The sequence below is a fragment of the Prescottella sp. R16 genome (assembly GCF_030656875.1).
GTDB lineage: Bacteria > Actinomycetota > Actinomycetes > Mycobacteriales > Mycobacteriaceae > Prescottella.
On record NZ_CP130943.1, the window covers coordinates 461,374 to 519,044 of the forward strand.

At 68.6% G+C, this 57,671-nt stretch carries 50 protein-coding genes and 1 pseudogene (1 of these 51 running past the window's edge); 33 read left to right on the top strand and 18 right to left on the bottom strand.

What is annotated here, in order from left to right; translation table 11 throughout:
* The 3 genes in view from Q5696_RS02115 to Q5696_RS02125 are tightly spaced (at most 9 nt apart) and all read left to right on the top strand, a layout consistent with a single transcriptional unit that may run on beyond the window.
* Nucleotides 1–327, top strand: the end of a protein-coding gene (locus Q5696_RS02115) for an acyl-CoA dehydrogenase family protein (RefSeq protein ID WP_305093593.1). Its footprint begins 816 nt before the window's first position; 327 of the gene's 1,143 nt are visible here — the last part of the coding sequence; the start codon falls outside the window, past its left edge; its stop codon occupies nt 325–327.
* A gap of 9 nt (nt 328–336) precedes the next feature.
* Nucleotides 337–1,008 (top strand): GntR family transcriptional regulator, encoded by a 672-nt coding sequence (locus Q5696_RS02120; RefSeq protein WP_305093594.1) that lies wholly within the window; start codon nt 337–339, stop codon nt 1,006–1,008.
* Nucleotides 999–1,805: an oxygenase MpaB family protein gene (locus tag Q5696_RS02125; RefSeq protein ID WP_305093595.1), complete on the top strand. Its 807-nt coding sequence runs from the start codon at nt 999–1,001 to the stop codon at nt 1,803–1,805. The genes Q5696_RS02120 and Q5696_RS02125 overlap by 10 nt, the downstream gene beginning before the upstream one ends.
* Before the next feature lie 56 nt (nt 1,806–1,861).
* Here Q5696_RS02125 and Q5696_RS02130 read toward each other — a convergent pair whose 3' ends face one another.
* Nucleotides 1,862–3,061: a TetR/AcrR family transcriptional regulator gene (locus Q5696_RS02130; protein ID WP_305093596.1), complete on the bottom strand. Its 1,200-nt coding sequence runs from the start codon at nt 3,059–3,061 to the stop codon at nt 1,862–1,864.
* 258 nt (nt 3,062–3,319) lie between these two features.
* Between Q5696_RS02130 and Q5696_RS02135 the strand changes: the two are divergent.
* The 10 genes and pseudogenes from Q5696_RS02135 to Q5696_RS02180 all read left to right on the top strand — a co-directional run.
* Nucleotides 3,320–3,502 (top strand): annotated as a pseudogene (locus tag Q5696_RS02135) (enoyl-CoA hydratase); the annotation flags it as partial.
* 134 nt (nt 3,503–3,636) lie between these two features.
* Complete coding sequence (gene fadD5, locus Q5696_RS02140; RefSeq protein WP_305093597.1) at nt 3,637–5,199, top strand: fatty-acid--CoA ligase FadD5; 1,563 nt, start codon at nt 3,637–3,639, stop codon at nt 5,197–5,199.
* A complete protein-coding gene (locus Q5696_RS02145; protein ID WP_305093598.1) occupies nt 5,196–6,005 on the top strand; it encodes an ABC transporter permease in 810 nt (269 codons plus the stop codon). Before fadD5 ends, Q5696_RS02145 begins: the two co-directional genes overlap by 4 nt.
* On the top strand, nt 6,005–6,862 hold the full coding sequence (locus Q5696_RS02150; protein ID WP_305093599.1) for an MlaE family ABC transporter permease: 858 nt from the start codon (nt 6,005–6,007) through the stop codon (nt 6,860–6,862). Before Q5696_RS02145 ends, Q5696_RS02150 begins: the two co-directional genes overlap by 1 nt.
* Before the next feature lies 1 nt (nt 6,863).
* Nucleotides 6,864–7,919 (top strand): MCE family protein, encoded by a 1,056-nt coding sequence (locus tag Q5696_RS02155; protein ID WP_305093600.1) that lies wholly within the window; start codon nt 6,864–6,866, stop codon nt 7,917–7,919.
* On the top strand, nt 7,877–8,938 hold the full coding sequence (locus Q5696_RS02160; RefSeq protein WP_305093601.1) for an MCE family protein: 1,062 nt from the start codon (nt 7,877–7,879) through the stop codon (nt 8,936–8,938). Before Q5696_RS02155 ends, Q5696_RS02160 begins: the two co-directional genes overlap by 43 nt.
* A complete protein-coding gene (locus Q5696_RS02165) occupies nt 8,935–9,906 on the top strand; it encodes an MCE family protein (RefSeq protein WP_305093602.1) in 972 nt (323 codons plus the stop codon). Before Q5696_RS02160 ends, Q5696_RS02165 begins: the two co-directional genes overlap by 4 nt.
* On the top strand, nt 9,873–10,994 hold the full coding sequence (locus tag Q5696_RS02170) for an MCE family protein (protein ID WP_305093603.1): 1,122 nt from the start codon (nt 9,873–9,875) through the stop codon (nt 10,992–10,994). The genes Q5696_RS02165 and Q5696_RS02170 overlap by 34 nt, the downstream gene beginning before the upstream one ends.
* Nucleotides 10,991–11,989 carry an MCE family protein gene (locus tag Q5696_RS02175; RefSeq protein ID WP_305093604.1) on the top strand — a complete coding sequence of 333 codons (999 nt, stop codon included), beginning with the start codon at nt 10,991–10,993 and terminating at the stop codon, nt 11,987–11,989. The genes Q5696_RS02170 and Q5696_RS02175 overlap by 4 nt, the downstream gene beginning before the upstream one ends.
* Entirely contained in the window at nt 11,986–13,224 is a 1,239-nt protein-coding gene (locus Q5696_RS02180; RefSeq protein ID WP_305093605.1) for an MlaD family protein, read from the top strand. Before Q5696_RS02175 ends, Q5696_RS02180 begins: the two co-directional genes overlap by 4 nt.
* 1,112 nt (nt 13,225–14,336) lie before the next feature.
* On the opposite strand, the gene Q5696_RS02185 is transcribed toward Q5696_RS02180, so the two are convergent.
* The 8 genes from Q5696_RS02185 to Q5696_RS02220 all read right to left on the bottom strand — a co-directional run bounded on the left by Q5696_RS02185 (nt 14,337) and on the right by Q5696_RS02220 (nt 24,705).
* Nucleotides 14,337–14,783 carry a carboxypeptidase-like regulatory domain-containing protein gene (locus Q5696_RS02185; RefSeq protein WP_305093606.1) on the bottom strand — a complete coding sequence of 149 codons (447 nt, stop codon included), beginning with the start codon at nt 14,781–14,783 and terminating at the stop codon, nt 14,337–14,339.
* A 524-nt stretch (nt 14,784–15,307) separates the two neighbouring features.
* Nucleotides 15,308–16,021: a type 1 glutamine amidotransferase gene (locus Q5696_RS02190; RefSeq protein WP_305093607.1), complete on the bottom strand. Its 714-nt coding sequence runs from the start codon at nt 16,019–16,021 to the stop codon at nt 15,308–15,310.
* The gene (locus Q5696_RS02195; RefSeq protein ID WP_305093608.1) at nt 16,014–17,264 is read right to left on the bottom strand and encodes a Mur ligase family protein; all 1,251 of its coding nucleotides are present in this window, start codon (nt 17,262–17,264) and stop codon (nt 16,014–16,016) included. Before Q5696_RS02195 ends, Q5696_RS02190 begins: the two co-directional genes overlap by 8 nt.
* A gap of 89 nt (nt 17,265–17,353) precedes the next feature.
* Nucleotides 17,354–17,731 (bottom strand): SHOCT domain-containing protein, encoded by a 378-nt coding sequence (locus Q5696_RS02200; RefSeq protein WP_305093609.1) that lies wholly within the window; start codon nt 17,729–17,731, stop codon nt 17,354–17,356.
* A gap of 166 nt (nt 17,732–17,897) precedes the next feature.
* A complete protein-coding gene (gene narI / locus Q5696_RS02205) occupies nt 17,898–18,665 on the bottom strand; it encodes a respiratory nitrate reductase subunit gamma (protein ID WP_305093610.1) in 768 nt (255 codons plus the stop codon).
* A 1-nt stretch (nt 18,666) separates the two neighbouring features.
* A complete protein-coding gene (gene narJ, locus Q5696_RS02210; protein WP_305093611.1) occupies nt 18,667–19,320 on the bottom strand; it encodes a nitrate reductase molybdenum cofactor assembly chaperone in 654 nt (217 codons plus the stop codon).
* Nucleotides 19,317–20,972, bottom strand: a complete 1,656-nt coding sequence (gene narH / locus Q5696_RS02215; RefSeq protein WP_305093612.1) for a nitrate reductase subunit beta — start codon at nt 20,970–20,972, stop codon at nt 19,317–19,319. The genes narJ and narH overlap by 4 nt, the downstream gene beginning before the upstream one ends.
* A gap of 25 nt (nt 20,973–20,997) precedes the next feature.
* Nucleotides 20,998–24,705, bottom strand: a complete 3,708-nt coding sequence (locus Q5696_RS02220; RefSeq protein ID WP_305093613.1) for a nitrate reductase subunit alpha — start codon at nt 24,703–24,705, stop codon at nt 20,998–21,000.
* Nucleotides 24,706–24,774: 69 nt separating this feature from the next.
* Between Q5696_RS02220 and Q5696_RS02225 the strand changes: the two genes are divergently transcribed.
* A complete protein-coding gene (locus Q5696_RS02225) occupies nt 24,775–25,746 on the top strand; it encodes a tellurite resistance/C4-dicarboxylate transporter family protein (protein WP_305093614.1) in 972 nt (323 codons plus the stop codon).
* Between the two features lie 86 nt (nt 25,747–25,832).
* On the opposite strand, the gene leuA is transcribed toward Q5696_RS02225, so the two are convergent.
* Nucleotides 25,833–27,641, bottom strand: a complete 1,809-nt coding sequence (gene leuA / locus Q5696_RS02230) for a 2-isopropylmalate synthase (protein ID WP_305093615.1) — start codon at nt 27,639–27,641, stop codon at nt 25,833–25,835.
* A 229-nt stretch (nt 27,642–27,870) separates the two neighbouring features.
* On the opposite strand from leuA, the gene Q5696_RS02235 reads away from it, so the two are divergent.
* Together Q5696_RS02235 and Q5696_RS02240 are read left to right on the top strand one after the other, a co-directional pair.
* On the top strand, nt 27,871–28,227 hold the full coding sequence (locus tag Q5696_RS02235) for a DUF8021 domain-containing protein (RefSeq protein WP_305093616.1): 357 nt from the start codon (nt 27,871–27,873) through the stop codon (nt 28,225–28,227).
* A gap of 58 nt (nt 28,228–28,285) precedes the next feature.
* A complete protein-coding gene (locus Q5696_RS02240) occupies nt 28,286–29,986 on the top strand; it encodes a SulP family inorganic anion transporter (RefSeq protein WP_305093617.1) in 1,701 nt (566 codons plus the stop codon).
* A gap of 7 nt (nt 29,987–29,993) precedes the next feature.
* Here Q5696_RS02240 and Q5696_RS02245 read toward each other — a convergent pair whose 3' ends face one another.
* The 3 genes from Q5696_RS02245 to Q5696_RS02255 form a co-directional block, all read right to left on the bottom strand.
* Nucleotides 29,994–30,227 carry a DUF8691 family protein gene (locus Q5696_RS02245; RefSeq protein WP_305093618.1) on the bottom strand — a complete coding sequence of 78 codons (234 nt, stop codon included), beginning with the start codon at nt 30,225–30,227 and terminating at the stop codon, nt 29,994–29,996.
* A 108-nt stretch (nt 30,228–30,335) separates the two neighbouring features.
* Nucleotides 30,336–32,855, bottom strand: coding sequence for a winged helix-turn-helix domain-containing protein (locus tag Q5696_RS02250; RefSeq protein ID WP_305093619.1), 2,520 nt, complete (start codon nt 32,853–32,855; stop codon nt 30,336–30,338).
* Between the two features lie 177 nt (nt 32,856–33,032).
* Complete coding sequence (locus Q5696_RS02255) at nt 33,033–35,378, bottom strand: arylsulfatase (RefSeq protein ID WP_305093620.1); 2,346 nt, start codon at nt 35,376–35,378, stop codon at nt 33,033–33,035.
* A 115-nt stretch (nt 35,379–35,493) separates the two neighbouring features.
* Between Q5696_RS02255 and Q5696_RS02260 the strand changes: the two genes are divergently transcribed.
* The 7 genes from Q5696_RS02260 (at nt 35,494) to Q5696_RS02290 (ending at nt 41,939) form a co-directional block, all read left to right on the top strand.
* Nucleotides 35,494–37,221 (top strand): SulP family inorganic anion transporter, encoded by a 1,728-nt coding sequence (locus Q5696_RS02260; RefSeq protein WP_305093621.1) that lies wholly within the window; start codon nt 35,494–35,496, stop codon nt 37,219–37,221.
* A gap of 2 nt (nt 37,222–37,223) precedes the next feature.
* Nucleotides 37,224–37,697: a DUF6069 family protein gene (locus Q5696_RS02265; RefSeq protein WP_305093622.1), complete on the top strand. Its 474-nt coding sequence runs from the start codon at nt 37,224–37,226 to the stop codon at nt 37,695–37,697.
* A gap of 111 nt (nt 37,698–37,808) precedes the next feature.
* Complete coding sequence (locus tag Q5696_RS02270) at nt 37,809–38,246, top strand: DUF6325 family protein (RefSeq protein ID WP_305093623.1); 438 nt, start codon at nt 37,809–37,811, stop codon at nt 38,244–38,246.
* Nucleotides 38,247–38,260: 14 nt separating this feature from the next.
* The gene (locus Q5696_RS02275; protein ID WP_305093624.1) at nt 38,261–38,590 is read left to right on the top strand and encodes an SHOCT domain-containing protein; all 330 of its coding nucleotides are present in this window, start codon (nt 38,261–38,263) and stop codon (nt 38,588–38,590) included.
* Between the two features lie 43 nt (nt 38,591–38,633).
* The gene (locus Q5696_RS02280; protein ID WP_305093625.1) at nt 38,634–39,551 is read left to right on the top strand and encodes an HAD family hydrolase; all 918 of its coding nucleotides are present in this window, start codon (nt 38,634–38,636) and stop codon (nt 39,549–39,551) included.
* 2 nt (nt 39,552–39,553) lie between these two features.
* A complete protein-coding gene (locus Q5696_RS02285; RefSeq protein WP_305093626.1) occupies nt 39,554–41,215 on the top strand; it encodes a SulP family inorganic anion transporter in 1,662 nt (553 codons plus the stop codon).
* Nucleotides 41,216–41,282: 67 nt separating this feature from the next.
* Nucleotides 41,283–41,939, top strand: a complete 657-nt coding sequence (locus Q5696_RS02290) for a GAP family protein (protein ID WP_305093627.1) — start codon at nt 41,283–41,285, stop codon at nt 41,937–41,939.
* A gap of 44 nt (nt 41,940–41,983) precedes the next feature.
* Here Q5696_RS02290 and Q5696_RS02295 read toward each other — a convergent pair whose 3' ends face one another.
* A complete protein-coding gene (locus tag Q5696_RS02295) occupies nt 41,984–42,310 on the bottom strand; it encodes a putative quinol monooxygenase (RefSeq protein WP_305093628.1) in 327 nt (108 codons plus the stop codon).
* Nucleotides 42,311–42,394: 84 nt separating this feature from the next.
* Nucleotides 42,395–43,630, bottom strand: coding sequence for a low temperature requirement protein A (locus Q5696_RS02300; RefSeq protein ID WP_305093629.1), 1,236 nt, complete (start codon nt 43,628–43,630; stop codon nt 42,395–42,397).
* A gap of 134 nt (nt 43,631–43,764) precedes the next feature.
* Between Q5696_RS02300 and Q5696_RS02305 the strand changes: the two genes are divergently transcribed.
* The 5 genes from Q5696_RS02305 to Q5696_RS02325 all read left to right on the top strand — a co-directional run bounded on the left by Q5696_RS02305 (nt 43,765) and on the right by Q5696_RS02325 (nt 50,110).
* Nucleotides 43,765–45,030 carry an aspartate kinase gene (locus Q5696_RS02305; protein ID WP_305093630.1) on the top strand — a complete coding sequence of 422 codons (1,266 nt, stop codon included), beginning with the start codon at nt 43,765–43,767 and terminating at the stop codon, nt 45,028–45,030.
* Between the two features lie 6 nt (nt 45,031–45,036).
* Nucleotides 45,037–46,068, top strand: a complete 1,032-nt coding sequence (locus tag Q5696_RS02310) for an aspartate-semialdehyde dehydrogenase (RefSeq protein WP_305093631.1) — start codon at nt 45,037–45,039, stop codon at nt 46,066–46,068.
* A 197-nt stretch (nt 46,069–46,265) separates the two neighbouring features.
* A complete protein-coding gene (locus Q5696_RS02315; RefSeq protein WP_305093632.1) occupies nt 46,266–48,080 on the top strand; it encodes a BCCT family transporter in 1,815 nt (604 codons plus the stop codon).
* 120 nt (nt 48,081–48,200) lie between these two features.
* Nucleotides 48,201–49,709: an acyl-CoA carboxylase subunit beta gene (locus Q5696_RS02320; RefSeq protein WP_305093633.1), complete on the top strand. Its 1,509-nt coding sequence runs from the start codon at nt 48,201–48,203 to the stop codon at nt 49,707–49,709.
* A 38-nt stretch (nt 49,710–49,747) separates the two neighbouring features.
* Nucleotides 49,748–50,110, top strand: coding sequence for a RidA family protein (locus Q5696_RS02325; RefSeq protein WP_305093634.1), 363 nt, complete (start codon nt 49,748–49,750; stop codon nt 50,108–50,110).
* Between the two features lie 5 nt (nt 50,111–50,115).
* Here Q5696_RS02325 and Q5696_RS02330 read toward each other — a convergent pair whose 3' ends face one another.
* A complete protein-coding gene (locus Q5696_RS02330) occupies nt 50,116–50,664 on the bottom strand; it encodes a hypothetical protein (protein WP_305093635.1) in 549 nt (182 codons plus the stop codon).
* Nucleotides 50,665–50,900: 236 nt separating this feature from the next.
* Between Q5696_RS02330 and Q5696_RS02335 the strand changes: the two genes are divergently transcribed.
* The gene (locus tag Q5696_RS02335; RefSeq protein ID WP_305093636.1) at nt 50,901–51,320 is read left to right on the top strand and encodes a hypothetical protein; all 420 of its coding nucleotides are present in this window, start codon (nt 50,901–50,903) and stop codon (nt 51,318–51,320) included.
* Between the two features lie 66 nt (nt 51,321–51,386).
* On the opposite strand, the gene Q5696_RS02340 is transcribed toward Q5696_RS02335, so the two are convergent.
* Both Q5696_RS02340 and Q5696_RS02345 read right to left on the bottom strand, forming a co-directional pair.
* Entirely contained in the window at nt 51,387–52,304 is a 918-nt protein-coding gene (locus Q5696_RS02340; protein ID WP_305093637.1) for a YhjD/YihY/BrkB family envelope integrity protein, read from the bottom strand.
* A gap of 95 nt (nt 52,305–52,399) precedes the next feature.
* A complete protein-coding gene (locus tag Q5696_RS02345) occupies nt 52,400–52,786 on the bottom strand; it encodes an HsmA family protein (RefSeq protein WP_305093638.1) in 387 nt (128 codons plus the stop codon).
* A gap of 264 nt (nt 52,787–53,050) precedes the next feature.
* Between Q5696_RS02345 and Q5696_RS02350 the strand changes: the two genes are divergently transcribed.
* The 4 genes from Q5696_RS02350 (at nt 53,051) to Q5696_RS02365 (ending at nt 57,653) form a co-directional block, all read left to right on the top strand.
* Entirely contained in the window at nt 53,051–54,853 is a 1,803-nt protein-coding gene (locus Q5696_RS02350; RefSeq protein WP_305093639.1) for a multicopper oxidase family protein, read from the top strand.
* Between the two features lie 77 nt (nt 54,854–54,930).
* Entirely contained in the window at nt 54,931–55,572 is a 642-nt protein-coding gene (locus tag Q5696_RS02355) for a PepSY domain-containing protein (protein WP_305093640.1), read from the top strand.
* 63 nt (nt 55,573–55,635) lie between these two features.
* Nucleotides 55,636–56,190, top strand: coding sequence for a Fur family transcriptional regulator (locus Q5696_RS02360; protein ID WP_305093641.1), 555 nt, complete (start codon nt 55,636–55,638; stop codon nt 56,188–56,190).
* On the top strand, nt 56,187–57,653 hold the full coding sequence (locus tag Q5696_RS02365; protein WP_305093642.1) for a catalase: 1,467 nt from the start codon (nt 56,187–56,189) through the stop codon (nt 57,651–57,653). The genes Q5696_RS02360 and Q5696_RS02365 overlap by 4 nt, the downstream gene beginning before the upstream one ends.
* Nucleotides 57,654–57,671: the final 18 nt, after the last annotated feature.

Sequence of the window (57,671 nt, forward strand, 5' to 3'; positions counted from 1 at the left end):
CCGGTCGGCACGTTCCAGGCGCTGCGGCACCGGATCGCGGATCTGGCCACCGAGATCGAATGCACCCGCCTGCTGGTCTATTCGACGGCCCGGATGGTGGACGCACATCCCGAGAAACTGTTCCCGAGGGAGGCGTCGATGGTCAAACTCAAGGCCACCGAGACCGCGAAGAAGGTGGCGCTCGAGGGCATGCAGATGATGGGCGGCTACGGATACGCCACCGAATTCGACATGGAGGGGCACGTCCGCAAGACGCTGGTGTCGTCGATCTACGGCGGCACCAACGAGATTCAGCGCGACATCATCGGCAAGACGTACGGACTGTAGGAGGGCGCCGTGGTTGCTCCGGTCCGGCCGCTGCGGAGGCCGCAGCTGTCCGAAGCTGTGGCGGCGCATCTGCGCGGCGCCGTCATGTCCGGTCGGCTGCGGCCGGGGGCGTTCGTCCGGCTCGACGAGACGGCCGCCGAACTGGGGGTGAGTGTCACCCCGGTACGGGAGGCGCTGCTGACGCTGCGTGGGGAGGGGATGGTGGAGTCGGTCCCGAACCGCGGGTACGTGGTCTCTCCACTCGAACGCGACGACGTGCACGACATCTTCTGGTTGCAGGGGCAGATCACCGTCGAGCTGGCGGTGCGGGCAGCACGGCTCGCGTCGGATGGCGATCTGGCGCGGTTGACGGATCTCACCGACGAGCTGCGGCAGGCGGTGGCGGTGTCCGATGCGGACCGAATTGCGGAGGCCGAGTACGAGTTCCATCGGGAGCTGTGCCGGATCGGGCGGGGCCCGAAGCTGGCGTGGTTCCTCGCGAACGCGGCCCGCTACACGCCGTACGAACTGTATGCGGCGGACCCGGCGTGGGGGGAGCTGGCGGTGGCGTCGCACACGCGGTTGATCGAGGCGATGCGCGGCGGGGACCGGGACGCGGTCGTCGCGCACACCCGTATCCAGTTCGACGACGCCGCCGACCGTCTGGTGGCGCACCTGGAGAGGATCGGGACATGGTCGTGACGGAGGGGACGGACACCGGTGGTGTCGCGTTGGCGGATTTCGTGGGCGAGTCGATGCTGTTGCTCGGCGCCGGCCCGACGGTGCTGTTGCAGTTGGCGTTGCCGGGTGTGGGTTACGGTGTGGCCGAACACAGTACGACGCTGCAGCGGCCACTGGACCGGTTGCGGACCACGATGACGTACGTGTACGCGGTCACGCTCGGTACGGAGGAGGAGCGGCGGGCGGTGGTGCGTCTGGTCAACCGGGTGCACGTGCCGGTGCGGTCGGAACGGTACAACGCGTTCGATCCGGACCTGCAGCTGTGGGTGGCGGCGACGCTGTACCGCAACGGCGCCGACATGTACGAGCGGTTCTTCGGGCCCCTGTCCGATGCGGACGCCGAACGCCTGTACCGGCAGTCGGCGGTGTACGGGACGGCGCTGCAGGTGAAGCCGGACATGTGGCCGGCGGATCGGGCGGCGTTCGACGTGTACTGGGAGAAGATGATCGCGTCGGTCGAGGTGGACGACCAGGTGCGCGCGTATGTGCGGGAGTTGCTGTCGGGTGGCCGGGCACCGCTGCCGGTACGGGCGCTGATGCCGGTGCAGCGGTTCGTGACGACGGGTCTGCTGCCGCCGCGGCTGCGGGACGAGTTCGGTCTGCCGTGGAGCCCGCGCGATCAGCGCCGTTTCGACCTGCTGATGCGTCTGCTGCCGCCCGTGTACCGGCTGGTGCCCCGGACGCTGCGGCAACTTCCGTCCCGCTACTACCTGTGGGACATGCGTCGACGTCTCTCCAAGCACAAGCACCTCATCTGAGGGAGGTTGCTGCGCGCCCCTCTCGGCCGTTGCCGCAGCAACGTCCCGCGGCGGCGTCACGAACCGAACAGCACCGCCTCGACGAGTGCCCGCACCCGAGCCTGGTTCGAGGCCGTGGCGTCGAAGTGCATGATGCGGCCGACGTCGAGGACGAGGGCGAAGGCGGCGTGGACGAGGAAGCGGCATTCGGTGGCGGACAACTCCGGCCGGGTGTCGGCGAGGAGGTGCGCCCACCGGTCGGTGTTGTGACGTTGGACGGCGCGCAGTTCGGTGCGGGGGCCGTCGGGGAGGACGGCGAGTTCGGCGACGTACACGCTCATCAGTTCGCTCTGCTGGAACGACAGTCGCACGTACACGTCGACGAGGGCGGTGAGAGCGTCGCGTGGGGTGTCGGCGCCGTGCAGGGCGGCGGTGGTGGCGTCGGCGAGCCGGTCGGCGGCGCGGTGGAAGGCGGCGGCGAGCAGGTCGGCTTTGCCGGTGAAGTGCCGGTAGACGCCGGACGCGGTGATGCCGGCGGCGGAGGCGATGTCCTCGATGCTCACGTCGTGGTAGCCGCGGGCATGGAATGCGGTGACGGCCGCCCCGAGCAGGGCCTCACGACGGTCGTCCGACGACGCATCGGCACCAGGCAACGCCGAGGGCACCCCGTCGTCGTCGACGGTGACCGGTTCGACGTCGGCGACGGCGCGGCAGGCGCCCAGGAGGAGTCGGTCGAGGCGGCGCGGCGGCAGGGTGGTGCGGTGGACGGTGATGCTGCCGATCACGCCGAGCATGGCGACGCAGATCTGGGCGGCGTCGCGGGCGGGCAGGCCGGGGCGCAGCCGGGTGAGGGTGTCGGTGATGCGCTGGTTGACGGTTTCGATGGTGGCGCGGATGCGGGCGCGGTCGTCGGCGGCGAGGTAGCGGCTCTCCCACCGGTACAGGCCGGCGGTGCGGCGGTGGGTGACGGTGGTGCGGATCGCGGCGAGGAGTTGCCCGTTCAAACGTTCGGCCGGGTCGGCGCAGTCGAGGGCGGCGTCGTCCTCGTCGACGAGGGCGGTCTCGAGGGCATCTGCGAGATCTGTTGCGGCACGCAGGAACAGCGCGTACTTGTTGGGGAAGTGCCGGTACAGGGCCGGCCCGGAGATGCCGACGGCGGCGGCGATCTCGTCGACGCCGACGCCGTGGTAGCCGCGGGCACTGAACGCTTCGGCGGCCACGGCGGCGATCTGGAGTTTTCGATCCTTGGGTCGGCGTCGGGGTTCGGTCCGCTGCACCACCGCGCACCTCCGGGGCCTGTGGGTCTGGTGCAGCGCAGCATAACGCACGACCGGGTCGAATTCGTCTGTACCCCTTGACAACCACCCACCCCGGTCGGACAGTGATCGCACTGTCGGCCGTCCGATGGGGAAACTGCTGTGTCCACTACGATGCGGCGCGAGTTGCGTGACGCGGTGCTGGAGTTGACGATCGATCGGCCGGAGCGGATGAACGCCGTCGACATGGTCACGATGCGCGAGTTGACCGAAGAGATCCTCGCGGCGGGCCCCCGGCGGGCGCTCGAGCTCACGAAATGGGCACTCAACGCGGTCACCCTCGACGCGCTGGACCGGGCGCTCGAACGTGAACATCGGGGCCAGGTCGAGCTTTTGGCGTCGACCGACTTCGCGGAGGGGGCGGCGGCGATGCTGCAGAAGCATCCGCCCCGGTTCCCGTGACAGGCGGCATGCGCCCGGAGAATCGCCGTTAACAAAACAGCACCCGAAACCGCGCAATGTGTGTAACCTGCATCACATCGCACGACGGGCTCGGTCCGGTCGGAAGGGCCCGCTCCGCACGAGAGGAACCTTCGATGGTCGCTTCAACTGCAACTCCCACGGCCGCGCTCGAGGCCGGACGGTTCCGGCGCAACAACTGGAACAACCAGGTGGCCCGGCACGCGCTGATGATCCCGGACCGGGCTGCGCTGCGGTTCCAGGGGGCCACGATCACCTGGTCCGGGCTGCACGATCGGGTGGAGCGGCTGGCCGGCGCCCTGGACCGCCGTGGGGTGCGGTTCGGGGACCGGGTGCTGATCCTCATGCTCAACCGTCCCGAATATCTGGAGACGGTGCTGGCGGCCACTGCACTGGGGGCGATCGCGGTGCCGGTGAATTTCCGGATGACGGCACCGGAGGTGGCATTCCTGTTGCGGGACAGTGGCGCTCGCGTCGTGGTGACGGACACGGTACTGGCGCCACTGGTGGAGGCGGTGCGGGCGGAGACGGCCGAGTTGGAGCAGACGATCACGGTGGGGGACCCCGACGGCTACGAGGCGCTGATCGCCGAGCCGGGCGAGCCGCACCTGCCGGTCGACATTCCGGACGACACGCCGGCGCTGATCATGTACACGTCGGGGACGACGGGCCGGCCGAAGGGGGCGGTGCTCACGCACGCCAACATGGCGGCGCAGGCCCTCACCTGTATCCGGGCGTTCCAGATGCACCGCCCCGACGACATCGGTTTCTGTGCGTCGCCGATGTTCCACATCGCGGCGCTGGGGTCGATGGCGCCGAGCCTGATGCTGGGGCTGACCACGGTGATCCATCCGGTGGGCGCGTTCGACCCGGACACCTTGCTGGACGTGCTCGAGCAGGAGCGGGTCACCTCGCTGTTCCTGGTGCCGGTGCAGTGGCAGGCCGTGTGCGCGGCGCAGCAGCACAGCCCCCGGAACCTGAAGCTGCGCAACATCTCCTGGGGTGCGGCTCCGGCATCGGACACGGTACTGCGGGCGATGGCGGAGACGTTCCCGGAGGCGTCGAACGTGGCGGTGTTCGGGCAGACGGAGATGTCGCCGATCACGTGCGTGCTGGACGGGGAGGATGCGCTGCGCAAGCTGGGATCGGTGGGCCGGGTGATTCCGACGGTGCAGGCCCGCGTCGTGGACGACGACATGAACGATGTTCCGCCCGGCCAGGTGGGGGAGATCGTGTACCGGGGGCCGACGACGATGCTCGGGTACTGGCAGAATCCGGCGGCCACGGCGGACGCGTTCCACGGTGGCTGGTTCCATTCGGGTGATCTGGTGCGCGTGGACGGTGAGGGGTTCGTCTACGTGGTGGACCGCAAGAAGGACATGATCATTTCCGGTGGCGAGAACATCTACTGCGCCGAGGTGGAGAACGCGCTGTTCGCGCATCCGAAGGTGCTCGAGGCCGCGGTGATCGGCCGCGCCGACCCGCAGTGGGGGGAGATCCCGGTGGCGGTGGTGGCATTGCGGCCGGACGCCGGCGGGTTGACGCTCGACGAACTGCAACAGTTCCTCGGTACACAGCTGGCCCGGTACAAGCATCCGAAGGCGCTGCTGTGTGTGGAGGCGTTGCCGCGCAACGCGAGTGGGAAGGTCGTCAAGGGCGAGCTCCGGGCCTTGCAATGACGTTCGAGCTGCCCGCCGCGAAGGGGCCGCTGCGTGATGTGGCGCTGCAGGGCGGGTATCTCATCGGGTTCTCGGTGCAGGCCCTCGCCGCGCTCGCCCGCGCGGTCGTCCACGGTCGGCTGTCGGTGCGGGAGACGGTGACGCAGACGCTGTTCGTCGGCCGGGTGAGCACGGGACCGTCGCTGCTGCTGATGATTCCGGTCGGGGTGTTCGTGGCCGTGTCGGTGGGGGAGCTGGCGGGCCGGATCGGGGCCGGCGGGTATTCGGGGGCGGTGGTGGCGTTCGTGATCGTGGGACAGGCGTCGGCCCTGGTGTGCGCGTTGATGATGGCGGGGGTGGCCGGCTCGGCGATCTGTACGGACCTGGGTGCGAGGAAGATTCGTGAGGAGGTCGACGCCCTCGAGGTGATGGGTGTCGACGTGCTCGAGCGGTTGGTGGCGCCCCGGCTGGTCGCGGCCGTGGTGGTGTCGCTGGCCCTGTGCGCGATGGTGACGTTCGGTGGGGTGATGGCCTGCTACGCCTACCACGTGTACGTGCAGCATCTGCCGGCCGGCGCGTTCCTGGCCACGTTCAGCCAGTACGGGCGCACCTCGGATTTCGTGACGGCGCTGGTGAAGGCGACGATCTTCGCGCTCGCGTCCACCCTGGTGGCGACGTTCAAGGGGTTGCATGCGCACGGCGGCCCGCGTGGGGTGGCGGACGCCGTCAACGAGGCGGTGGTGATCGCGTTCGCGCTGGTGTTCGTCGCCAACACAGTGTTGTCGGCGTTGTACACGGTGATCGTGCCGGCGGTGGGGACGTACTGATGGTGGGGTTCGATACGCGGGTGCGTCTGCGCCGGGCCGCCCGGCCGGTGGACGCCGTGTACGGCGGGCTCGCCGATGTGGGCCGGCACGTCACGTTCTACGGCCGCACGGTGGCGTCGTTGCCGTATGCGGCGGTCCGCTACCGCAAGCACGTCCTCACCCAGATCGGTGAGGTGAGTTTCGGTAACCGTTCGCTGCTGTCGGGTGGCGGGACGGTGGGGATCGTGTTCGCGATGTCGTTGGCGGCGGCGATGATGCTGGGCGTCGAAACGCATCGCGGGCTGGAACTGATCGGCATGTCGACGCTGTCGGGGATGCTGTCGGCGATCGCGAACACCCGCGAGCTGGCGCCGGTGGTGGTGGCGATCGCGTTGGCGGCGAAGGTGGGGACGGGGTTCACGGCGCAGCTGGGGGCGATGCGGATCTCCGACGAGATCGACGCGCTGGATTCGATGGCGGTGCGGTCGATTCCGTTCCTGGCGGGCACGCGGGTGCTGGCGGCGATGGTGTGTGTGCTGCCGATCTTCATGATCGGACTGCTCGCCAGCTATCTGTCGACGCGGCTGGTGATCGTTCTGTTCAACGGGGCGTCGGCGGGCACGTACGACTACTTCTTCCACCTGGCGCTGTCCCCGGTCGATCTGGTGTATGCGGCGGTCAAGGCGATCGTGTTCGCGGCGGTGGTGGCGTTGGTGCACTGCGCGTACGGCTATTTCGCGTCGGGCGGTCCGGCGGGGGTGGGTCAGGCGGCGGGGCGGGCGTTGCGGACGGCGATCCTGGCGATCGGCGTCCTGGACGTGCTCATGACGTTCGCGCTGTGGGGTCTGGTGCCCACCGTCCCGGGGATGGGGGTGTGAGGTGCGCCGGCGCGGGACGAGTACCGCGGCGTTCGCGGTGCGCGGCGCGGTGGCGACCGTGGCCGCGGTCGCGGTGGGCACGCTGATGGTGCTGCACGGCACCGGCCGGCTGGACCGCGACCCGGAGGTGACGGTGGAGGTGCCGGCCGCGGTCGGGCTGATCACGGGGGAGGCGCCGGTCCGGTTCCACGGCGTGAACGTGGGCCGCATCGCCGGCATCGAGCCGGGGGTGGACGCGTCGCGGGCGCGGCTGCAGATCGACGCCCACGTGATCGGGCGGATCCCGGCGTCGGTGACGGCCCGGGTGCTGCCGCGAACCTTCTTCGGCGACATCTACGTTCAACTGTCCGGGACCCCGGACGGGACGGCTCTCGCCGACGGCGACGAGATCCGGATCGATGCCGGCCCCGACGCGGTGGCCCTGTACGACGTGTACACGCGGCTGGTGGACGTGCTGGACCGGATGCGGCCGCAGCAGATGCAGGTGGCGTTGTCGACGCTCGCGCACACCCTGGACGGGCGGGGTGCCACGATCGGCCGGACGGTCGACCGGTTGGCGGCGGCCGCCCCGACGCTGACCCCGGCGGTGCAGGGACTGCTGGACGCGGCCCCCGATTTCCGGACGGTGCTGCAGTCCCTCGACGCCGCCACCCCGGACGTGCTGGCGACGCTGGAGTCGGTGACAGGCCTGTCCCGCACCGTCGTCGACCGTGCGGACGACGTCACCGCCACGATCGGTACGGCCGCCGAATTCGCGCCCACGGTCGCCGATTTCGTGGGCGACAACCGGGACGAGCTGCTGACGGTGCTGGATGCGTCGGGGACGATCCTGGGGACGGCGGCCACGAATCCGGGTGGGCTCACCGCGACGCTGGAGGGGGCGCGCACGTTCGGGGCGGCGGGGGCGCGGGTGTTCGCGACGGGCCGGTTCGACATCGTCGCGGTGCCCACGTTCACCGATCCGCTGCCGTACACGTCGGCGGACTGCCCGAGTTACGGGACACTGCCGGGCGCGTGCGGACCCCGAGCCCCGGAACGACAGGGCCCGCAGCGGTGACGGCCCGCTGGTTGCCGCTGGTGAAGGTGGCGGCGTTCTGTGCGGTGGGGGTGGTGTGCGGGCTGCTGGTGGCGAACACGTTGTCGGTGCCGGTGCGGGGCGCCACGGACGGGTATGCGGCGGTGTTCACGGATGTGGAGGGCCTGCACGTGGGGAATCCGGTGACGTTGTCGGGGGTGCGGGTGGGGCGGGTGGCGGCGATCGAGGTGGCGGGCGCGGCGGACGGGACACGGACGGCGGTGGTGCGGTTCGAGGTGGCGTCGGCGCACCGGCTGGACGGTGAGGTGACGGCCGCGGTGCGGTATGCGGACATGCTGGGTGCCCGCTATCTGGCGCTCACTCCGCCGGCGGTACCGTCCGGGCGTCCGCTCGAGCCGGGCGCGACGATCCCGGTGGAGCGGACCACGCCGCCGGTGGATCTGACGGCGTTGATGAACGGGTTCGCGCCGCTGTTCGACGCCGTCGATCCGGGGCGGGTGAACACGCTGTCCCGGGCGTTCGTGGAGACGTTCGCGGGCCGGGGTGCGGCGGTGTCGACGTTGTTGGACGGGATCGCCACGCTCGGAACAGATCTCGTGGACCGGCGGGCGGTGTTCGAGGAGTTGACGGCGAACACGTCCGCACTGCTCGCGTCCCTCGACGATCGGCAGCCGCAGCTCGAGGAGTTGCTGGCGGGGCTGCGGCAGCTCACCGCGGCGACGGCGGGCAGCGATGCGGAGGTGGCGGCGGTTCTCGATCACGGGGATCGGGCGGTGGCGGCGCTGGCGGGCACCCTGTCCCGGTCGGAGGCGTCGATCGGCGGGGCGGTGACGGATGCGACGGCGGTGACCGGTGAGTGGATCGCGAACACGGATCCGTTCGAGCGGTTCCTGGCGGGGATGCCGCGGTTCGCGGACGGCGTCAACCGGATCAGCCGGTACGGCGGGTTCGTGAGCCTGTACCTGTGCACGTTCGTGGTGAAGGCCGGGGACGTGGAGGCGGATCTGTTCGGGTCGACGCATTCGGAGGTGTGCCGATGATGTCGCGGACGGCGTTGGGGGCGGTGGGGATCGCGGCACTGGTGCTGGGGTTGGCGGCGGCGATCGGGGTGCCCAAGGCGTGGTATCTGGCGCGGACGGCCCCGTACACGGCGGAGCTGGCGAACGCGAGCGGCCTGTCGGGTGGGGATCCGGTGCTGGTGGCGGGGGTGCCGTCGGGGCGGGTGGAGGGTGTCGAGCTGGCGGGGGATCGGGTGCGGGTGGCGTTCCGGTTGGACGACGGGCAGCCGCTGGGGAATCGGACGACGGCGTCGGTGCGGCTCGAGACGGTGTTGGGGAAACGCTATCTGGAGGTGGTGCCGGCCGGCCCGGTCGACGACGGTGCGGCAGTGATCCCGTTGGCGCGCACCACCGTTCCCTACAGTCTCGACGACGTGAGCCGGGACGTGACGGCGTCGGCGCAGCATCTCGACACGGCGTCGTTGGAGGCGATGATGCGGGCGCTGTCGGAGGTGCTGCCCGATCCGGGGCAGGCGGCGCGGGCGATCGCGGGGGTGAGCGGGGCGTCGGCGGCGGTCGCGGAGAACGGCGAACAGCTGGACCGGCTGTTGACGCTGTCCCGGTCGCTGTCGGATCTGGCGGTACGGCAGCAGGATTCGATTTCCGAGACGTTGGCGAACGCGCAGACGATCGTCGCGACGCTCACGGTCCGCAAGCAGGTGCTCACCCGGCTGGTGCAGAATCTGCGGACGGTGCTGGACAGCACGGCCCGCACCGTCACCGCCCACGAGGGCGAGTTCGCGGAGCTCACCGAGAACCTGGTGGCGGTGACGGACACGGTGCAGCGCAACGCCGACGACGTCGACGCGCTGCTGGCGCGGCTGCCGGCGGCGCTGCGGTCGGCCACCGACGCGACCGGCAACGGCACGTGGACGGATGTGACGGCGCCGGCCGCGGTGATCCCGGACAATGCGCTGTGCGCGCTCGGCGTGATGCAGGGCTGCCGGTGACGGGGCGGGCGCGGGTGGCGGCGGCCCTGGCGCTGGTGCTGGTGGTGGCGGCGGGCGGCTGGTTCGTGTTCGGCCGCACCGATTCGGCGCGGACGGTGGCGGTGGATTTCGCGTTCGCGAGCGGCCTGTATCCGGGGAGCCCGGTGACGGTGCTGGGGGTGCCGGTGGGGACGGTGACGGCGGTGGAGCCGTCGGACACGCATGTGCGGGTGACGGCGTCGGTGCGCGGGGACGTGGTGTTGCCGGCGGACGTGCAGGCGTATGTGCTGAATCCGTCGGTGATCAGCGATCGGCATCTCGAGTTCGGTCCCGCCTACACGGGTGGGCCGCGGCTCGGGGACGGGGCGGTGGTGCCGCTCGAACGCAGTCACGCGCCGATCGAGTTCGATGCGCTGCTGGGCAGTCTCGGCACCCTCACCGAGGCGCTCGGCCCGGGTGGGGGCGATGTGGGGGCGCTGTTGTCGCAGTCGGCGGCGGGGCTGGCCGGGCAGGGCGGGCCGGCGAATCGGGCGTTGCGGAATCTGGGTGCGGCGTCGGGTGTCGTCGGGGCCCGCAGCGGCGACGTCGAGGCGCTGGTCGGCAACCTGAACTCGCTGATGGTGGCGCTCGACGACCGGCAGGTGAGCATCGACACGCTGGTGACACAGTTGGGGGAGCTGGGGGACGCGTGGGCGGCGCAGGATCTCGACATCGCGGCACCGTTGCAGGATCTGCGGACGGTGTTCGACGCGATGGACCGGTTCGTCGCCGAGCACGGCGACGACGTGGGTGCGGTGGCCCGCAACCTGGAGGTGCTGGGCGGCACGCTGGCGGCGCGGCAGCCGGAGTTGGCGGAGTTCCTGGATCTGGTGCCGCTGCTGATGCAGAACCTGTCGCGGACGGTCGGCCCGGACGATCGGGGCCGGATCCGGTTGAACGTGTCGACGGCGCTCACCCAGTTCGCGGTGGCGCGGCCGTTGTGCGAGCGGTATCCGCTGCCGGTGTGCTCGGGGGTGGGGATCACCAATCCGGTCTCGTTCCCGATCAGCGCGTCGGACCCGTTGGGGTTGGCGACGCTGCTCTCCGGGGGCGCGGGGGCGGGCCGATGAGGGGCCGGCTGGTGGGGTGTGCGGTGGGGGCGGCGGTGTTGCTGACGGGCTGTTCGGCGGGCATCCAGGATCTTCCGGTGGGGCGGTCGGTGCCGGGTGAGAACTACACGGTGACACTGGAATTGGTGCGGGCGGACGGGCTGCTGGTGGGGGCGGACGTGCGGTCGGGGCAGCGGGTGATCGGACGGGTGGCGGGGTTGTCGACGGGGGAGTCGGGGGCGGCGGCGGAGCTGAGCCTGTCGGCGGCGGCGCCGATGCCGCGGGACGTGTCGGCGGCGGTGGAGTTGCCGTCGGCGCTGGGTAGCCCGTTCGTGCGGTTGCGGGCCCCGCAGGATCCGTCGCCGGTGCCGCTGGTGGACGGGGATGTGATCGCCGAGTCCCGCACCGAGGTCGGCCCGCAGCTCGAGAGTGCCCTCGCCACGCTCGGCACGGTGCTGACGGGCAGTGGTATCGACCAGCTGGCGACGGTGGTCGACGAGCTGAACGTGGCGTTCGCGGATCGGCCGCAGCAGGTGCGGGTGCTGCTCGATGCGTTGACGGCGCTCACCGGGACGGCCACCGGGCAGCGCACCGAGCTGAGGGCGTCGATCGACCTGGCGGCCGACGTGTCCCGGCAGCTGGCGGCGCGGCAGGAGGTGCTCGACGGGTTCCTCGACGTGGTGCCGGCGGCGACGACGGTGCTGGCGGGGCAGCGGGATCGGCTGGCGGCGCTGGCGGCGTCGACTGCCCGACTGACGGAGCACGCGGACGCGGTGCTGGCGGCGGGAGAGCTGGACGCGCTGGTGGAGGACGGGGCGACGGTGGTGGCGTCGTTGCGGTCGTTCAACGATCGGATCGGGGAGACGCTCACCGCGATGAACACGTTCACGGCGAATTTCGGTCGGGCCGTGAAGGGCGACTATCTGATGTTCGACGGCACTCTCGACGTTCCGGCGGGGTTGGAGACGTTGATGACGGGCGGGGTGCCGCTCGACGGCACGGGAGGTGGCCGGTGAGGCGGGTGGTGCTGGTGGAGTTGATCCTGTTCGCGGTGACGGCGGCGCTGGTGGTGCCGTTCGGGATCGCCTATGTGGCGGGGCCGCGGGCGTTCGGTGACCCGATCCGGGTGCATGCCGAGATGGTGGACGCGTTCGGGCTCACGGCGGGCACGAGTGTCACGTATCGGGGGGTGCAGGTGGGGCGGGTGGCGTCGGTGTTGTTGGCGGGCAACGGGTCCGGGGCGCGGGTGGAGGTGGAGTTGGATCCGGGGACGCGGATTCCGCGGGCGAGTGCGGCGACGGTGACGATGGGGACGGTGGCGGGCCTGCAGAACGTCGACATCGTCCCGGACCCGGACTCGGCGGTGGTCTCGGGTGGCGGCCCGTATCTGGGGGACGGGGACGAGGTGGCGGCGCCGGCGGAGCGGCAGCCGGTACAGATGGGTGAGGTGATGGGGGAGACGGCGCGGCTGCTGGCCGGGGTGGATCCGGGGGCGGTGGCGACGGTGGGCGACGAGGTGGGGGCGGCGCTGTCGGGGGTGGGCCCGGATCTGGCGCGGATGATCGACGACGGCGACCGGTTGTCGGCGGTGATAGAGCGGCAGGCGCCGACGTTGCGGTCGCTGGCGGAGCGCACGGTGTCGGTGGCGGGGTCGGCGGCCGGTGCTGCGGACGGGTTCGAGCGGTCGGTGGGGGCGGCGCGGACGGTGTCGGGGCAGTTGGGTGACGCGTCGGAGCTGGTGGAGCATCTGTTGGGGCGGTCGCCGGCGGCACTGGCCCGAACCCGCGCCCTGTTCGACGGGGAGGCGGGCACGTTCGGGGCGTTGTTGGCGGATCTGGCGTCGGTGACGCCGGTGGTGGCGGATCGGCGGGCGGCGGTGGCGGCGGGCCTGGTCGATATTCCGGTGGGGTTGGGGAAGTTGGAATCGATTGTTCGGGGGGATCGGGCGGAGTTCGCGTTGGTGGGGACGCAGGGGCCGGTGTGCGGGTACGACACGCCGCGCCGGACGGTGGGGGACATGACGCCGGTGACGCCGGATCTGACACTGTTCTGTCCGCCGGGGCCGGATGTGGCGCAACGTGGTTCGCGAACGGCACCAAGACCGAACGGGTTGGGGACGGGGCAGGCTACGACGCCGGGCACGGTGATCGGCCCTCCGATGGTGTCCGATCCGGTGTTGATCCCCACCGGTGTGGAGGCCCTGGATCAGTGGAATCGGCTGCTCGACGACCTCGAGCACAGGGGGCGGTAGTAGTCGGGGCGCCGGCGGTTCCGGGTCCGTCGACACCGCGCACGACGGAGGGCTCTTGCCGTGGCGCTCATGGACGCCGGGTTCTCGATCTCTGCGGCTGCGCTGCGCCCCTGATGTGTTCGGGTAACGGGCCGGCCACAGGTGAGGCCCGTCCGTCACAACTTGGGAAAGTGCAGCTCGAGGCCTTGCCGACGGTGGGGTGCGGGCGTAGTTTCGGTAGTGCGGATCGAACGAGTAGCCGGTCACGGTGAAAGACTCGAGAAGCAGAGATGCGGCCGAGGATGTGAAAGCATTCCCGGCCACACCCCTGTTCGGGGGGGCTGGCTATTGCGCCGCTTGGCTGCGCCCGGACCCGTGTTCTGCGCCGGGATTCATCGAACGATATCGATGTATGCATTGTGCGCGTCGCGAACACTGGATGCAGACGTGACTGCAGGGCATGTCGAGTTGCAACCAACTACGGCATGCCCTGCAGTGGATCGGGCGAGCTACAGGCTCTGGAGGCCGCCACCTTGAGATGACGCTGTGTAGATGCCCAGCATGATGACGTTGCCGAGGCCTTTGAACATGTCGAGTGATCCTGCGAAGTAGTTTCCGAGCATTCGTTGTCTCCTTACGAGAGTGCCTTCAGGAACGAGGGCAGTAGGTCGTTGCTGCCCGTGTAGTCGGCGCCGCCGAACCACGATCCGACTCCCAGCAGCACCAGATCCATCAAGAATTTTTTGATATCCATCGATTCTCTTTCTCTTTGATGGTGATATGTCAGACTCGGACGCCGAGCGACAGTGAGACTGCCTGGCCGAACAGCGCGGAGTAGAGGGTGGGGATCATCTGGGTGACGGTTTCACCGAGTGAGCTGGTCGCGTTCTGAATTGAGAGCATGAGGACTCCTTTTTCGATCGAATAGTTACGAGTATTCGTTCCCTGACATGGTGTTGAGCTGAGTCAAGGAGCCGCCGAGCACCGGCGCGAAGCCGACGACAAGTAGTCTGAGGGCTTTAAAGAAATCGACAGACATTCGAATTCCTATCGTGTTGGTTTTTGTGGAGATTTGGAGGACTGGCCACGTGTACCCCTCGATCGCTGATCGAGGGGTACACGTAGCAGTCAGATCACACGGTGCCGTTGAACCCGTTCGCGGACTGGGAGATCGGCGGGAAGATGCTCACGTAGATGTGGCTGAGGAAGTCACTCTCGTGGATGCCGTTCGTCTCCCAGGTTCCGAAGTTGCCTCCGGCCGCGTGCAGCTTGACGTAGCCGCCGCTCGTGACGGTACCGACCATGCCGGAGTTGCCCTGGAGGCAGTAGCCGCCGTTGGCGTTCGTCGTGGTCGACGCGATGGCTCCGGTGACCACCGTGTCGCTCGAGTCGTAGAGCTCACCGCTCACGGCCACGCCGGCAACGCCTGCTCCGGAGCTGTCGAGGACGTTGCCACACACCTGGTAGTCGGCCGTGGGCTTCTCCGGGGTGACCGCCTGGGCCACGCCCGTGCCGAGAGCGGTCAGGGCTGCGACGCTCGCGAAAACGCCGGCAACCGCCATCTTGTTCCGAACACTCATACAGATTCACCTCGTGATCGTGTAGGTCGACCCTCTGGATGTAGTGCCGTTACAGGGGTGGGTCATCGGATTTCCCCCGCGACACCTGGAACGCTATTACGGCTCGATCAACGCTGTTATCGATTTCGTAAATCTACCTATGGGTAACTTCTCGGGGTGGTCGCCGGCGAGGTGTTGATGATCTTTGTTGTGACGTTCGCAAGAGGGGGGAGGTGACGCTAAATTGTACTGCAGTACAATTTACTGGGAGCGGGGAGAATACCTTTCGATTGTTTGTTTGACTGACACACGTTCCTGCACGGTGCAGGGCTGCCGCGGTGCGAGGGTATCGACATCGACGATCGGCGACGGACCGCCTCCGAGGCCCGGATCGGGACTCGATCGCCACCTTCGCAGCCTTCGCAAAACACCCCGCCCGGCAGTGCGCCGGACGGGGTGTCCCAGTCGAAAAAATTTTTGCGAACCGGCCACGGAACCGGTCCTGGAAGGCTTCCGCGCACCCGATCCGGCGCGCCCAGCCGTGTCTACCGTGCCGCCAGCCGCTCCCGGCGCAGCAACTCCACCTCGGGCAGATCCAGCGCCGGCAGCCCGTCCACGCCGAGCGCGCGAGCCAACAACAGATCGGCCAGCTCCGGATTGCGGGCCAGGACCGGGCCGTGCAGATACGTGCCGATCACCGAACCCTGCGCCACCCCCTCCACGCCGTCACCCACACCGTTGCCGACGCCCCGCGTCACCCGGCCCACCGGTTTCGCGTCCGCCCCCAACGTGGTGCCGCCCCGATGGTTCTCGAACCCCGACAACGGCTGCGTCAACCCGCCGATCAGCGGCGACGTCACAATCTCCCCGATCGACCGGGACGCCTGCGGAGACGTCGTCGCATCCAGCATCGACACCCCCTCCACCCGCTCCCCGGACGACGTCTCGTACCAGTGCCCCAACACCTGGATCGCCGCGCAGATCGCCAACACCGGCGCACCCCGCTCCGCCGCCCGCTGCAACCCCGGGAACCGCGTCAGATGCCGGGTCGCCAACCGCTGCGCCGCATCCTCCGCCCCGCCGAGCGTGTACACGTCCAACGACTCCGGCACCGGATCGTTCAACGTCACCTCCACGATCTCCGCGTCATGGCCGCGCATCCGCAGCCGCTGCCGCAGCACCAGCGCATTCCCGCCGTCCCCGTACGTGCCCATCACATCGGGCAACACCAGACCGATACGGACCGTCGACTCAGACATCGCGGCTCTTCTCCTTCGCGATCGCCGTGTTCAAATCCCGGAACGCCGTGTAATTCGCCAGCACCTCCACCCGCCCCGGCGGGCACGCTGCGATCGCCCGCAACGGATCGTGCACCAACGTGTGCTCCACCCCCGCATACGTCAACCGCACCGCCAGATCCGTGCCCCGCTCACCCGCGGCCACCACCTGCACGCCCTCGAAATGCTCGAACCGCACATCCCACAACCACGACAGATCCTCGCCGTCCGGCACCTGCCCGTTCACCGCGATCACCAGACCGTCCACGCTGTGATCGATCATCGACAGCGCCTCCTGCCAGCCCGCCGGATTCTTCGCCAACAGCATCCGCACCGAATGCGCCCCCACCTGTACGGTGCTGTACCGGCCGGCGATCTCCCGCACCGTCGACGCGGCCCGCACCGCATCCCGCGGATCGGCGCCCAACGCCACCGCCGCCGCCACCGCCTGCGCCGCATTCCCCCGATTCGCCTTCCCCGGCAGCGACAACTCCAGCGGCAACACCAGCCCGTCCGGGCCGTGCAGGTTGTCGTCGTCCAGCCACCACTGCGGCGTCGGACGCGCGAAATCCGAGCCCGTGCTCCGCCAGTGCGGGCCCTCCCACACGATCGGCTCACCCGTCCGCGGGCAACTCACCGCATCATTGGCCCAACCGCCACCGGCGGCCACCCACACCACATTCTCGTGATCGAACGCCACCGACGTGATCAGCACGTCGTCACAGTTCGCCACCACGACCGCATCCGGATGCCGCGCCAACCCCTCCCGCAGCGTCCGCTCGATCTTGTTGATCTCCCCCACCCGATCCAACTGATCACGGCTCAAATTCAGCAATACGATCACCGCCGGATCCACCGCATCACACACGTGCGGCACATGCAGCTCGTCCACCTCCAGCGCCGCGAGGGGAGCATCGACCCGCGCCGACAGGGCCGCGACGATCCCGGCATCCATGTTCGCGCCGTCCGCCTGCGTCGCCACCTCGTCGAGCGTCGCCAACGCCGCCGCCGTCATCCGCGTCGTCGTCGACTTGCCGTTCGTGCCCGTGATCACGACCGTGCGCCGGCCCCGACCCAACTGCACCATCACCGACGGGTCGATCTTCAACGCGATCAGGCCACCGATCATCGAGCCCTTGCCGCGGCCCGCCTTCTGCGACGCCCACGCCGCCACCGCCGCCGCACGCAACGCCAGCCGGCCCCGCAGAGTCATCCGAGTGCTCATACCCACGAGGCGAGTTTTCCACAGGAGGAAAAGACGGTGCCGCGCCCCCGACCGGGGACGCGGCACCGTGCCGAACCGGAACACTCGGATCAGGCGAGGGCCTTCGCCTTGAGCGCATCGAACTCCGCCTGCGTGATCGTGCCCGCATCCAAGAGCGCCTTCGCATCCGCGATCTGCTCCGCACCCGACTTACCCGCCACCTGCCGGATGTACTGCTCCTGCGCGCTCTGCATCTCCGCCGCCGCCCGCACCGACCGCTTCGCCATCCCGTCACCACGCGCGATCAGATACACCAGCGCCGTCAAGAACGGGAGGATGATCAGGAACACCACCCAGATCGCCTTCACCCACCCCGACGTCTTGTGATCCCGGAACAGGTCCGTGATGATCGAGAACAACAACATCAGATACGCGACGAACGCGAAACTGACGAGAATCACCCAGAAGAAATCCCAGAACGAGTCCATCGGTAGAGCTCCAATCCGTGTCGATCGAGCAGATACCTGAACTGTGACACAGCAATCGGGGCGAGCGAGGGATTTCGGCGCGACCATCGAGACGGTGTCGGGGGCAGGCTCGGGTGCCTCGGGCGGCGATCCGGTTCACCTGCCGGAACACCCGTGCTTCGCGCAGTCAGCGCCGAACGTGACGGGGGCCGGTGGCGTCGGTGTCCCAGCCGCGGCGCTGCGGCTCCGAACCGAGCAACTGGTCGCGTCCGGCGACGTCGCGGCTGCGGTACACGATGTACGGGCGGAACAGATACGCGAACGGTGCGCTGAACGCGTGCACCAGCCGGGTGAACGGCCACAACGCGAACAACACCAACGCGATCGTCACATGGATGTGGAACGACAACGGGGCCCGTGCCATCGCCGCCCCGTCCGGCTGCAGAATCCAGATCGACCGGAACCACGGCGACACCGTCTCCCGATAATTGTGGGCCTCGTTGCCGTCGACCGCCCCGATCAGCGTCGTCGCCAACCCGGCCACGATCGCCGCCACCAACACCACATACATGACCTTGTCGTTGACGGTGGTGGCCGTGAACACCGGGCCCGTCGACCGCCGGCGGTACACCAGCAGCCAGATCCCCACCAGCGTCGCAGCCCCCGCGATCAGCCCCGGCACCGCCGCACCCCAGTGGTACACGTGCTCACTGATCCCGACCGCCTCCGTCCACGACTCCGGAATCACCAACCCGATGACATGCCCCAGGATCACCACCAGAATCCCGAAATGGAACAGTGGGCTCGCGACCCGCAGCAGCCGATTCTCGTACAGCTGCGACGACCGCGTCGTCCACCCGAACCTGTCGTACCGGTACCGCCACCACGTGCCGACGACCAGCACCGCCAACGTCACGTACGGGACGACGTCCCAATAGATTTCCGCGGCCGACATGTCAGTGCACTCCTTCGGTACGACGCGGCGGAACGGTCAACGTGAACGGCTGCAACCCCACCGACTCGGCCGGCGGCCCCGACATCGCCAGCCGCCGCGCCCGTTCCGCGTCCCGGTCCGTCGCCGCCGGCAGCGTCGACGCCACCGCCGCCAGCACCGCCGCGTACGGGGAGTCGAGCTCGGTGAGCCGCTGCGCCAGCAGGTCGATCGCCGGACGGTGCTCCGCCAGCAGTGCGCCGCCGGCCCGGGGGTCGACGGTGGCCGCGAACTCGAGCAGCACCGCCAGATGATCCGCCGACTCCCCGGCCGGCGGCTCCACCCCCGCCGCCCGGTAGACGTCCGCGAACCGCAGCATCGCCGCACCCCGATTCCGGGTGTCACCGTCCGTCCAATACGTCAACAGCAGCGTCGTCCTGCACCGCAGATCGAACGTGTCCACGTACGCGGTGGCCGCCTCGATCTCCGGCAGCGACCGCAACGCGCGCACAGGGGCCGCGAGCCCCGCCGTGTCCGGCAGGTGCGCCAGCAGCGACTCCACCGTGTCCAGCCGCTCCGACTGCCCGGCGTCCGGATACGCCAACAGCAGCGACGCGCACTGCCACACCACCCGATCCTGCTGTCGGGCACCGGAATCCGGTCGACGCCACCGCCTCATCGTCGGTCCCCGTCCGGGAACATGCCCTCCGGAACACCCTTGCCGTCCCAGTTCAGCAGATTCACCCGCGACGGCCGGGACGCGTTCGCGCCCATCGCCTCACCGGTCTGCCGCTGCCGCAGCGCATGGAACGTCTCCACCGCCACCGGAACCGGGCCGCCGCTCGACTCCCCGAACGGGCCCTGATCGTAGAGGCCGGGACCGCCGTCGAAATCGAGGGCACAATCGGTGACCGTCTCCTCGAGACCGTGCGCGTCGGCCGCATACGCCGACGGGATCACGTACCGCTCCTCGTACTTCGCGAGTGCCAGCAGCCGGTACATCGCATACACCTGCTCCTCGCTCATCCCCACCGCTGCCGGAATGTGCTCCTGCGGTTCACGCCCCAGATTGATGTCCCGCATGTACGAGCGCATCGCCGCCAGCTTCCGCAACACCCCCGACACCACCTCGGTGTCCCCGGCCGTGAACAACTCCGCCAGATACTCGATCGGGATCCGCAGGGACTCCAACGCCCCGAACAGGTTGCCCAGATCCTCGCCGTCGTGACCGTCGCGGCTCACCGCATCCACCACCGGCGACAGCGGCGGGATGTACCACACCATCGGCACCGTCCGGAACTCCGGATGCAGCGGCAACGCCACCCGGTAGTCCTTGATCAACGCGTGCACGGGGGAGCGCTGCGCCGCCTCGATCCACGTGTCCGGAATCCCCGACTGCCGGGCCGCTGCCACCACCTGCGGATCACACGGATCCAGGAACACGTCGAGTTGTGCTGCGTACAAATCCTTCTCGTCTGCGACGGACGCGGCCTCCGTGACCCTGTCGACGTCGTACAGCATCAACCCGATGTACCGCAGCCGGCCCACACACGTCTCCGCGCACACCGTCGGCAGCCCCACCTCCACCCGCGGATAGCAGAACGTGCACTTCTCGGCCTTGCCCGTCTTGTGGTTGAAATACACCTTCTTGTACGGGCATCCGGACACGCACATCCGCCAGCCGCGGCACTTGTCCTGGTCCACCAGCACGATGCCGTCCTCGCTGCGCTTGTACATCGCCCCCGACGGGCACGACGCCACACACGCCGGATTCAGGCAGTGCTCGCAGATCCGCGGCAGATAGAACATGAACGACTGCTCGAGCTCGTACTTCACCTGCGCACCGATCTTCTGCAGGATCGGATCGTCGGCCAGGATCTCCGGTGAACCACCCAGGTTGTCGTCCCAGTTGGCCGACCACTCCACCTTCATCGGCTCACCGGTGATGAGGCTCCGCGGCGGCGCCACCGGCATCTGATCACCCAGCGGTGCGCTGGTCAGATTCTCGTAGTCGTACGTCCACGGCTCGTAGTAGTCCTGGATCGACGGCAGCTTCGGATTCGAGAAGATCCGCGCCAGCTTCGCCAACCGGCCACCGTCCCGGAGCCGCAACCGACCCTTCCCGTCCCGCACCCAGCCGCCGCGCCACCTGTCCTGATCCTCGTACGTGCGCGGATACCCCTGCCCTGGACGGGTCTCCACATTGTTGAACCACACGTACTCGGTGCCGGACCGGTTGGTCCACGCCTGCTTGCACGTCACCGAACACGTGTGGCAGCCGATGCACTTGTCGAGATTCATCACCATCGCGAGCTGCGCCATGACCTTCATCGCTACCTCCCCGTCAGTAGGTCCTTCAGTAGGTCACCGACTGGCTCCGGCGGCGCACCACCGTCACCTCGTCCCGCTGGTTGCCGGTCGGACCCAGATAGTTGAACGCCCACGACGTCTGCGCGTACCCGCCCGCCAGATGCGTCGGCTTCACCAGCAGCCGCGTCAACGAATTGTGGATGCCGCCACGGTTACCCGTCGTCTCCGTCCGCGGCACGTCGATGGTGCGTTCCTGCGCGTGATGCACGTACACCACCCCGTCCGGCATCCGGTGGGACACGATCGCCCGGCACACCACCACCCCGTTGCGGTTGACGGCCTCCACCCAGTCGTTGTCGCGCACCGAGATCTTCGCCGCATCGTTCGGGCTCATCCACATCGTCGGCCCGCCCCGCGACAGCGACAGCATGAGCAGGTTGTCCTGGTACTCCGAGTGGATCGACCATTTGCTGTGCGGCGTCAGATACCGCACCGTGAGCCCGATCCCGTCCCGCAGGTCACCGACCTCCGGTTCGGCGAACAGCCGCGCCATGTCCAGCGGCGGACGGTAGATCGGCAGCTGCTCGCCCAGCTCCTCCATCCAGTCGTGGTCGAGGAAGAAGTGCATCCGCCCGGTGAGCGTGTGGAACGGTTTGAGCTGCTCGATGTTCACCGTGAACGGTGCGTACCGTCGGCCCCCGGTCTCGCTGCCCGACCACTCCGGGCTCGTGATCACCGGCACCGGGCGGGCCTGCGTGTCCGCGAACGTGATCCGACGCTCCTCGCTGCCCTCCGCCAGATGCACCAGCGGCTGCCCGGTGCGCTGCTCGAGCTGCCGGAACCCCTGCACCGCCAGCCGCCCGTTCGACGTCCCCGACAGCCGCAGCACCGCCTCGCACATCTTCTCCGCGGTATCCAGCGCCGGACGGCCCGCCGCCGCACCGGAACTCATCACCCCGTGCTTCGCGCCGAGCTCCGCGACCTCCTCGTCCGGGTGATACGTGACGCCCTTCGTGACCAGACCCGCCTTCTCCACCAGCGGACCCAGCGCCGCCCACTTCTCGGCGATCGCCCCGTAGTCGCGTTCGACGACGATCAGCGGCCCCATCGTCTTCCCCGGCACCGGAACCTCGCCGGTGGACCGCCAATCCGATTCGGTGCCACCGGGATACGCCATCGCCCCCGGAGTGTCGTGCTGCAGCGTGCCCAGCACCACGTCGGTGCGGGTCCCCAGATGGGTGCGCGCCAACGCCGAGAACGTGCGGGCGATCGCCCCGAACGCCTCGAAATCCGACTTCGTCTCCCACGGCGGATCGATCGCCGCCGAGAACGCGTGGATGTACGGATGCATGTCGGTGCTCGACAGATCCGGCTTCTCGTACCACGTCGCCGCCGGCAACACCACGTCCGACAGCAGCGTCGTCGACGTCATCCGGAAGTCGATCGACATCACCATGTCCAGCTTGCCCTCCGGGATGTCGTCCGACCAGGCGACGTCGTTCGGGCGCAACTCGGGACGCGTCGGCTCCGCCTGCAGATTCGACGTCGTCCCCAGCAGATGCTTCAGGAAGTACTCGTTGCCCTTGCTCGACGACCCCAGCAGGTTCGCCCGCCAGATGCTCAGCACCCGCGGCCAGTTCCGCGGATCGTCCGGGTCGGTGACCGCCAGTTTCAGTGCACCCGACGCCAACTGCTCCGCGACGTGCGACGCCACGTCCCTGCCCGCGGCGACCGCCTCGTCGGCCACGTCCAGGCTCGAGCGGTCGAACTGCGGATAGAACGGCGTCCAGCCCATCGCGACCGCCGACGCCGTCACATCCATTGTGTGCTTGCCCGCGAACCGGCCGCGCCCGGTGGGGCTGGCCAGCGCGTCCGCCCGGTAGCCGTCGTACCGCCACTGGTCGGTGTGCGCGTACCAGTAGGTGGTGCCCGCCATCTGCCGCGGCGGCCGACTCCAGTCGGTGCCCATCGCCACCGTCGCCCACCCCGTCACCGGCCGGCACTTCTCCTGACCCACATAGTGCGCCCAGCCGCCGCCGTTGCGGCCCATCGACCCGGTGAGCAGCAGCAGCGACAGGATCGCCCGATAGGTGGCGTCGCCGTGGAACCACTGGCAGATCCCGGCACCCATGATGATCATCGACCGCCCACCGGATTCGACGGCGTTGACGGCGAACTCGCGGGCGACCCGGATCACCTGCGCCGCCGACACCCCGGTGATCGGCTCCTGCCACGCCGGAGTGTTGGGGGAGGAGGCGTCGTCGTAACCGGTGGGCCACTGCCCCGGAAGACCCGGACGCGCCACCCCGTACTGCGCGAGCATCAGATCGAACACCGTGCACACCCGGTGCCCGGCGATCGTCCGCACCGGCACCCCCCGCTCCATCGTCTCCCCGTGACCGTCGACGGTGTCGAACCGCGGAAGCGTCACCACCGCAGCCTCGTTCGCGCCGTCACGCAGCACGGTCAGGGCGGGCACCAGATCACCCAGATCCAGATTCCACTGCCCGACGCCCTCGTCGCCGAACCGGTGCCCGAGCGACCCGTTCGGCACCGCCGGAGCATCGGTGACACCGTCGAGTATCACCGGCTTGAACGCCGCGTTCTCCGTCTCGACCCCGAGATCTGCTGCCGTGAGTGTCTTTCCCGGCACCAGCCGGCCGTCACGCTCCTCGAGTTTCACCAGCGTCGGCAGATCGGTGTACCGGCGCACGTAGTCGACGAAGAACGGCTCGCGTCGCCGCACGAAGAACTCGTCGAGGATCACGTGACCCATCGCCATCGCCATCGCCCCGTCGGTGCCGGCCGCACACGGCATCCACTCGTCCGCGAACTTGGTGTTGTCCGCGAAATCGGGGCTCACCGTCACCACCTTCGTGCCCCGATACCGCACCTCCGCCATCCAGTGCGCGTCCGGGGTGCGGGTGACCGGCACGTTCGACCCCCACATCAGCAGGTACGACGCATCCCACCAGTCACCCGACTCGGGAACATCGGTCTGGTCCCCGAACACCTGCGGCGACGCCACCGGCAGATCGGCGTACCAGTCGTAGAACGACGTCATCACCCCGCCCAGCAGCTCCACGAACCGTGACCCCGCCGCGAACGACACCATCGACATCGCCGGAATCGGGGAGAACCCGGCCACCCGGTCCGGCCCGTACTCCTTGATCGTGTGCACGTGCGCGGCCGCGATCATCTCGGTGGCCTCGTCCCAGCCCACCCGCACCAGACCGCCCTTGCCGCGGGCCCGCTGATAGCGTCGGCGCCGCTCCGGATCGGCCTGGATGTCGGCCCACGCCAGCACCGGATCACCGAGCCGCTGCTTCGCCTCCCGGAACATCTCCACCAGCACACCACGCGCATACGGGTAGCGAACCCTGGTGGGGGAGTAGGTGTACCACGAGAACGCCGCCCCCCGTGGGCACCCCCGCGGCTCGTACTCCGGACGATCCGGACCCACCGACGGATAGTCCGTCTCCTGCGTCTCCCACGTGATGATCCCGTCCTTGACGTAGATCTTCCACGAACACGACCCCGTGCAGTTCACCCCGTGCGTCGACCGCACCACCTTGTCGTGACTCCACCGGTCCCGATAGAAGACGTCGCCCTCCCGGCCACCCTCCCGGGACACGGTCCGCAGATCGTCGGAGAACGATCCGGGCGTGAAGAACCGGCCCGCACCGAGCAGTGCGGTACCGAGTGGGCCCTCGATCGAGGCGGGAGCGGAACGAGCGGACTTCTCACGCGACATGGCAGCCTCCTACCATCGAGGATGGCGTATCGTCCGCGAGTGTGCAGTGCGAATGGTCATGATGATCTGATGCCCGAGAACCGGAGTGCGCGAACAGGAGCCGGACGCGTCCTGTCCGTCATCCCGCCCGGCGCCGGTGCCGCCGCGATGTCCACCGGCATCGTCTCCGTCGCCCTGCACCTCGCCGGCATCGAATGGTTCTCGCTGTGCTGGCTCGTCGTCGACGCCGCCATCTGGACCCTGCTGGTCGTCGTGTTCGTGTCCCGACTGTTCGACGACCGCGCCCGCTGGGTGGGGGAAGCGGACACCCCGCCCGCCCTCACCGGTGTCGCCGCCACCTGCGTGCTCGGCACCCGCTGCGTCCTCCTCGGCTGGACGACCGTCGGCTGGGCACTGCTCGGGATCGCGCTGATCGCATGGCTCGCCCTCATGCGCAGCGTGCTGCGGCACTGGACCACCCCCACCGTCGGCGTCCACTTCCTGGTGTGCGTCGCCACCCAGGGCCTCGCCGTCCTCGCCGCCACCCTCGCCGTCGCCACGTCCACGTACTGGCTCGTCGTGCCCGCGCTCGCCGCGTTCGGCCTCGGCCTGATCTTCTACGTCGCCGTGCTGGTCAACTTCTCCTACAACCAGTTCCGCATCGGCGCCGGCGACCAGTGGGTGTTCGCGGGCGCCCTCGCGATCAGTGCCCTCGCCGCCGGGAAACTCGCCCCCGCCGTCGCCGCCGCCGGCTGGCCCGAGGAACTGCACACCACACTCCAGGTGGCCGGCGTCGTCATCGTGTCCCTCGTCCTCGCCGGCTACGCCGGGCTCGTCGCCTCCGAAATCCGATGGCCACGCCTGCAATTCGACATCCGGCGCTGGTCCACCGCATTCCCCATGGGCATGACGGCGGCCGCCTCCCTCACCGTCGCAGTCTCGTCCGACGTCGGCCGGCTCCGCCCCGTCGGCCTCGTCCTCGTCTGGCCCGCCGTCGCCATCTGCCTCGTCCTGCTATACGCGTCCGGGCGCCGCCTCGTGCGGGCGATGATTCCGGCCTGAGCGCACACAAACGCGGAGGAGGGGCCGCGCACTCCGTCACCGGAAGTGCGCGGCCCCTCCCCGGGGCGGATGTGGTGCAGCCGAACTCAGTGCGCCCGGTTGACCGCCGACACGACGGCGCGCAGCGACGCGACGGTGATGGAGGTGGCGATACCGACACCCCACACGACCTTGCTGGTGCCGTCGGGCAGGGTCACCGCGGCCTCGACGTAGGCGGCGGCCTGCGCGTCGTCGCCGGCGGACATGGCGTGCTCGCTGTAGTCCAGGACGCGGACGTCGAAGCCGACGGTGTCGAGGGCGTCGACGAACGCGGCCAGCGGGCCGTTGCCGGTGCCGGAGATCTCCTGCTCGGCGCCGTTCACCTTGACCACCGCGGTGATGGCGTCGGTGCCGTTGTCCTCCTCGGACGCGGTGACCTTCTGCCGGACCCGCTCGAGCGGGCTGACCGGGGCCAGGTACTCCTCGGAGAAGACGTCCCACATCTCCTTCGGGGACACCTCGCCGCCCTCACCGTCGGTGATCTTCTGGACGGTCTGCGAGAACTCGATCTGCAGGCGGCGCGGCAGCGCCAGGCCGTGGTCGGCCTTCATGATGTAGGCGACGCCGCCCTTGCCGGACTGCGAGTTGACGCGGATGACGGCCTCGTAGGTGCGGCCCACGTCCTTCGGGTCGATCGGCAGGTACGGCACCTCCCACACGATGTCGTCGACATCGGCGCTCTGCTGGTCGGCGACGACCTTCATCGCGTCCAGGCCCTTGTTGATCGCGTCCTGGTGGCTGCCGGAGAACGCCGTGTACACCAGGTCGCCGCCGTACGGGTGACGCTCGTGGACGGGCAGCTGGTTGCAGTACTCGACGGTGCGGCGGATCTCGTCGATGTTGGAGAAGTCGATCTGCGGGTCGACGCCGCGGGTGAACATGTTCAGGCCCAGCGTCACCAGGCACACGTTGCCGGTGCGCTCGCCGTTGCCGAACAGGCAGCCCTCGATACGGTCGGCGCCCGCCTGGTAGCCCAGCTCGGCGGCCGCGACACCGGTGCCGCGGTCGTTGTGCGGGTGCAGCGACAGGATGATCGAGTCACGCTTGGCCAGGTTGCGGTGCATCCACTCGATCGAGTCGGCATACACGTTGGGGGTGGCCATCTCGACGGTGGCCGGCAGGTTGATGATCACCGGGTTCTCGGGGGTGCCGCCCAGGGTGTCGACGACCGCGTCGCACACCTCCTTGGCGTACGACAGCTCGGTGCCGGTGTACGACTCCGGCGAGTACTCCCAGCGCCAGTTGGTGTCGGGGTGCTTCTGCGCTTCCTCGATCACCAGCTCGGCGGCGTCGGTGGCGATCTTCTTGATGGCGTCCTTGTCGGCGCGGAACACCACCCGGCGCTGCAGGATCGACGTCGAGTTGTAGAAGTGCACGATCACGTTCTTCGCGCCGTCGCACGCCTCGAAGGTGCGCTTGATCAGTTCGGGCCGCGACTGCGTCAGCACCTGGATGGTGACGTCGTCGGGGATCGCGCCGTCCTCGATGATCTCGCGGACGAAATCGAAGTCCGTCTGGCTCGCGGACGGGAAACCGACCTCGATCTCCTTGTAGCCCATGCGGACCAGCAGTTCGAACATGCGGCGCTTGCGGGCCGGGCTCATCGGGTCGATCAGCGCCTGGTTGCCGTCGCGCAGGTCCACGGCACACCACTGCGGGGCGCGCTCGATGACCTTGTCGGGCCACGTGCGGTCCGGCAGCGACACCTGCTCGACCTCTTCACCGAACGAGCGGTACCGGAACGTCGGCATCGACGAATCCTTCTGCGTGTTCCAGGAGGGCTGATCGGCGGGTGCCGGCTTCGACGGCGGCGTGATGGTGCGAGATCCGGAAGTGAAAGCGTCGGCAGGGGACATGGGAATCGATCTCCAGGTTCGAATGTGGACTATGACGAGTCCGACAGCGAGGCGACCGGCGCACGAGCAAAGCCCGCGGCGGGTGGCCAGTCTGGATCAGACCCCGCCGCGGCACCGAAGAAGGAGTGCACGCTGCATACCGGGCACTCTACCCCCGGGCCCCGTCGAGGGTGGGAAAGTGGGGCGGAAAACAAGCCCTCGGGTGGGTGCGGCATGGTCTTCTGGTGGCATGAATCCACAGCTCGACGCCGCCCGCGCGTACGTTGCCGCCCTGCTCAGCCACGACGGCCACTCCGTCCCGTACGCGCCCGACGCGGTCCGCTACGAGCTGGGCGTCAAGACGGGACGGTCCGGCAACCATCTGCGCCGCAGCCTGTCGCGCGGCCCCCAGTTCCGGGTGATCCGCGCGATCCGCGACGAGCAGTACCGCGTCGACGGTGACCGGGTGATCGCCGACTACGTGATCGACTCCGGGCTGTTCGGTCGGACCCTCGTCACCGCGCGTGTCCACGAGACGTTCCTGATCCCGGCCGACGATCCGCGTATCCACCGTATCGACGCGAACATTCGCCTGGTCAGACGTTAGGGGACTTCATCCGTGGCGTGTGAGGACACCGCCGACGGAGCCGTCGAGACTTGCGCGCATGGTCGACGTGCGAGGTGGACTGCGGCGCTGGGCCCGATCGCGGCTCCCGCCGCGAGCATCGCTGAAAGCTGACCTCGTCGCCGGGATCCCCGGCGCGATCAGCAGCGTCCCCGACGGCATGGCCTCCGGTGTCCTCGCCGGCGTCAACCCCGTCCACGGCCTGTACGCGAGCTTCGCGGGCCCCCTGTTCGGTGGCATGCAGACCAGCACGAAACTCATGGTCGTCACCACCACCAGTGCCGCAGCACTGGCCGCGGGGTCGGCGATCGAGGACGTCCCCGACGCCGACAGGTCTGCGGCACTGATCCTGCTCACCCTCGTCGCCGGGCTCGTCATGATCGCGGCGGCCCTGCTGAAACTCGGCCGCTACACGAGATTCGTGTCGCACTCGGTGATGACCGGGTTCCTCACCGGCATCGCCGTCAACATCGTGCTCGGCCAGTTCGCCGACCTCACCGGCGCCGATGCCCACGGCTCGATTGCGCTCACCACGTTCGTCGGCGCCGTCACCCACCCGTCGGACATGGACTGGCACGCCGTCGTCACGGGCGGAACCGCGCTGCTGCTGATCGTGGTGCTGGCCCGCACCCGGCTGGCCCTGGTCGGGTCGCTCGTCGCGCTGATCGTGCCGAGCGTGATCGTGATCGGTTTCGGCTGGGACTCCGTCGCACGAGTGTCCGACGTGGGCTCGATCCCCACCGGTATCCCCCTGCCCGCACTGCCCGATCTCACCCTGCTCACCCCCGAACTGGCCGGCGGCGCGGTCGCGGTCGCGGTGATCGTGCTGGTACAGGGCGCCGGTGTCGCCGAGGCCGCACCCAACCGGGACGGGAGCCGCGCCGACGCCGACGTCGACTTCTCCGCGCAGGGCGTCGGCAATCTCGCATCGGGCCTGTTCGGGGGCATGCCGGTCGGTGGATCGGTGGGGCAGACCGCCCTCAACGAGACCGCGGGGGCACGCTCCCGCTGGGGTGCGATCTGGTCCGGGATCTGGATGGTGGCCGTCCTGGTGGCGTTCTCCGGTCTCGTCGGCAAGGTGCCGATGCCGACCCTCGCGGCCGTGCTGGTGTTCGCGGCCGCCGGGTCGATCCGCCCGGGTCGGATCCGGACGATCCTGCAGAGCGGGCCGACATCGCAGATCGCCCTCGTCACGACGTTCGTGGCCACCCTGCTGCTCCCGGTGACCGCCGCAGTGGGGATCGGAGTGGCGCTGTCGCTGCTGCTGCAACTCAACCAGGAGGCGGTCGACCTCTCGGTCGTCGAGCTCGTGCCGGGCGAGGACGGTTCGCTGCGGGAACAGCCCGCCCCACGCACCCTCGCGGACGGACAGATCGCGGTACTCGACGTGTACGGCAGCCTCTTCTACGCCGGCGCCCGCACCCTCCAGGCCCGGCTGCCCGACCCGTCCGAGGCCGCGCACCCCGAGGTGATCCTGCGTCTGCGGGGGCGGATCACGTTCGGCGCCACGTTCTTCAGTGTCGTCCGGGACTATGCGCGACGCCTCGACGCCGTCGGGGGACGGCTGTATCTCAGTGGGGTGAGCGAGGCGGCTGCCGGCTACTGGGACGACGAACGCCTGGCGGCGCAGGGCATCGCACTCGAGATCTACCCGGCCACCGACACCGTCGGCGAATCGACGGTCCGGGCGTTCTCGGCCGCCGAGCATCGTCTGGTGCGGTTGGTCGAACGCCCCGAGTGACAGCGAATCAGTCGGGGAGCCTGCGCATCTCGACGACCGTCAACCCGAGGGCGTCGAACCGGGCGAGCATGCCGCGCAGCTCCGTGGGCGTGCGCACCGGTCCGTACAACGTCGTGTACGCGGGAACGGTGTCCGACACCTGCAGCTCGGGGAACGCGGCCAGCGCCCGCTCGGACAGTTCGCCGCCGACGAGGAACGCGTACCGCACGTGCGCCGACCAGCTCGGCTCGGTCTCGGCCATCACGGCTCCCTCGACAGTTCGGGTACGGACTGCGGGCCCCGCACCCGCCCTTCGAGGATGTCCCGGCGGAAGCGAGGGCACCTCACCCGTCGATGGTGAAACCGATACTCAGAGAAGACCGCTGCTCTGTGCTGCGAGCACGGCCTCACGCCGGGTCGACACCCCCAGCTTGCGGTAGATCCCGCGCAGGTGCGTCTTGACGGTGTTGATCGACACGCACAGGTCGGATGCGATCTCCTCGGCCGTACGCCACGTGGGAAGTTCCGCGAGCAGTTCGAGTTCGCGCCGGGTCAGGTTCTCCGCTGTCGTGGCCGGCACCCGCGGTAGGGAATCCCGAACCGATCCGGCGAACGCGTCGAGCGAACCGAAACGACCGGCACTGGCGGACAGCAGTTCTCGTGTCGACTGCGTCAGGTCGTGGAAGGGGCGGAGGATCTGCTCGGGCTCCGCGGCCCGCAGCGCCTCCGCCAGCGAATCGTGGGCGCGCGAGTCGTGACCGCGGCGGCGCGCGATCTCGGCGTCCACCAGCCACGCCGTGACGAGACTGGTGGCGGCCGCGCACCCGAGGTCGCCGTCCAGGACCGGCCGCAGCACCGTCCGGGCACGGTCGAGATGCCCCGCCCCCAGACACAGGATCGCCTCGAGGAGCACGGTGTCACCGGTCCGCCCCAGGAGCGCCGTCGCCGAATCCGCCCACTCGCGGCCCCACGTCGTCTCACCGACGTGCAGGTAGGCGAACAGTGTGGACGGCAGCGTGACCGCGACGAGCCCGGGTGGACGGGCCGGCTGCGGTGCGGTGGACGCGATCGAATGCAACGCCGTCACCGCGGCCCGCCGGTTCTCGGCCACGTCGATCCGGTAGAGGGCCGCCGCGAACGTGCTCTCCCACGCCGACGGGTCGCCCGGGCCGTGCACCGTGTCGATCGACGCCGACGCCATCTCGACGGCCCGGGACAGATCGTTGCGCAGATAGCTGCCGAGCGCGTCGGCCAGCGCGGCACGGCGATCGTCTTCCGGGACACGCTGATCCGACGCCGTCTCACCGGCCGCGGTCACGCAGGCATGGGCCGCGGTGAGCTCGCCCCGGCACAGGTGCAGCACCGCCTGCTCGACCAGCGCCCGACGTTCGGTGCCGACGGAGCCGCCGGCGCGGGCGCACGCCAGAGCGTGCCGCAGATTCTTCTCCGCATGATCGAGCAACCCGAGTTGCAGTCGAGCGCGACCACGCTGCAGCGACCGGTACGACGCCAACGTCGGATCACCCGAGAGCCGGATCGTCGCATCCTGCTCCAGCGCCGCCGGCACCTGACCGTGGTCGACCGCGAGGTGGAGTCGGACGGCACTCGCGAACGCCTCGGTGTACCCGCCGCCGGCCTCCGGTGTCGTGCCGGAGGGAACGTCGTCGAGTAGTTCGGCCGCCATCGGTGCGGTCCCGGCGTGCAGGTGGGCGGCGGAGCGCACGATCCGGGTGATCGGCTGCTCGCGGACCGTGGCCGACGCGCCCGCGAGCAGCCGCTCGACGGCGGCCGCATGCCCGTCCAGGACCAGCGCGAGCCCGGACTCCTGCAGGACGAACGTGACGTCCGCGGCATCGTCCGCGGCGACGGCATGCTCGAGCGACAGCAGGGCCTCGCCGAACTGCGCATACCAGCGCGCCGCGACGTGCTCGAGTTCGGTGACCGCGTCGCGGCCGAGGCGGCCGATCTCCGCCCGCAGATAGCTGCGCAGCAGCGGGTGGTACCGGAACCGGGTGGGGGAGCCCTCGATCCGTCCGATCAGGAAATTTCGATGCTCGAGTTGCTCGACGATCGTGTGCGCGTCGGTGTCGCCCGTCAACTGTTCCGCGAGACCGACCGTGAACGTGGCCGGTACCGACGTCTTCACCAGGAAGTCCCGGGTGCGGACGGGGAGGTCGTCCAGCAGCTGCTCGATGAGATAGTCGGCGACGGCCCGGCGGCACCCGGTGAACTCCTCGATCAGCCGCGCCGGATCCGGGTGGTTCTCCAGGGACATCCCGGCGAGCCGCAGGCCGGCGGCCCAGCCTTCGGTACGGGACATCAACGCCGACAGATCGTCCGCCGCGAGCCGGACGTCGTGCTCGGCCAGCAGGATCTCCGCCTCGTCGGACGTGAACGCCAGATCGTCGAACGTGACGTCGACGATGCGACCGTCGAGCCGGAGTTTCTGCAGTGCGAGAGGTGGTTCGAACCTGCCGCACACCACGATTCGAACATTTCTCGGGGCAGTGCGGATGAGGGTCTCGAGCTCCGACAGCGCGTCCGGGTGTTGCAGGTGGTGGGCATCGTCGAGGACGATCCACACCCGGCCCCCGGCACCGGCCAGCAGTTCGGCCGGGCTCTGCACGGATTCCGGGAACTGTTGGGGACCACCGTGTTCTGTTCCCTCCAAGGAGCGGGCGATCAGCCCGCCCAGCGGACGCGGATCGGTAGCGTCACCGACGGTCACCCACACGACCACCGACTGCTCCGACACGGTCCGCGCCCAGTCCGCCAGCAGCGTCGTCTTCCCCGATCCGGCCGGCGCGCACACGAGCGCGATGGGTGGCGGGTCGGACGAATTGTCCAGCGCCCCATCCAGGACGGCCGCAAGCCGCCGCCTCGGCACCACCCGATCGCAGCGTAACGCCGGAATGCCGGTGTTCGTAGTACTTTCCGAGTATTCGACGATGGACACCCGACATGCCTCCCCGTGCTGCGAGTAATCGTCGCCCGGTCCCGAACCGGGCGAGCCGCCTGCCGCGTGGGAAAGCGTAACGCGGACAGGCGGTTCGCGCTCCTCGAACGATCAGTCTCGCGACATGGCGGCCGCCAGGTGCGCCTCGGCGTCGATGTACGCGTCGTCGGCGATGTCGAAGATCACCTTCGCGATCTCGCCGCCGCGGAACTCGAAACGCGGCTCGGGGTAGGCGCTGGACACCGGGTCGGCGCTGTCGTAGCCGATACACAGCCCCTCACCGCACAGCGAGAAGTGCCCGAGCACCGTGCGGATCTTCTGCTCGGCGACCTGCTTGTCGTCGATGTACAACTTCAACGGGCCGACGCCCTCGCGGTACCGGCCCAGGCCTTCCTTGACGAACTCGACACCGATGATGTGCTTGCCGGACGTCGGAACGGGCGCCGAGATGCGGTCCTCGGGCGGGATGCCGAGGAAGTTGTACGCGTATGTGACCGTGCCGTCCTTGATGAACAGCGAGTGGCCACCGAACCGGGAACCGTGCGCGAAGATCACCCCCTGCGAGTCCGGCGTGAGATCGACCTCGGCGAGGATCTTGTACGACACGCCGTGGGTGTTGGCTGCCGACCGCTCCGGGACCTCACTGGTGCCCGGGTAGTACACGTACTGGCCGCTCGGCGGCACCGGCTGGTGGAACTCCATCGAGAGGAAGGTCTCGAAGTCCTTCGGATTGCCGATGATCTGCAGATCGTTGAGCGGCAGCACGTTGTTGGTCTTCGCCTCCTCGAGCCACAGCGCCTTGAGCTTCTCGAGCTTGTCGGGGTGCTCGGCGGCCAGGTTGTGGGCCTCCGCGCGGTCCACGTCGGTGTGGTAGAGCTCCCACTCGTCCTGGTCGAAGTTGCCCATACCCGACGTGGGGCCGTGGATCGAGACGGCCTTCCACCCCTGATGCCACAGCCCGCGCTGGCCGAACATCTCGAAGTACTGGGTTTCCTTCGCCGTCGGACCGTCCGCCGGCGCATCGAAGGAGTACTTCATCGAGACGCCGGACAGCGGGGTCTGCTCCACACCGTGGTAGGTGGCCGGGAACTCGACACCGCACGCCTCGAGGATCGTCGGCACGATGTCCGTGCTGTGGTGGTACTGATGGCGGATCTCGCCGCGCGCCTTCATCCCGGCCGGCCACGAGATGACCAGAGGGTCGCAGACGCCGCCCTGATAGGTGTAGCGCTTGAACATCTTGTACGGCGTCGAGAACGCCGCCGCCCACCCCGTCGGGTAGTGGTTGTAGGTGTCCGGGCTGCCCAGCTTGTCGACCATACGAAGGTTCTCGGCCTCGTCGTCGGGGTAGCCGCCGAAGATCTTGCCCTCGTTGACCGAACCGTTGGGGCTGCCCTCTCCCGACGCCCCGTTGTCGGCGCAGTAGACGATCAGCGTGTTGTCGAGCTGGCCCGACTCCTCGAGATAGTCGACGATCCGGCCCACCTGGGCGTCGGTGTATTCGGAGAAACCGGCGAACACCTCCGCCATGCGCGAGAACATGTGCCGCTCTTCGTCGTTCAACTCGGCCCACGGGCGGACCTCGTCGGACGCGGAGAACGTGCCGTCGGGCATCGGGTTCAGCGGGGTGAGATCGGTGCCCTCCGGGAGGATGCCCTTCTCGATCATGCGGCCGAGCACCCACTCGCGGTACGCCTCGTAGCCGTCGTCGAACATGCCCTTGTACTTGGCGATGTACTCCTCGGGCGCGTGATGCGGGGCGTGGTTCGCGCCCGGGCAGAACCACAGGTACCACGGCTTGTCCGGTTCGGTCTGCTTGACGTCGCGGATCATCTTGAGCGCCTGGTCCGCGAGATCCTTCGACAGGTGGTAGCCCTCCTCCGGGGAGTACGGCTGCTCGATGTAGTGGTTGTCCTCGGCGAGCGACGGATACCAGTTGTTGGTCTCGCCGCCCACGAACCCGTAGAAGCGGTCGTACCCCTGCGCGAGGGGCCAGTTCTTCTTCGATGCGCCCGCCGTCCACTCGTCGATCGGGATGTTGTGGTTCTTGCCCACCCAGAACGTCGCCCAGCCGGCGTCCCGCAGCACGTTCGCCATCGTGGCGTTCGACGGCGGAATGTGCGAGTTGTATCCGGGGAACCCGGTCGACGACTCCGAGATCGTCGCGAACCCGTTCAGGTGGTGGTTGCGTCCGGTGAGGAACGTCGACCGGGTCGGCGAACACAGCGCCGTCGTGTGCCACTGCGTGTAGGTGAGACCGTTCGCGGCGAGCCGGTCCATCGTCGGCATGTTGATCCGCCCGCCGTACGGCGACCACGACGCCTGACCGGTGTCGTCGTACAGCACGACGAGCACGTTCGGTGCGCCGGCCGGCGGCTTCTCGGGGAGGAACGCATCCCAGTCCGAAACCGAGTCCCGGACATCGAGTTCGATTCTGCCCTTGAATTCCTTGGACACAGTGGCTCCTTCGCCTCGCACACGTCTGGAATCCCATCGTCGGAGCCGAGCACCGGTCTGCGCCTCACCCGTGTGAGGTGAAGCCGGAACCTCGCGGGCCGGTCACGATCGGGAGGTGGCCGACTCGCGAACAGGTGACAGGACGCGGCGATGGTGGCTGTTCGCCTCGCTGCAGGGGTACCAGCGGGGCTGGCTGCGCCCCGACATCGTGGCCGGCCTGACGGTGTGGGCGGTGCTGGTACCGGAATCGCTCGCGTACGCCACGATCGCCGGTGTCACGCCGGTCGTCGGCCTCTACGCCGCGGTGCCGGCGCTGGTGCTGTACGCGGCCGCCGGCAGTTCACGGCACCTGGTGGTCGGGCCCATGTCGGCGACCGCCGCACTGTCCGCGGCGATCGTGGCACCGGTGGCGGGCGCGGACGGCGGACACTATCTGACGCTGACCGCCGTGCTGGCAATCGTCACCGGCATCGCGGGACTGCTGGCGGGCCTGTGCCGCCTGGGGTTCGCCGCGGCCTTCATCTCGGAGCCGGTGCTCAAGGGGTTCATCGTCGGACTCGCACTGACCATCGTCGTCGGGCAGGTCCCGAAACTGTTCGGTGTCGAGAAATCCGACGGAAACTTCTTCGAACAGGCCTGGGGCGTCGTCACGAAACTCGGTGACACGCACTGGGCCACGTTCGCCGTCGGTGGTGTCAGCGTCGTGCTCGTACTGGTGCTGAAACGATGGCTGCCGCTCGTGCCGGGGTCTCTCGTGGTGGTGCTGCTGAGCATTCTCGCGGTGAGCGTGTTCTCGCTGGACCGGCACGGCGTCGACATCGTCGGCCACATCGACGCCGGACTGCCGTCGCTGGGGCTCCCCGAGGGCCGGACCTGGCACGACTACTACGACCTGGCCGGACCCGCGTTCGGGGTGCTGTTGATCGGCTTCGCCGAAGGACTCGGTGCCGCGAAAACCTATGCCGCCAAGGCCGGCTACGAGGTGGACGCCAACCGGGAACTCCTCGGCCTGGGAGCTGCGAACCTCGGTGCCGGACTGTCGTCGGGGATGGTCGTCAACGGCAGCCTGTCCAAGACCGCCGTCAACGGCACCGCCGGCGCCCGCTCCCAGGTGAGCGGCCTGATCGTGGCCGCCTTGACGGTCGTCACCCTGCTGTTCCTCACCGGCCTGTTCGAGAAACTGCCCGAGGCCACCCTCGCCGCAGTCGTGATCGCCGCGGTGATCGAACTGGTCGACTTCGCGTCGCTGCGCCGGCTGTACCGGGTGTGGACACACCGGCTCGGCAGCATCTACGGTTTCGCCGCCCGCGCCGACTTCGCGGCCGCGATCGCGGCGATGCTCGGGGTACTGCTGTTCGACACCCTGCCGGGTCTCGTCATCGGTATCGGCGTCTCGATGCTGCTGCTGCTCTACCGGTCCGCGCGCCCCAACGTGGCCGTACTGGGGGAGGAGAACGCCATCTGGGTCGACACCGACCGGCACCCCCGGGCCGCGGTGCGCGACGACGTCGTCGTGGTCCGGGTGGAGGGCGGACTGTTCTTCGCCAACGCGGACTACGTGAAGGGGCACGTCGAATCGCTGTGCACCGACACCACACAGGTGGTGGTGATCGACGCCGAAACCATGCCGTTCATCGACGTCAGCGCTGCCCACATGCTCGTCGAGCTCCAGAACATGCTGCAACGCAGAGGAATCGAACTGCGCATCGCCCACGACATCGGTCAGGTGCGCGACGTGCTCGACGACACGACCGACGCCGACCCCCTAGCCGTGTTCGGCACCGTCGACGACGCACTGGTAGGAGAACACACACGGATCGACCGTCACGGTCGGAAGGAGTAACGATGAGCAACTATCGGAACGACGCCCTGCCGGAACAGTCCGTCGACCCCAGGAAACTGTGGACCGGAGGCATCGCCACCGCTCTCGTCGCCGCACTCGCCGCCGTCGTCGGACTGGCAATCGTCCGCGACCTGCTCGACATTCCGGTGACCGTGCCGCCGGCCGCATTCGGAAACTCACAGGCGGCAATCGTGGCGGTATACGCGGCAATCGCGGCCCTCGTCGCGACAGCACTGCTGCACATCCTCATCCTCACCACCCCACGCGCCACCAACTTCTTCGTCTGGATCGGCGTCCTCGCCACCATCCTGGCAGCACTGTGGCCCTTCACCACCACTGCCGACATCGGCTCCAAAATCTGCAGTGCCGCAATCTACTTCGTCGTCGGAATGGCGATCGTGTCACTTCTCTCGGGTACGGCCGCGGCGGCACGGCCCCGGAATCCCGGGACGCCTGGGCCGAACCCGGCCCGGTAGCACCTTTCACCCGGAACGGGTGAAACTGCTCGTTCTCCGGCGTTCGGTGCAGACAGGCGAGCCGGGTGCGCCGATACTGGGCGAACGAATCCGCGGCGAGAGGTGACGGCGATGACGAATGGTGACGATGTCCTGTCCAGTTGGGGGCCGGTCGAATTCGTGGCATTGACTTTTCCCGGGACGCGGATCGATCCGGCCGTCGTCGACGAGATCGCCGCTGTCGCCGCACGGCAGCAGATCACCGTCCTCGACCTCGTCTATCTGGCCAAGGATGTGGACGGGACCGTCACGCAGGTCGACGTCGACGAGGACCTGGCCGGTGTGGGACTGGCGGGTCTCGCTCTCGAGGCCACCGCGCTGATCAGCGAGGACGACCTCCAGCTCGTCCGCGATTCCCTCGAGCCGGGCACGTCGGCGGCGTTGATCGTCTACGAGGAGACCTGGGCGCGCAGGCTGGCCGCCCGGGTCCGGGAACAGGGCGGCGAGGTGGCGCTTCACGTCCAGGTGCCCCGGGACGTGTTGGAACGAGCGGTCGAGGCCGCCGTCTAGACAGGAGAGAGCGAATGGTCTTCAGGAGCGGCCGCATCGGACGGCCCGGACTGCTGGGAACGATCGCCCGATCTGCGGTGGTCGCGGGAACCGCGACCGCCACATCGAACGCGGTCAACCGGCGGGCACAGCAGCGTGCCGCCGAACAACAGGCCTACGAGCAGCAGCAGGCCGCGCAATGGCAGGAGCGCAGCGTGCCGCCGGTGTACCAGGAACCGCAGCCCGCACCCGCGCCGGCAGGGGACGACCTGGTGGGCAAGTTGCAGCAACTGCAGCAACTGCGCGACTCCGGTGCCCTGTCCGACGACGAATTCGCTGCTGCGAAAGCGAAACTGCTGGCGTAACCCCGCACGGGTTCGGCGGAGCGGACCGAGACCTGGAGGCATGATGTCGACGATCCCACTGCCGTCGTGGCGTGACGGCGCCACACGTGACGCGATCGTCAGCTTCGTGGACCGCGTCGACGCCGACGGCGTCCCGCGGGAGGACCGGGTCGCGGTGTTCGACAACGACGGCACCCTGTGGACCGAGAAACCGGTCCAGGTGCAGATGCTGTTCGTGTTCGCGCAGTGGTCGGCGATGGCGGACCAGGATCCGTCGCTGGCGTCACGGCAGCCGTACAAGGCGGTCGTCGAGCACGATCTCGGGTGGCTCGCCGCCGCCGTCGACAAGCACTACGCCGGCGACGACTCGGATATGAAGACACTGATGTCCGCGGTCGCTCGCGCCTCGGCAGGACGCGAGGTGGAGGCCTACACGGACCAGGCCCGGAACTTCCTGTACGCCGCAACGCATCCCGTGCTGGACAGGCCCCTCGTGGACTGTGTCTTCGCCCCCATGGTGGAGCTCCTGCGTTTCCTGGAAGCGCACGGTTTCACGACGTACATCGCATCGGGCGGAGACCGGGACTTCATGCGGCCCGCGGGGGATGCGCTGTACCGGATCCCCCGCGAACGGATCATCGGCAGCAGCCTCGGCCTCCGCTACACAGACGGCGCACTCACCTACGCCCCCGAGATGGCATTCTTCGACGACGGACCCGAGAAACCGGCCCGGATCTGGAGTCGGATCGGACGTAAACCTCTTCTGGTGGGCGGAAATTCGAACGGTGACGTGCCCATGTTCGAGTTCGCGCGCGCAGATGCGCTCCGCCTGCTGATCCGGCACGACGACGCGGAGCGGGAGTTCGCCTACGACACCGGGGCCGAGGCCGCGCTGAAAGCTGCCGCAGCGAACGGCTGGACCACGGTGAGCATCCGCGACGACTGGGCGACGGTGTTCCCACTCGTGCCCGGACAGGAGTGACGATGACCGTGTTCGCGCCGACCTTCGTCGGCTATCGGGTGTCGTGGCTGCGCGCCGACGTCGTCGCCGGCCTCAGCGCGGGTGCGGTGGTGGTGCCGCAGGCGATGGCGTACGCGACGATCGCCGACATGCCGGTGCAGATCGGCCTGTACACGTGCATGGTGCCGATGGTGGTGTACGCGCTGCTCGGCGGGTCGCGCACCACGAGCGTGAGCACCACGTCCACCATCGCGACACTCACCGCGTCGACACTCATCGGTGCCGGGATCGCGGCAGGGTCGGACGACGCACTGTCGTCGCTCATGACCCTCACCCTGCTCGTCGGGGTGATCCTGCTGTCGGCACGGTTGTTCAAACTGGGCTCGATCATCGAGAACATCAGCGAGGCAACGCTGTCCGGGATCAAGGTCGGTGTCGGTCTGACCGTCGCGGCCGGTCAGCTACCGAAGCTGCTCGGGGTGCCGTCCGATCCGGACGCGACAGGGTTCTTCGCGGTGCTCTGGTCGGCGTTGCGGCAGCTCGGTGACGCCGTCCCGGCCACGGTCCTGTTGGCTGCCGGATCGATCGCCGCCCTGTACGTGATCGCGACGTTCGTGCCCTGGGTTCCCGGGCCGCTGGTCGTCGTCGCGGTCGGGATCGCGCTGGTCGCCTTCGCGAACCTCGACGGGCACGGTGTCGCACTGATCGATCCGGTCCCGCAAGGGATTCCGCTTCCGGGGCTGCCGTCTCTCGGCGACGTCGGTGCGTTGCTGCCGGGTGCCCTGGCGATCGCGGTGATGGCGTTCCTCGAGACCGTCGCCGTCGGCCGCGGTGTGCGACGTTCCGGGGAACCGCAGATCGACAGCAACCAGGAACTGTTCGCCAACGGCATGGCATCGGTGGCCGGATCGTTCTTCCAGACACTGCCCCCGGCCGGCGGCTTCTCGCAGACCGCCGTCGCACTGCGGGCCGGAGGCCGGACCCAGGCCGCGAGCATCGTCACCGCCCTCCTCGCGGTTGCGGTGGCCCTGTTCCTCGCCCCCGTCCTCGACGACCTGCCGCAGGCCACCCTCGGGGCGATGGTGGTGGTCGCGACCCTCGGGCTCCTCGACTTCGGATCGCTCGCCCGATACTGGCGCTTCAACCGGATCGAGTTCTGGATCGCGCTCGCGACCGCACTCGTCGGACTCGTCGCCGGACTGCTCGTCGCCGTCGCTGTCGGGGTCATCCTCACCCTGTATCTCGTGCTGCGGGAACTGAATCGGCCGCACGTCGTGCAACTGGTCCCGGACGAACACGGCCGTCTGCGGGCCGGGCCCGAGGACGCCGCAACGATCCCCACCGACCTGCTCGTGTTGCGCATCAACTCGGCCCTGTACACCGCCAGTGTCCGGGCCACCATGGACGCGATCCGCAGACGCGCACTCGAATCGGGTGCGACGACCGTGGTGCTCGACGTCTCCAGGGCGTGGAAGGTGTCGACCACCGTGCTCGACCAGTCCCGGGACATGATCGGGGAACTCGCCGACGCCGGTGCCACGGTGTATCTCGCGGACCTCCCCGAATCGGAACAGCCGAAACTGCGGATGACGCCGTGGTGGACGGAGCACGGGGCCGAGCGTTACTTCGACCGGGTCGAGGACGCGGTGGCCGCCATCGAGAGCCGTGCATCCACGAACCGGTAGCGGTACGAACAAGGATTCATGCTCGACGGGTGAGGACCGTGCCGGCATCGGCGTGTCGACTCGATCCATGGGAGAGCTGATCCTGCAGTTGCTGCCCGAGATCGCGGGCATGGTCGTCACCCCCGCCGCGATCGCGGGATGTGTCCTACTGCTGCAGACGAAACGACCACTCGCGAACGCGTGGTCGTTCTGCACGTCATTCATGATCGCCTACACCGCGATCGGTATCGCCGCACTGCTCGGCGGCGCCACCGGGCAGGAACGAACCGGGAACGTCACCCACTGGGCGGGCCTCGCCGTCGGCGTGATCTTCCTCGGTTTCGGTGTCGCACAGGCCCTGCGGAAACGGACCCCGTCGGACACCGGACCGGAGTGGATGCAGCAGCTCGCGAACGCGAAACCGCGCACCGCGTTCGTCATGGGTGCGGCCCTGTCCGTCGTGAATCCCAATCTCGCGATCATGATCTCCGGTATGACCGTGATCGCGTCGGCGGACACGTCCGTCGGTGTCGCGGTGGCGGGTACGGTGCTGCTCCTGCTGGCCGCGGCCCTCGATTTCCTGATCCCGATCGGCATCTACGTCGCGTTCGGGGAACGGGCGAAAACCGTGCTGGCCGGGGTCAAGCAGTGGATGGTCGCGCACGACCGCGGGATCGGCCTCGCGGTGTTCTTCGGCTTCGGGGCCCTGTTCGTCGTGAAGGGGATCGCCGGGCTCGTCGGGTGACGCTCAGCCCCCGCACCGAGCAGCGCGAGGAGAGTTCGACCGGGTTACTGTTCGATCTCCAGTTCGCCCATGCGTGACCAGTCGACACCCGGGATCTCGGTGTTGATGATGTGCGGGGTGTCCCGCAGCATCGGGCGCATCGCGTCCAGGCCGTTTCGAAAGTGTGCGGAATCGACGTGTTCGGCGCCGGCCTGTCCGTCTCGGAACGCCTCGATCAGGATGTACTGCGCGGGATCGTCCACACTGCGGCTCCATTCGAACCACAGGTTGCCGGGTTCGGCTCTCGTCGCGTCGGTGAACTCACGAGTGATCTCGAGCCAGTTGTCCTTGTGCTCGTCGAGGACGTCGAACTTCACAACGATGAAGATCACGGTGACTCCAGTCTGGCTCGTCCGAGGATGCCGGACCGGCGATGCGCGGCCCGATGTCAGTATCGGCTGTGGCCGATGCCGCGGTCAACGCGGTGACGTCGAATGCGGCGGTCGAGGATGGCGGGGCGAGCGCACTTCCCGGCGCCGCTCGGCGTGCGCCACCGTCTCGTAGCCGACCAAGGCCAGCAGCACGGCGGCCAGCACCCCGAGCGCGGCCAGCGCCGGCAGCTGCCACACCACCGGGACCAGCGCGAGCAACACGACCACAGCGACGACACGGGCGAGCCCGAACACGCCGGCACCGAACTGCTTGAACAGGACGAGGGCCGTCAGATACAGCGCCGCACCGGTGAACAGTGCGATCAGCGGCCACCCGGTCAGCGGGTCGGTGAGCTGGTGCTCGCTCTCCGAACCCACGAAGTAGAGGACCTTCTTCAACCCCAGCGACATCAGCACGATGCCGATCACCATCGGCAGATGCAGATAGCTGTAGCAGCGTTGCGCGATCCGCACCCGCCGCTTCTCGTCGGCCCGCTCGAACGCCTGCTCCACCGCGAGCGACGTCACATCGAAGTACAGCCACCACAGCAGCGACGCCACCGTCAGCCCCAGCACCGACGCCACCACGATCTCCCACGAGATCGGCAGACTCGACACCCCCACACCGATCGAGACGACCGACTCACCGAGCGCGATGATCACGAACGACCCGTGCCGTTCCGCGAAATGACCCACCGACCGCAGCCGCCACCCGAGACCACCGGCCAGCGTCCCCAGGTAGTCGCCGGCCAACGCCAGACACCACATCGCGACCTGCCATCCGCCCGTCGACTGCGACGCGATCAGCAGGAACACGGTGCCCGACAGCATCGACGGCACGAACCGCTTCACCTGACCGCGCAGCTGCGGATCCTCCCGGCTGATCACCACGAACATCAGAATGTGCAGCGCCCGCACCACGAAGTAGGCGAGCGCGAACACCACCGGCCCGTCCAGACCGCCGGACAGATCGTCGAACGCCTCCGGAATCGTGAGGGCGATCACGAACACCGCCGACATCGCCGCGAGCATCGTCACCCGCACGATGCCCTCGTCGGCACGCACCACATTGCCCAGCCACGAGTAACAGACCCACGCCCACCACAGCACCGCCAGCACGAGGATGCCGTGCAGAAGGGTGATCGGTGTGGGATCGTCGGCCATGAGGTCGTCGGCCATCGTGACCGCGAAGACGAAGACCAGATCGAAGAACAGTTCGACCGTCGACACCGAGGCACGTTCCCGGGCGGTCCGCGGTGTCACCCGTCGTGTGAGATCCACGACGGTGATGCTGCCACCGTCGTCGCCGCTGCGCGGGACTCCCGCTGGATGAGGTGGCCCGCCGCCCCGGCGAAACACCTCGGTAAGCTCGGTCACTGGACTGCATCAACCCAACTAGCCGGAGGTACACACGCGTGGCTCTCGTCGTCCAGAAGTACGGGGGGTCCTCGGTCTCGAGCGCCGAGCGCATCCGACGTGTCGCTGAACGGATCGTCGAGACCAAAAAGGCGGGCAATGATGTCGTCGTGGTCGTCTCGGCGATGGGCGACACCACCGACGAACTGCTCGACCTCGCCCAGCAGGTGTGCCCCGTGCCACCGGCCCGCGAGATGGACATGCTGCTCACCTCGGGTGAACGCATCTCCAACGCACTCGTCGCGATGGCCATCCATTCGCTCGGCGCGCAGGCCCGCTCGTTCACCGGCTCCCAGGCCGGCGTCATCACGACCGGCAGCCACGGCAACGCCAAGATCATCGACGTCACCCCGGGCCGCGTCCGCGACGCGCTCGACGAGGGCTCGATCGTGCTGGTCGCCGGCTTCCAGGGCGTCAGCCAGGACAGCAAGGACGTCACCACCCTCGGCCGCGGCGGCTCCGACACCACCGCCGTCGCCCTCGCCGCCGCGCTGAATGCCGACGTCTGCGAGATCTACACCGACGTCGACGGCATCTACTCCGCCGACCCGCGCATCGTGCCCGACGCCCAGCGCCTCGACACCGTCTCCTTCGAGGAGATGCTCGAGATGGCCGCGTGCGGCGCCAAGGTGCTCATGCTGCGCTGCGTCGAATACGCCCGCCGCTACAACGTGCCCGTGCACGTCCGCTCGTCATACACGACCAAGCCCGGAACGATCGTGTCCGGATCGATGGAGGACATTCCCGTGGAAGAAGCCCTGATCACCGGCGTTGCGCACGACCGTGGCGAAGCCAAGGTCACCGTCGTCGGCCTGCCCGACACACCGGGCCACGCCGCCAAGGTCTTCCGCGCCGTCGCCGAGGCCGAGATCAACATCGACATGGTCCTGCAGAACATCTCCAAGGTCGAGACCGGCAAGACCGACATCACCTTCACCCTGCCCAAGGCCGACGGTCCGCGTGCCGTCGAGAAGCTGACGGCCCTGCAGTCGGAGATCGGCTTCACGCAGATCCTGTTCGACGACCTCATCGGCAAGGTGTCGCTCGTCGGCGCCGGCATGAAGAGCCACCCGGGCGTCACCGCCAAGTTCTGCGAGGCCCTCGCCGAAGCGGACGTCAACATCGACCTCATCTCGACGTCGGAGATCCGCATCTCGGTGCTCGTCAAGGACACCGACCTGGACGACGCGGTCCGCGCGATCCACGCAGCATTCGAACTCGGCGGCGAGGAAGAGGCCGTCGTCCACGCAGGAACGGGACGGTAATTCGAGATGACCACCATTGCTGTCGTCGGTGCCACCGGCCAGGTCGGCATCGTCATGCGCACCCTCCTCGAGGAGCGCAACTTCCCGGCCGACAAGGTCCGGTTCTTCGCGTCCGCACGCTCGGCCGGCAAGACGCTGCCGTTCCGTGGCGAGGACATCGTTGTCGAAGATGCCTCCGCGACCTCCGACGAGGACCTGAAGGGCATCGACATTGCCCTGTTCTCGGCCGGTGCGACGCTGTCCCGCGCGCAGGCCCCCCGCTTCGCGGCCGCCGGCGCGATCGTCGTCGACAACTCGTCGGCGTGGCGCAAGGACCCCGAGGTGCCCCTCGTCGTCAGCGAGGTCAACCCGGAGGCGACGAAGAACCCGCCGAAGGGCATCATCGCCAACCCGAACTGCACCACGATGGCCGCGATGCCGGTCCTCAAGGTCCTGCACGACGAGGCCGGTCTGCAGCGCCTGATCGTCTCCAGCTACCAGGCCGTCTCCGGCAGCGGCCTCGCCGGTGTCGAGGAACTCGTCGGCCAGGTCCGTGCCGTCGCCGCCGACGCCGAGAAGCTGGTGCACTCCGGCTCGGCCGTCGACTTCCCGGCCCCCGACAAGTACGTCGCACCCATCGCGTTCAACGTGGTGCCGCTCGCCGGCGCGCTCGTCGACGACGGCAGCGGCGAGACCGACGAGGACCAGAAGCTCCGCAACGAGTCCCGCAAGATCCTCGGCCTGCCCGACCTGCTGGTCTCCGGCACGTGCGTGCGCGTCCCCGTCGTGACCGGTCACTCGCTCGCCATCAACGCCGAGTTCGAGCGCCCCCTGTCGGTGGAGCGCGCTCAGGAACTGCTCGCCGCCGCCCCCGGCGTCGAACTGGTCGACGTCCCGAACCCGCTCGCCGCCGCCGGTGGTGACGTGTCTCTCGTCGGCCGTATCCGCCAGGATCCGGGTGCCCCCGACGGACGCGGCCTCGCCCTGTTCGTGTCGGGCGACAACCTGCGAAAGGGTGCTGCTCTCAACACGATTCAGATCGCGGAGCTGCTCGTCTAGTTTCTCCTTCCGCTGTGTGCGCGGTCACCGGCCTTCGGGTCCGGTGACCGCGCACACGGCGTTTCCGGGGGTGTTTTCCCGAGCCCGACCGACGTTTCCCGGCGAGCTCCGAGGTTCTGTGTTTGTCTGGACCGCGTTCTTCAGCGCGGTGATCCGCGGTGCAGACACGACACAGAGGGAACTCGGAGGGAACGATTGTGACGGCGATACGAAACGCATGGCGAGGATTACGGAAGCCGGTGTTCGTTCCGGCATCCCTGGTCATCCTCGCGATGATCGCGTTCGCAGTGATCTACTCGGGCACCGCCGGCGACGCCTTCACCAAGCTCAACACCGTCATCACCGACGGTGTCGGCTGGTGGTACATCCTGGTCGCCACCGGATTCGTTCTCTTCGCGCTGTACTGCGGCCTGTCCCGCATCGGCAACATCCGCCTCGGCGACGACGACGAGAAACCCGAGTTCGGGTTGCTGTCGTGGTTCGCGATGCTGTTCAGCGCCGGCATGGGTATCGGACTCGTCTTCTACGGTGTCGCCGAACCGCTGTCGCACTACGTGAATCCGCCTCAGGCCGGCCGGGTTCCGGGATCGACCGACGCGGCCGCCAACCAGGCGATGGAACTGACCCTGTTCCACTGGGGCCTGCACGCGTGGGCCATCTACGTCGTCGTCGGCCTCGGCCTCGCCTACATGACGTACCGGAAGGGCCGGCCACTGTCGATCCGCTGGCTCCTCGAACCGCTACTGGGCCGCAAGCGTGTCGAAGGACCCCTCGGTCACGCCGTCGACGTCATCGCGATCGTCGGCACCCTGTTCGGTGTCGCCACCTCCCTGGGCTTCGGTGTCCAGCAGATCTCGGCGGGACTCGAATACCTCGGCTGGGTCGAGACGAACAACTGGTTCACGATCGCGCTCATCGCCGTCGTCACCGGCCTCGCCACGTTCTCCGTGGTCAGCGGCGTCACCAAGGGGCTGCGCTGGCTGTCGAACATCAACATGGGCCTGGCCCTCGGACTGGCACTGTTCGTGCTCGTCCTCGGACCCACCCTGTTCCTCATGCAGTCGTGGGTGCAGAACCTCGGCGGCTACATCCAGGCCATGCCCAAGATGATGCTGCGCACCTCCCCGTTCTCCGACGACGGCTGGGCCGGCGCCTGGACGATCTTCTACTGGGGCTGGTGGATGAGCTGGGCGCCGTTCGTCGGCATGTTCATCGCCCGCATCTCCCGCGGCCGCACCATCCGCGAATTCGTGTTCGGTGTGCTGCTCGCCCCCACCATCATCGGGTCGCTGTGGTTCACGATCTTCGGTGACTCCGGCATCCTGCGGCAGCGCAACGACGGAGACATGCTCGTCGACGGGGCCGTCGACACCAACACCACCCTGTTCCATCTCCTCGGCGGACTGCCGCTGGGGACGATCACCAGCGTCCTCGCGATCGCCGTCGTCGTGTTCTTCTTCGTCACCTCCGCCGACTCCGGCTCCCTCGTCATCGACATCCTGTCGTTCGGCGGCAACCTGGACACCCCGAAGATCACCCGCATGTACTGGTCGATCCTCGAAGGCGTCGCGGCCGCCGTCCTGCTGCTCATCGGCGGCGCCGGATCCCTCACCGCACTACAGACCGCGTCGATCGCCACCGCCGTCCCGTTCTCGATCGTCCTGGTCCTCGCGTGCATCTCGATGCTCAAGGCGTTCCGCTACGAACTGGCCACCACCCCGCGCTACCTGAAACTGTCGACGCACGCCGTGCCCGACGGCAACGGCAACGGCAACGGCGACCGGGGACGCAGTCCGGAGTTCGGTGGGCCACTGCACCTGATCGCACCCGGTGTGTCCGCGACCCTGGCCGGTCTGCCCCCCACCACCGGGAACCATGCCCGTGTCGACGGCGAACAGCACATCGTCGTCGCCGTCCACGAACTGCCGTCCCACGCCGTCGAAGTCGACCCCGGCACCGGTCAGCTGCAACACGCGGAAGGCGAGCCGGCCCGCAATCCCGTACCGGAGTGACGTGTGGCCCCGATTCCGGCCAGTGGTCGACACTGTTGCCGGGGTCGGGATTTCTCCGTACGGTGACGTCGCCGGTGCTCGTCGTGACCCGGATCACTCGAAGTCGGGGAGGGCCTGAGCGTGGACACGGGGAACAGATCCGACTGGGAACCGCTGCTCGCCGATCTCGCCGAACGCAAGACGGCCGCCCGCGCGATGGGCGGGCCCGGGAAACTGGCCCGCTACCGGACCCCCGGACGACTCGACGCCCGCAGCCGGATCGATGCCCTGCTCGACGCCGGATCGTTCACCGAGCTCGGGCCGCTCACCGGTGATCCGGCCGTCCCGGCCGACGCGTTCGTCGCCGGCACCGGCACCATCGACGGCCGTCCCGTCACCGTCGGTGCCGAGGACTTCACCGTCGCCGGCGGCTCGATCGGCACCGCCGCCGCCTCCAAACGCACCCGCGCCGCAGAATCGGCTCTGCGCAACCGGACCCCGCTGATCATGATGCTCGAGGGGGCCGGGCACCGGGCCACCAACGCGCTCGAACGGAATCGGCCCGCACCCAACGATCTTCAGGCCATCGCCGACCTGTCCGGGATCGTCCCCACCGTCGCGGTCGTCACCGGACCGTCCGCCGGGCACGGCGCGCTGGCCGCACCGCTGTCCGACTTCGTGGTCATGGTCGACGGCCACGGTGCACTGTTCACGGCCGGACCGCCGCTCGTCGCCGCCTCCACCGGGGAGCAGGTCGACAAACAGACCCTCGGCGGACCGCAGGTGGCGATCGACGCGTCCGGTGTCGCCCACAATCTCGTCGACTCCGATTCCGCCGCACTGGCACTGGTGCGGCGCTACCTGTCGTATCTGCCGAGCAGTGCGTGGCAGCGGCCGCCTCGGGACGGCGCCGGTGACATCGGGGAGCGGGCGCTTCCGGAACTCCTCGACCTCGTCCCCGTGAACCCGCGACGCGCCTACGACATGCGGGCGGTCGTCGACGCGGTGGCCGACACCGGAACCGTCACCGAGATCCAGCCCACGTACGGGCCGTCGATCGTCACCGCGCTGACCCGTATCGGCGGGTACCCGGTTGCCGTCGTCGCGAACCAACCGGCCGTCGCGGCAGGCGCGATCACCGTCGACGCAGCCGACAAGGCGGCGGCGTTCCTGCAGATGGCCGGGGCGTTCCACCTGCCGGTGTTGTTCCTCGCCGACAACCCCGGCGTGATGGCCGGCACCGCCGCGGAGCGGGCCGGCATCCTCAAGGCCGGTGCCCGTATGTTCGCGGCACAGCATCGGCTACGGGGACCGAAATTCCATGTGACGGTGCGCAAGGCGTTCGGGTTCGGCAGTTCCGTGATGGGCATGAACCCGTACGACGACCAGACCATGACGCTGGCGTTCCCGGCCGTCACACTCGGCGGCATTCCCGCCGATGTCGGTGGCCGCACCGCGAAGGAGGACGACGCCACCCGTCGTGCCCTCGTCGACAACGAGACGTCCGGGCCGTGGGGACTGGCGCGGACCCTGATCTACGACGACGTGATCGACCCGCGCGACCTGCGGAACATTCTGCTGCGCGGCCTGGCGGCGAGTGTGCACGACACCCCGGTCGGCCCGGTCGGGCACTACGGTTACCTGCGCTGACCGGTGCAGTGAAACATCAAGTGGAAGTGAGGAATCGGATGGCGGAGCAGTGGGAGACCGACTACGGCTACTCGGATGCGGTGCGCAGTGGTGATCTGCTGTTCTGCTCCGGCCAGGTCGGCCTCGAGGAGGACGGGAGCGTTCCGTCGGATCCGGTGCGGCAGTACGAGTTGGCGTTCGAGACGCTGGGGACACTGCTCGGGAAGCACGGTGCCGGACCGCAGGACATCGTGGAGTTGACGACCTTCCACACGGACTACCCGAACCACATGGCCGACTTCATGGCGGTGAAGGCGAAGTTCCAGGGGGACGCGCGTCCGGCGTGGACCGCGATCGGGGCCGCCGCCCTGGGGATGCCGGGCATCCTGGTGGAGATCAAGGCGACGGCCCGAATCGCGTAGCAGCGTCAGGCTTCCGGCTGCGTGGAACCGGTGGTCAGCTTGCCCAGCAGGCCACCGAGGTCGCCCAGGTCGCCGGGCAGGAGATCCTGCAGGCTACCGAAGTCGAGGCTGCCGAACAGGCCGCCCACCGGGACGATCTGCGGATCACCGACGACGGGCGCCGGATCGCTCACCGACAGGCATTCACCGATCACGGCGTAGATGCCGTCGGCGAGGTCGGCGGTGAAGGTGCTCTCGGCCCCGGCACCCACCCGGTCGGCGACGGGGGTCTGCCAGGTCAGGAAACCGGGTTCGGTGACCTTGCTCGGATCCTCCTTCAGCGCAGGCAGTTTGGCGGCGTCGAGTGCGAACGCGCCGCAGCTGCTGTCGGCGGCCTCGTTCGGGTTGGCGACGGTGACGGTGAGGGTGCTGCCGTCGACCGAGGTGCTGATGTCCGGGCCGGTGAGGTCGGCCGGTTCCGCGGACGCGAGTGCGGGTGCGGCGAGTGCCGCCGTGGCGACGACCGCCGCCCCGCCGATCACGTGTGCCAGTGTCTTCCGACGACGCAACTGCATGAAGTGCCCCTTCCGAATATGGATCACGGGAATGTGATCCGGCGTTCTGGCCCCGATACCGGGATCACCCATTCACCATCGGGGGTGGGTATCAGGGCTGCAACAGCAAGGGGTCGACAGGCCGGGAGGACCGGGCGAACGCGGCACGGTCGGTAGGTTCGCGTATCGGCGTGAACTGCGTGAATCATGCCGTAGCGCTATGGAATAACGATGCGGTAACAGGTTACGGTGCTGTTGTGAGGACACTTTCTTCGGCGTCGATCGTCTCGCTGCTCTGCGCAGCCTCGGTGTGGCTGTTCGTGGCACCGCAGCTGATCAGGTCGGGCGTGGTCGAGCCGGGACCGTTCTTCGAGCTGATGGTGGTACTGCCTACTCCGATCGGCCTGATCGCCGCCGTCGTCGGTGCGGTGGCCGGGCTGGTCGTGCTGGTTCGCCGCAGGGTTCCGTTGTGGCCCGGTCCGCTGCTCCTGGCCCTCGGACAACTGGTGACCGTGGGGTTGGGGATCGCGATCCTCGTGTGGGCGCTGGCATTTCCGACGACCGGTTGGGAGCTGCTGGTGCTGCCGGCGGCAGTGATGCTCGGGCAGATGATCGTCGCAGCGGGATTCGTGGCGGCGCGGCTGAGGCGCCGGCGGCCGATCGCGGCCGGTGCCTGACGCCGCCGACACAGTTTCGGCTCCGCGTAGTTCTGTACGAATCCTCGAGTTTTGTACGAAACCTGGTCAGTGTGGATCCGTGTGCGCCGGAGCCGTGGCCGGCACGTCGTCCAGCGGACCGGCCGGGCCGCGCAGCAGCCGGCCGATCGGGCCCTCGTCGAGGGCGAAGGCCTTGGTGAGTACCGCCGCGCCGACGACGATCCCGTACGCAACGAACATCCAGCCGATCGCCGTGAACACGAGTCCGAGTGCCCCGAACTTGGTTTCGGACGACTCCATCGCGATCGGCAGGGCGACATTGCCGACGGCACGCAACACGGCGAGACCGACCGCGGTGGTCACCCCCATCGCCCACAACACCCGAACCGACAGCCGCTGCTCGGTGAGCAGATACGGGATCAGCGTCCACAGCGTCACCCACACCGCGAACTGGGCGCCCATCGTGAGCCACGCGCCGAGATAGGGGACACCGCTCAGGACGCGGGCCGCACCGATCAGTGCCGCCGCCGACCCCATCGACAACAGCACCGCGATCCAACGCCACCAACTGGTGAGCCGCAGTGTCGGCACCTTCCAGATCCGCCCGTACATGCGTCCGAGAGCACGCGCGAACGACGTCCCGCCGATGAGCACCATCAGCGCACCGACGATGCCGAACGCGGCGAACGACGACTCCTCGATCCCGACGGAGTCGACACCGACCGCGACACCGTCGACGTCGATCCCGAACTGGTCGAAGAACCCACGGGTGAAGGCGCCGCGATCACCGAGGGTCGACGCCACGATCGCCACCGGTAACACCGACGTGAACGACTGGGCCGCCAAGGTCATCGACCGGTCGGCCCACTCGGCCTCCGCGAACCCGGACAGCACACGCTGCGCGGTACGCCCCGCCGCAGTACCGCGTAACCATCCCTGCGCCGATTCCGAGCGAGCAGCCAACGCTTCCCGCGCCAACGCGACAGTGAACTTCGACGAACGCACAGTGGTTCCGGACCTTTCGGCACGACGTGAACGTTGGGCACAACCGCAGCGGTCTGCTCAGCGTAGGAGACGACCGGACGGCACCGGCCATCGGATCACCCCGTCATCGCGCCGACCGCGCCGGTGAAGTAGGGAACCAGCCAGATCGTCCAGACGACCAGGCTGAACTTGTGGAACTGTGCCTTCTCGGACGGGCGATCGCGGAGCAGAACGACGATCGCCCACACGAGATGGACCGCCATGAGGACGATCGCGATGGCACCGGTGATGATCATGATCTGGTCGAAGGTCGACGTCTCGGTGTCCGACGAGCCGTCGGATATCCGGCTCATCAGGACGGTGCCGCTCGCGTCGCAGAGCAGTCCGAGGGCGAAGGCTCCCGCATGCCACCACTCGAGAGTCTTCTGGATGCGCTCCGACCAGACGCCGATGGAGTAGAAGACCAGGGCAAACGTGATGACAATGATCGCAAGTGCCAGCATGCGGCGACCCTAGCCCGGGTCAGGGCGATCGACGGCGGGGTGCACGGGTGTGTCGCGGGCCGGTTCGTTCGGCAGTCCGCCTCTCCCGGAAGCTGATCGATCGTGCCACTGTCCGCTCGCATCGTCGTCCGCGAAACGTAAGCCGTGTTCGTCCCGAACCTCCCGGGTCGGCGGCCCGGATCACCGCAAACTGCCGGCCCGGTTGGGTTTCCGGCGTAGCGTCGGGCGTGCTCCGGCAGACGACCACAGGGAGTGTGACGGTATATGAGCGGTGGCATCTCGCGGCGCGCCTTCACCCGCGGACTCGGATACACCATCGGGGCGGTCGGACTCGGAGCGGCCTGCAACGCCACGGCCCGCGGCCAGGACCTCGGTGACCTCGCGAACATCGACCCCGCCCGGCCGCTGCTGTTCGCGTCGCCGCACCTCGAACCGTTCGTCGACGACCTACCCCGGCTGCCGCAGCTCACCGGCACCGGTATCGAACTGCGCGCCGGCAGCACCATCCACCGCTTCCACCGCGACCTCGCCCCGTCACCGGCCCTCTCGTACGGCGGCGTCGACTACCTCGGTCCCACCGTCGAAGCGCACCGCGACGACCCGCTGACCGTCACCTACCGCAACGACATCACCGTCCACCCCCTCGCCGCCGACTTCGACACCACCCTCCACGGCGTCACCGACCAGGACCGCACCACCGTTCCCACCTCCATGCACCTGCACGGCGCCGTCACCCCGCCCGAACACGACGGCCACCCCATGTTCCTGCAACGTCCCGGACAAGGCCACGTCCACCACTATCCGAACGGCCACGAGGCCGCCGGCCTCTGGTACCACGACCACGCCATGGGCATCACCCGTCTCAACGTGTACGCGGGCCTCGCCGGCGCCTTCCTGCTCCGCGACCGCCACGACACCGGCACGACAGCGAACGCGTGGGGGCTCCCGTCCGGCGAATTCGAGATCCCCCTCGTCATGCAGGAGAAACTGTTCACCGCCGACGGACACCAGAGCTACCGCGTCTCCCCGCTGCTCCCACCCGGACGCTGGGACCCCGCCACCCCCGGCGACGTCGGTGTCGTCAACGGAAAAGTGTGGCCGATACTCGACGTGGCCCGCGGCATGTACCGGCTCCGGCTCCTCAACGCGGCATCGTTCAGCATCTGGAATCTGTTCTTCGGCAACCGGATGCGCTTCTGGATCATCGGCACCGACAGCGGGCTGCTACCCGCTCCGGTGCCGTCCACCGCCATCCGTCTCGCCCCCGGTGAGCGCGCCGACATCCTCGTCGACTTCGGTGGCCTCGACCCCGGCACCACCGTGGACCTGTGCAACGACGAACCCCCGCCCCTCGGCGTCGCGCAACGTGGCGTCCGGCCCATGCCCCTGTTCTGCCGCTTCCGCGTCGCCACCGGGCAGGGCCGCCCCGCCACCGTGCCGGAAACGCTGCGCGGTGGCCCGGGGCAACCGGACGCACTCGGCCCCGTGCCCGTCCCGCAGACCCAGCGCACCGTCACCGTCCTGCAACTACCCGACCCCGCCACCGGCGGAGTCCTCATGTCCCTCAACAACCTCCAGTTCGGAGACCCGGACATCGAGACGCCCCGTCAGGGCACCGTCGAACAGTGGAACATCGTCAACGTCAGTCCCGAGCCACACCCGATCCACCTGCACCTGGTCAGTTTTCGTGTCCTCGGACGCCAGGACATCGACGTCGACCGGTACGTCCGGGACCACCCGCAGCCACCCGTCGGCACCAAATGGGCGCCGCCCGTCGACGACTACGTCACCTCACCACTGCATCCACCGCAGCCGTGGGAGACCGGACCGAAGGACACCGTCGTCGCCGACGTCGGCACCGTCACCCGCGTGGTCGCCGAATTCCCGACCGCCGACCGGCTCGGCTTCGACCCCGACGCCACGTTCGGCACCGCCCCGGCACCGGAGGGGCACGACGGCCACCCGATGCCGGCAGCAGGACCCCTGCAGGGCTACGTGTGGCACTGCCACATGCTCGACCACGAGGACCACGACATGATGCTCGGCTTCCGTGCGGTCGCACCATGAGATCGGCCCCGTTTCCTTTCGCCGCTGCCCGGGTACCCGGGCAGCGGCAACTCCTGCGACCCATGGGCGGTGAAGCCATGCTCCTCCCGGAAACTCCCCGCCGGCGAACCTGCGCCGCGATCCTCGCCGGTATCGCAATCGTCGCGCTCGCCGGATGCGGTGACAGTGACGACAATTCCGCCACCTCGCCTCCCACGGTGACCACGACGACGGAACCGTCACCCGGCGCGACGGATCCGGCGTCCCCGGCGACGGGAAACACCGACGGTGCGGCGGGGGAGACGCCCGCCCCGGCCGGTGACGCGGAGGCTCTCGACCGGGCCGGGGGCACCGCCGTCGGCGCCGTCCCGGGCAGCACCCTGATCTCCATCGAACGCGAGGGCGGCGGCACGTGGGAAGTCCAGGTCGTCACACCCGACGGCGTCGAACACGGGGCGGACGTCTCCGCGGACGGGACGCAGATCGTGGCCGGTCCCACCGTCGACGACGAGGATGCGGACGACCGGGCGAAGCATCAGGCGCGGATCCAGGCGGCCCGTCTCGACTACGCGGCGGCAGCGGACGCGGTCCGTGCCGCGATCCCGGGCGCCGCGATCACCGAACTGAATCTCGACGATCACGGCGGCGCCACGGTGTGGGAGGCGGACGTCTACACCGATCCGGGAATCAAGCACGAGGTGACGGTCGACGCGGTCACCGGACAGGTGCAGTGGCGCTGACCCCCAGTTGTCTGGATTCAATCGTTCTCTTGACTAAATCCAGAAAACGGGCATACTGGGGTCATGCAATCAGGAGACCACGATTTCGACGCCCGCACCCGGCTGCGTGACGCCGGTCTGCGGGTCACGGCACCTCGGATTGCAGTCCTGGACATGGTTGCCGCGCATCCACATTCGGATGCCGACGCCGTAGCCACCGAGGTGCGACGCCGACTCGGATCGGTGTCGACCCAGGCGATCTACGACGTGCTCGGCGCCTGTGTGCGGGTGGGTCTGCTGCGTCGTATCGAGCCCGCGGGTTCGCCGGCGCGGTACGAGACCCGCACCGCCGACAATCATCACCACCTGGTGTGCCGCTCGTGCGGCACGGTCGTCGACGTCGACTGCGTCGTCGGCCACGCTCCCTGCCTGGAGCCCTCTGATCGCCACGGCTTCGAGATCGACGAGGCCGAGGTCGTGTTCTGGGGCTTGTGTCCCGATTGCCGCAGCGATTCGGCGAAAACCGGGGCACAGACCGTTACCAGCTCACAGAATCAAGACGATGTGCCCGGAACGGGTGGGTCGATCACCTCGAAGACAGCCACAGCCCATCAGCGCCAAGGAGGCTTCGCAAAATGACGTCCGCAGAATCACGTCCGACCACGAACAACTTCGGAATCCCGGTCGCCAGCGACGACGAATCGCTCACGGCGGGAACGCAGGGCCCGATCCTTCTGCACGATCACTACCTGATCGAGAAGCTCGCGCAGTTCAACCGTGAGCGGGTCCCGGAGCGCATCGTGCACGCCAAGGGCGGCGGTGCGTTCGGCGAGCTGGTCGTCACCGGTGACGTCAGCAAGTACACGAAGGCGAAGTTCCTGCAGCCCGGCAAGAAGACCGAGTCGCTGGTGCGGTTCTCCACTGTCGCCGGTGAGCAGGGCAGCCCCGACACCTGGCGCGACCCGCGCGGTTTCGCGATGAAGTTCTACACCGAGGAAGGCAACTACGACCTCGTCGGCAACAACACGCCGATCTTCTTCATCAAGGATCCGATCAAGTTCCCGGATTTCATCCGTTCGCAGAAGCGGCTCCCGGGCTCGGGTCTGCGCGACCACAACATGCAGTGGGACTTCTGGACGCTGCGCCCGGAGACCGCGCACCAGGTGACGTGGCTGATGGGTGACCGCGGCATCCCGAAGACGTGGCGGCACATGGACGGTTTCGGCTCGCACACCTACCAGTGGGTGAACGCGGCCGGTGAACGCTTCTGGGTGAAGTACCACTTCAAGACCGACCAGGGCATCGAGTTCCTCACGCAGGCCGAGGCCGACACCCTCGCCGGTTCGGACCCCGACTACCACCGCGCCGACCTGTACAACGCGATCGAGCGTGGCGAGTTCCCGAGCTGGACCATGAAGGTGCAGGTCATGCCCGTCGCCGATGCGGAGGGCTACCGCTTCAACCCGTTCGACCTGACGAAGGTGTGGTCCCAGCAGGACTACCCGCTCATCGAGGTCGGCAAGTGGACGCTCAACCGGAACCCGGAGAACTTCTTCGCGCAGATCGAGCAGGCGTCCTTCGAGCCGTCGAACGTGGTACCCGGCATCGGGTTCAGCCCCGACAAGATGCTGCTGGGCCGCGTCTTCTCGTACGCCGACGCCCACCGGTACCGCATCGGCACCAACTACGCCGACCTGCCGGTGAACGCGCCGAAGAACCAGGTGAACTCCTACTCCAAGGAGGGCGCGATGCGGTACACGTTCAACTCCGCCGACACCCCGGTGTACGCGCCCAACTCGTTCGGTGGGCCGCACGCCGACCCGTCGGCCGCCGGTGACGAGGGCCTGTGGGCGTTCGACGGTGAAGCGGTGCGCGCCGGGTACATCGAGCACCCGGAGGACGGCGACTTCACCCAGGCCGGAACCCTGGTCCGCGAGGTGCTCGACGACGCGGCCCGCGAGCGGCTGGTGAGCAACGTCGTCGGCCACGTTCTCGGTGGGGTGCAGGAACCGGTCCTCTCCCGCGTCTTCGAATACTGGAAGAGCGTGGACGCCGACCTCGGCAAGAAGATCGAGGACGGTGTGCGCACCGGCCTGAAGTGATCGACAGATGAGAAGGGC

Coding starts and splice junctions, on each gene's coding strand:
- Q5696_RS02290 (WP_305093627.1), top strand. CDS start 41,283: ATGGGAGAGCTGATCCTGCAGTTGCTGCCCGAGATCGCGGGCATGGTC.
- Q5696_RS02360 (WP_305093641.1), top strand. CDS start 55,636: ATGCAATCAGGAGACCACGATTTCGACGCCCGCACCCGGCTGCGTGAC.
- Q5696_RS02270 (WP_305093623.1), top strand. CDS start 37,809: ATGACGAATGGTGACGATGTCCTGTCCAGTTGGGGGCCGGTCGAATTC.
- leuA (WP_305093615.1), bottom strand. CDS start 27,641: ATGTCCCCTGCCGACGCTTTCACTTCCGGATCTCGCACCATCACGCCG.
- Q5696_RS02165 (WP_305093602.1), top strand. CDS start 8,935: ATGATGTCGCGGACGGCGTTGGGGGCGGTGGGGATCGCGGCACTGGTG.
- Q5696_RS02350 (WP_305093639.1), top strand. CDS start 53,051: ATGAGCGGTGGCATCTCGCGGCGCGCCTTCACCCGCGGACTCGGATAC.
- Q5696_RS02175 (WP_305093604.1), top strand. CDS start 10,991: ATGAGGGGCCGGCTGGTGGGGTGTGCGGTGGGGGCGGCGGTGTTGCTG.
- Q5696_RS02185 (WP_305093606.1), bottom strand. CDS start 14,783: ATGAGTGTTCGGAACAAGATGGCGGTTGCCGGCGTTTTCGCGAGCGTC.
- narI (WP_305093610.1), bottom strand. CDS start 18,665: ATGTCGGCCGCGGAAATCTATTGGGACGTCGTCCCGTACGTGACGTTG.
- Q5696_RS02200 (WP_305093609.1), bottom strand. CDS start 17,731: ATGGACTCGTTCTGGGATTTCTTCTGGGTGATTCTCGTCAGTTTCGCG.
- Q5696_RS02330 (WP_305093635.1), bottom strand. CDS start 50,664: ATGCAGTTGCGTCGTCGGAAGACACTGGCACACGTGATCGGCGGGGCG.
- Q5696_RS02145 (WP_305093598.1), top strand. CDS start 5,196: ATGACGTTCGAGCTGCCCGCCGCGAAGGGGCCGCTGCGTGATGTGGCG.
- Q5696_RS02220 (WP_305093613.1), bottom strand. CDS start 24,705: ATGTCGCGTGAGAAGTCCGCTCGTTCCGCTCCCGCCTCGATCGAGGGC.
- Q5696_RS02225 (WP_305093614.1), top strand. CDS start 24,775: ATGCCCGAGAACCGGAGTGCGCGAACAGGAGCCGGACGCGTCCTGTCC.
- Q5696_RS02280 (WP_305093625.1), top strand. CDS start 38,634: ATGTCGACGATCCCACTGCCGTCGTGGCGTGACGGCGCCACACGTGAC.
- Q5696_RS02195 (WP_305093608.1), bottom strand. CDS start 17,264: ATGAGCACTCGGATGACTCTGCGGGGCCGGCTGGCGTTGCGTGCGGCG.
- Q5696_RS02365 (WP_305093642.1), top strand. CDS start 56,187: ATGACGTCCGCAGAATCACGTCCGACCACGAACAACTTCGGAATCCCG.
- Q5696_RS02275 (WP_305093624.1), top strand. CDS start 38,261: ATGGTCTTCAGGAGCGGCCGCATCGGACGGCCCGGACTGCTGGGAACG.
- Q5696_RS02245 (WP_305093618.1), bottom strand. CDS start 30,227: ATGGCCGAGACCGAGCCGAGCTGGTCGGCGCACGTGCGGTACGCGTTC.
- Q5696_RS02355 (WP_305093640.1), top strand. CDS start 54,931: ATGCTCCTCCCGGAAACTCCCCGCCGGCGAACCTGCGCCGCGATCCTC.
- Q5696_RS02190 (WP_305093607.1), bottom strand. CDS start 16,021: ATGTCTGAGTCGACGGTCCGTATCGGTCTGGTGTTGCCCGATGTGATG.
- narH (WP_305093612.1), bottom strand. CDS start 20,972: ATGAAGGTCATGGCGCAGCTCGCGATGGTGATGAATCTCGACAAGTGC.
- Q5696_RS02150 (WP_305093599.1), top strand. CDS start 6,005: ATGGTGGGGTTCGATACGCGGGTGCGTCTGCGCCGGGCCGCCCGGCCG.
- Q5696_RS02125 (WP_305093595.1), top strand. CDS start 999: ATGGTCGTGACGGAGGGGACGGACACCGGTGGTGTCGCGTTGGCGGAT.
- Q5696_RS02310 (WP_305093631.1), top strand. CDS start 45,037: ATGACCACCATTGCTGTCGTCGGTGCCACCGGCCAGGTCGGCATCGTC.
- Q5696_RS02285 (WP_305093626.1), top strand. CDS start 39,554: ATGACCGTGTTCGCGCCGACCTTCGTCGGCTATCGGGTGTCGTGGCTG.
- Q5696_RS02345 (WP_305093638.1), bottom strand. CDS start 52,786: ATGCTGGCACTTGCGATCATTGTCATCACGTTTGCCCTGGTCTTCTAC.
- Q5696_RS02240 (WP_305093617.1), top strand. CDS start 28,286: ATGGTCGACGTGCGAGGTGGACTGCGGCGCTGGGCCCGATCGCGGCTC.
- Q5696_RS02235 (WP_305093616.1), top strand. CDS start 27,871: ATGAATCCACAGCTCGACGCCGCCCGCGCGTACGTTGCCGCCCTGCTC.
- fadD5 (WP_305093597.1), top strand. CDS start 3,637: ATGGTCGCTTCAACTGCAACTCCCACGGCCGCGCTCGAGGCCGGACGG.
- narJ (WP_305093611.1), bottom strand. CDS start 19,320: ATGAGGCGGTGGCGTCGACCGGATTCCGGTGCCCGACAGCAGGATCGG.
- Q5696_RS02265 (WP_305093622.1), top strand. CDS start 37,224: ATGAGCAACTATCGGAACGACGCCCTGCCGGAACAGTCCGTCGACCCC.
- Q5696_RS02325 (WP_305093634.1), top strand. CDS start 49,748: ATGGCGGAGCAGTGGGAGACCGACTACGGCTACTCGGATGCGGTGCGC.